Genomic DNA, 56,335 nt, shown 5'->3' on the forward strand with positions numbered 1-56,335 from the left:
ATGAAGAATGCTTGATAGAGGGGGAAACTATGACCGTTGTTTTTCAGACGGGTATGCTTGCCGGACGGGAGTTTGAGGTTAAATATTACCATAATGCCGTTAAAGGAAAGGCGGCACGCCGTTTTGAGATTGTTCCCGCAGACATAGACGGGCAAACTATGCCAAATACCACATTCGCCCCTAAATCGGGCGATAAGTATGCCGTATTCAAATGTATGCTTCCCACTGCTTACATTTGTGATAATGCCACGAAAACAGGCGCATCATGGGATATGTTCCGGGCGGCTGTAAAATGCTTGTTTGATAATGAAGACCTGAAATTCACTTTTACGGGAGAACTTGACGGGATATGGTCGAAAAAAGATTGGGTAAACATCGGGGGGCGCATCAAACTCGGGGGATATATCCGTTTCTCTGACGATCAGTTTCAGAAAGACGGCGTTCTCGTGCGTATAACGGGTATAAAAGATTATATCAATAAACCGCACAGCCCCGTGATTGAACTTTCAAACACAACGGTAAGCGGCAGTGTTTCATCAACATTGAATGACCTGAAAAGTGAGGAAGTCATCGTTGATGACCTACATCGTGACGCTATTCAATTCACTAAAAGACGGTTTAGGGACGCAAAGGAAACAATCAGCATGTTGGAAGAAGCATTGCTCGACAATTTCACGAACTCAATCAACCCGATTGCCGTTCAAACGATGTCAATGCTTGTAGGCGATGAAAGTCTTCAATTCCGTTTTGTGAACTCAAAGACAAACCCCGTCCCGGTTACGCACAGAATTGTCTATGACAATGAGACGAAACAACTGACAGCGGCAGCGGGTATCATACAACACATGACCCTCGGTATCAATACGGTCAGTGCATCGCACAAGGTTTCGGAATATAAATTTTGGGATATGACAGCCTACACAAGCGCAGTGCTTGATGACGGTAAGAAGAAGTATTATTTGTATGCAAAAGTCTCAAAGACGGCACAAACAGGTGTTTTCACCCTGTCTGAAAATGCAATCAAATTAGAGGGTGTTTCAGGCTTCTATCATCTTCTTGTCGGTGTCCTGAACTCTGAATATAATGAAGAACGGAGTTTTGTCACTCTGTACGGTTTTACAGAAATCCTTCCGGGACGTATCACGACAGACAGGATTGTTTCCACAGACGGGAACACTTATTTTGATTTATTGAAAGGTATCATATCCGGGCAAATAAAGTTCAAATCAGGTTCATCGGGCTTATATGAACTTGATGAATGGGAAGCCGTGAACGGTTTGATAACTCAGGCTCAGAACACCGCCAACGCCGCCGTTGAGAGCGCAAAGAACGCCAATACCGCCGTTGGAGATTTAAACGACTATGTGGACGGTGCGTTCGCTGACGGCATTATTACGGAAGCGGAAGCGAAAGCGATTGAGAAGTACATCAACACAGTGAACAACACGAAAGCCGCCGTGGAAGCTGCGTATAACAAACTGTACACAAACGCCTATCTTACGGGAACGGCAAAAACCGGGCTTCTGAATGCCAAGGTTACGCTTATGGGCAGTATTGAAAACCTTATCAGCGCAATCAATTCCGCTATCGCCGATGGTAGAACCACTGTAACCGAAAAAAACAATGTTGATAACAAATATGCCACTTTCAACAGTGCGTATGCCGACTTTAACACAGCCGTAGAAGCCGCCAATAAAGCTATTCAAGACACGCTGAAGGGGTATTCAGATTCGGTTCTCAACACCGCCAACGCCGCCGTTGAGAGCGCAAAGAACGCCATAGCGAAAGACTTGGGATATACAAATTTCGCTGACTTGGAAAAGAAAGCCGCCGCTAATGAAACCATCATTGTAGGAGGTAAAATCAACACGACATTGATTAATGCTGAACTTGTTGTCACGGCGGCTTTGCTTGCCAAATTGGTCAAAGTGACCGAACTTGTTGCGGAACACCTGACAGTTACCGGGAGTTCAAAGATAGCCGGGTTCAGTGTCAGCGGAAACGGGCTTACAAATACCCCGTTTAACAATGATGCGTATGTGATATTCCGTAATGACGCACATAAATGTTTTGCGGGTATCGGAGGAAACGTGCTGCCGACATCATCAGGATTGAGAGCCGTAGCAAGATTTGAGAATGAGGACACGTCCGATTGGTGGGGATTGAACAGGAACATAGCAACTTTGTTCTCCGCAAAAAACGGGCGTTATAACCATGCTTTTTTAGGAAGCGGAAACGGGAATTTGGACGGATGGATAGGAGGTTACAAATACAGCAAATATAATCTGACAAGTGCCAATACTATTTATAGTGGTTATTCAAATCTTAAAGATAATAACCGATGGGTAATTTATAGCAGCGTGGATAATTCAGGCATCACTCTGCCTAAACTTTCAGAGGTAAGGGACGCTCTTAGTATAGGAAGCAGCACTAAGTTCTGTGTGGAATTCACAATTATCGCAGACCTTGATTCAAGGGATTTTGATATATACGGAAGAAACAGCAAGAAAAGTAGTGATAACACCTATCCGTGGAACACGTCTGAATATCCCAATCTGGTACATTGGGACAACGATCATTGGGATAGTTTGGCAATGGGAGCAGGTGACAGTCTCACGGTGTTACTTATATATGATTCAAGTAAAGGTGGCAGCAAAGGCGGTTATCCCCTGACCTATACAGCGAGAATAATCAATAGACAGAATTAAAAGAGATTATAATTAAACAACTTTAAAAGTGATTACATTATAATCAGTTTGTGTATATTTGCAAATAAAAATCAAAGACTTATGGAATATTTACCAGCTATTATCAGCGCAATAGGCACAATCATCGCCGCATGGTTTGCTTATAATCAGTACACGAAAAACAAACTCACGGACTTAAAAATTGAGAAGTTCAGAAAGGATGAAGAAATCAAAAGCATTCGCCGAGCCGATAATTCTTCTATCGTTTACGGGGAATTATGGAACATTCTTCACGAACTTGACGCTGACAGAGTTTATATTGTTCAGCCCCACCCGTTGGGCAATGAAAGTCTGTTATCAATCTATTATGAAGTAAAGCGTAAAGGTGTTGAGCCAATGAAAACACATGTACAAAATCTTCGTATCGCAGACGTGGCTAAATTCAGTTCTGATATGGTTAAAAACCTGTTTATGTATATCACGGATATAGACACACAGGTTCAAGACAAATACGCAAAATCAATCCTATCAAGTTACGGATGCGAGGCGGCTGTGGTAAAGCGTTTAAATGATAACAAGCATGATTGGGTCGGTTCTATTTTCTGTGAGTTTACACGCCCGATTCATGTATCAGAAGATGAAGCGAGAGAGATTATGCACCGATGTGCGATGAATATTCAATACCTATTACCCGAATATAAATAAAAACGAGTATGAAAATTCTAATTGACAACGGTCACGGGGTTGACACGGCGGGCAAGCGTTCCCCTGACGGCTCTTTGAGAGAGTACAAATACGCAAGAGAAATCGCCGAAAAAGTTGTATCAGAGTTGAAGAAACGAGGCTTTGACGCTGAACGTATCGTCAAAGAAGAAAACGACATCAGCCTATCCGAACGGTGTCGGCGTGTAAATTCCATTTGTGACAGAATAGGAACGAAGAACGTCATTCTCGTTTCTATTCATTGTAATGCAGCGGGAAACGGTTCTCAATGGATGAACGCACGTGGATGGGAAGCGTGGACTTCTGTCGGTCAGACAGCCGCCGATAAAATGGCAGACTGTCTGTATAAAGCGGCAGAGGAAACAGACTTCAAAATTAGAAAGGACACAACGGACGGAGACCCCGACAAAGAGGGGCATTTGTATATCTTGAAACACACAAAATGCCCCGCCGTTCTGACTGAGAACCTTTTTCAAGACAATAAAGAAGACGTGGCGTTTCTTCTGTCAGAAGCGGGAAAAGAAACGATTGTCTGTCTTCATGTCAAAGGTATTATCAACTACTTAAAGACAATCTGAAAAATGAAACATCTTCCCCTGCTCTTACTATTGACATTCATTATAGGCGGCTGCGCTTCAAGCCGCCGTCTTTCTGAAAACGTTCATCAACAAGACAGCGTGGACGTTAGGGTTGAAACCCGTATTGAATACGTACCCGATACTGTCTTTATTGAAATACCGGCACAAACGTCAGAACGTGAAACAGCCGATAGTACATCGCATCTTGAAAACGATTACGCAACGTCTGACGCACGGATAAACCCTGACGGAACTTTATACCATAACTTGAAGACTAAGCCGCAGAAAAAGCCAGTAGAGTTTGAAAAGCCCGTTGAACGCAAAGACAGCGTTATTTATAAGACAAAGACCGTAACAAAAACGAAAATCGAAAAAGTTCCCCGTGACCTTACTTGGTGGCAGAAAACACAGATTTACGGCTTTTGGGTCATCCTTTTCATTCTTGTGATTGTTTATAGGAAAAAGATTTTATCCCTTGTAAAATGGCTTATCTGATTATCTTATAAAGAAATAAAATCGGAAATTATATCGGAATTTTGGCAATTATCGCTATCTTTGAACCGACATATTTGAAAAGTATAGCGTTTGCTATTGTTTTGAGGTAAGAAAATCGCCAAAATTTCTAAGTAACTCAAAAGCAATGGTGAATGCCCACGTCATATACGTGGGCATTTCCTTTGTAGAGTTACTGGGCGTTTGGCGATGCCTCTTACCGACAAGGAATGCCCACGTTTTTTGTGTGTATCTGTGAACAACGGCAATCACTATAAAGAGAACCCGTTAAATAACAGATATATGGATTTCAAAGATTCAATTAAACAAATCTCGGAGCGCATTGATACCCTCAAAGCCAATCTTCCGACAGAAGAAGCGACAAAGACGGCTTTGATTATGCCTTTTATAAACGCATTGGGTTATGATGTCTTCAACCCTTTGGAGGTGTTGCCTGAAATGTGTTGTGACATCGGCACAAAGAAAGGCGAGAAAATCGACTATGCCATAATGAGAGACGGCGAGCCGATAATACTTATTGAATGTAAACATTGGGAGCAAGACCTAAACCTGCATGACAATCAACTGTTGCGTTACTTCAACGTCTCAAAGGCTAAATTCGGTGTCCTGACAAACGGTATAACATATAGGTTCTACACAGACCTTTCAGAACCTAATATTATGGATGAAAAGCCGTTTTTGGAAATCAATATGCTTGACCTGAAAGACACGCAAATAGAAGAGTTGAAAAAGTTCCACAAATCGTATTTTGATGTTGATATGATTTTGAGTTCAGCGAGTGAACTTAAATATATGGGGGAACTGAGAACCGTCATCGGGAAAGAGTTCACGAACCCATCCCCTGATTTTGTTCGGTTCTTCGGGAAACAAGTGTATGATGGGGTATTTACCCCTAAAGTGCTTGAACAGTTCTCAACGCTTGTAAAACGCACAATCAACAACTATGTTAGCGATATAATATCAGACCGATTGAAAGCCGCCATAAAAGACGAAGAACAACCAGCAGAACAGAACATCACAACAGTTCAACAGCCGACAGATGAAGAACAACCCGACAACGGCATTGTAACCACAGCGGAAGAACTGGAAGCGTTCTATATCGTGAAATCACTTCTGAGAAACGTTTTCCCGGTTGAACGAATCACTTATAAAGACACACGTTCCTATTTCGGGGTTTCCATAGACAATAATGTTCGGAAGACCGTCTGCCGCTTTTATTTTGACCCTCCTACAAGAAAACGGCTTGCAATCATTGATGAAAACAAAAGCGAGAAGATGTACAAGTTAAATTCAATCAATGACATTTATAACTATGCTGACACTTTGATTGAGGCGGCAAACAAATATTTATAACCATGAAGAAACTATTTTATCTATTCTGTTTGTTAAGTGTTATTTTATTTATCGGCTGTTCAAATGATGACGAACCCGAAGTAAAGAAGTTTTCTCCTGACGTTGAAAATGTACTGACATCAATTCAAGGGACATTCTCGGGAGAAGAATATTTCTTGGGACAATGGTTTCGCACAGACAAGCTGACATTCTTCCCCTTTGCTGCTCCCGTTGAAAAGACAACATTCAAGGACGGCACAGTTGAAGTACATGGAACGGTTCACAGAGTTCAGAACAAAGCTGTCGGCGGGGAAGTCATTGACGATTATTTCTTTTGTGTTGAACCGTTAAGAACAGCCATAGTTCTGTATGGTTACAACAGTGATAACAAAGAGTTGAACGAGAAGAAAGAAACACTTAGCTATAAAATTGAAAGCCATGATATAATCAAGTTCAAAGATTACGGGCTTACAGACGATAATTGGATAAACTATTCAAGACAATAAAAGGCAAAGCCGAATGGCGTTCTATGTGCCCCGATGATTCCGGCAATGATAATTTACACCGATAAAAGATTTAGGCGGCACATACAGAAAATTCGATGAAAATAACTTTCAGATAAGCAGGCAGGGTGTTCACGGTTACGGACACCCTGTTTTCGTGAAGTCATCTTCTTCCTTGCAGAGATAACGGGCGACTTTATGACACACGTCATTGGGAATAAACCAACCTTGATTAATGATTTTGCGGAGAGCAACAAAATCCATATCTTTGAGACCTGAGAACAACACAAAAAAAATGTGCTTTTACAAATTTGTTGCTACTTTGTTGCTCTCACTCACGCATAAAACATCAAAAACCCTACAAATCAATAGATTACATCAAATAAAGAACATTTTGCATCGGCAAGTAAAGCTAATCATATATACCCAGTTATCCCCAAAACGAAAACGATGAGAGATTTTCCTTTATAGATAGCTTAGGATGTTCAGTTCTCCTATCTCCCATTTCAAAACAAAGGCTGTCCATTATCTAATATGTGACAGCCTTTCTATGAAAGTTTTCTTCAGATAAATATCATACTTTTTTCATAAACTCCTTCGGTGTTTTTCCAAAATACTCCTTATACCTGCCTCTGAAGTTTTTCAGATTTCGCATACCCACCATTTCAGCAACCATAGTCACAGAAAATTTTCCGCTTTCCAAAAGTTCCCGTGCCTTCTCCATCCTGATTCTCGAAATCAAATATTTGGGTGCTTCTCCCGTCAACAACTTCCACTTATTATAAAAGGTTGTCCGGCTCATGCACATCCTGGAGGCAATATCATCTACTGTCAAATCCTCTTTATCCATATTCTCCATAATGTAAAGCTTCACTTCATTCAAAAATGCCAGATTGGCATCCTGCTGAGCCCGCTCCATAGGTTTCGTTAAAAAATCTTCTCCAAAAACTTTCTGAAGAAATGTCTTCCGAAGAAAACGGCTATTATTTATCAATATGGATATTTCCACTTTAAGGTCCTCCAGATTAAAGGGCTTACATACAAAGAGATCAGCCTGAGAAGAACAACGCTTTTCCCGCCGTTTCACATCAATGTGCGCCCCCATCAATATCACCGGAATAAAGGAGGTGTCCCTCGACGTCTTCAGTTTAGAAGAAAGTTCCTCACCGCTCATACCTTTCAACATGATATCACAAATCACCAAATCCGGATACTCTTCACATATTACCTCCAATGCTTCCTGACCGTCATCAAAGCTCCTCACTACAAAACATTCCGATAAACGTTTCTCAAGATAATCCTTGAATCCCTTGTCATTATCCGCAAGTATCACTAAAGGTCTATCCATATTTTTTTTCTTCGAGAAACCATGGAAAGCTATTTCCGACTCATTCACCTGAAAAGTGTCCGGAATATTTAAGGATGTATCCCCCCCCGAAACCGCACACGAACATCTTATGGGAAATCGAAGCAGAGCCTCCTTTTCCAAAGTCAGTATTTTCCCGTCACATATATTCATCAACTTGTCAAAAAACACACCGCCCATGCCATACTGCTTGCCATGCAGAGGTCGCAGAATAGGAAGCCGCGACGAGTACCATCTGCAACATTTCAGAAATCGCTTGTTGCCTGTATCCTTAATCCTGATTGCCCAGTAATCTCCCTTCAACGAAACCTGCATCGAGAGATGCGTTTCCGGCAGAGAACACTCGATGGCACTCAATACAAACCGGTCGATAACCGGAGATATCTTTCCCGGATCAAACCAAGCGCTTGCATAGTCAAAATCCGGAACCAAATCCAGCTTCATCTGTAACCCGGCCACATGAGACTGTAAAAAAGACACTTTCTTCCTCATAAATGCGCCGATTTCATGTTCTGCAACTACCAGGCTACCAGAATTGCCAAATAGTCGTTTCAACTCCATCAACGCTATCAAGTGCTGCTCCAGCCCGCCTATATGATGAAGTGCAACAGCCAGTTCCTTCTTTATGTCTTCCGGACAGTCTCCTTCGTAAACTGCCCCTAACGGTGTCTTAATCAAAGAAATGGGATTACGTATGTTTTGAAAGGTATCAATGAAATACTGATTTCCCTCTTTCAGTAAATCTCTTTCTTCACTGATACAGAGTAAATGGAACAAAAGCCAACATAATATACAGATTCCACTAGCCACTATTGGCAGAACAGACCAGGGAACCTTATGATATACGCCGATGGATAGCAGGAAAACGCATAATGACACTACTATTATTATTATCGATAAATGTTTCATACTATTATAAGTTTAAGTAATAATGATTCATACTAATATATACCCGAGTTTTCAGTCAATAGCAGGATAATCCCAAGTATGTCATCAGGAGGCGGTCTAATGGGGGAACGGTAGGTTCCTTGAGTCATCGAATTCACCTTACCAACCCTCGTTTGCTAGAAGAGCCTGCATTTCGTCCACCTGTATTTCATACCCAGCAACTCTCTAAACCATTCATTTCCCATGCCCAACGTATCTTTAAATATCAATACAACATTCCGCTTATCCAAGATAGCTCCAATCAATTATTCTCAAACAAAATAATAGTATAACAAACGGAAAGGCTAAAAAGATGATACCACTTCACACATATTCTTATCATACTCACATATCTTGCGCATGAAACAGAAAGACATTATCTTTGCAGCATGAAACAAGAACTGAAAGAAAACGGAGGATTACCGGCACATATACTCTGGACACTTGCTATCGTAGCTGGCGTGTCCGTAGCCAACTTGTATTACAATCAACCCCTGCTTAATATCATGCGGCATGAATTGGAAGTTTCTGAATTCAAAACGAACCTCATTGCCATGATTACACAAATCGGATATGCGCTGGGATTATTGTTCATCGTCCCATTAGGAGACCTCTATCGACGCAAGAATATCATCCTAACGAATTTCTTCCTACTCATATTTTCCCTTCTAGCCATTGCCATGGCACCGAACATCTACATCATCTGGGCAGCATCACTCATTACCGGCATCTGCTCCATGATACCCCAAATATTTGTACCGATTGCCTCGCAATTCTCACGCCCCGAAAACAAGGGACGGAATGTAGGTGTCGTCATCTCAGGATTACTGACTGGAATACTTGCATCACGTGTTGTCAGCGGATTTGTGGGTGAAGTGCTTGGCTGGCGTGAAATGTACTTCATCGCCGCTGGAATGATGTTACTATGCGCTATCGTTGTATTAAAGGTACTACCGGACATACAACCGACTTTCCAAGGCAAATATTCCGGGCTGATGAAGTCTCTTTTCTCATTAGTAAGAGAATACCCCTCTCTACGAATCTACTCGATACGTGCAGGACTGGCCTTTGGCTCATTCCTTGCCATGTGGTCCTGCCTTGCATTCAAAATGGGAGAAGCCCCGTTCCATGCATCCAGCGATGTCATCGGCATACTAGGGCTCTGCGGCATTGCCGGAGCCTTAACCGCATCTTTTGTAGGAAAATATGTAAAAAAGGTAGGCATACGCAATTTCAACTTTATCGGTTGCGGAATGATTCTGCTTGCATGGGCCTCGCTCTTTTTCTGCGGAAACAACTATGCAGGTATCATTACCGGTGTCATTCTTATAGACATAGGCATGCAATGTATCCAACTCAGCAACCAGACCAGTATTTTCGACATCTACCCGTCTGCCTCCAATCGGGTAAATACGATTTTCATGACCATTTACTTCATCGGCGGCTCTTTGGGTACCTTCCTTGCAGGAAGCAGTTGGCAGACTTGGGGATGGAGTGGCGTGGTCGGCACCGGCGTTATTTTAACAATAATATCGTTGTCCATCACCCTTTACAGCAAGAAATAACAAGGATACTATCATTTTTCCAAGCAAACGCAAAGATTTGATAATTTTTATTTGTCATGCAAAGGATAAGGAAGATATTGAACAGAATTGTTATACCTTTGTCGCATCAAACTATAAACGACAGATTGATAATAGATTCGTCAACCAAGCATAGTCAAAAACAACCCTATGAATTCAGCAAAGAAAATACCCTCTCCACTCGTTTCTCTATTTCCCATCGCTTTTCTCGTAGGAATGCTGTTCGCCACCATCCATACTTTCGGAAGTGACGCCTTGAGTGGAGGAAGCCAGATTTCCCTGCTTGCCACCACTGGTATGTGTGTCTTTATCGGCATGACTTTCTACCGCATCCCTTGGAAAGATTATGAACTTGCCATCACCAACAACATTTCAGGTGTTGCCACAGCTATCATTATTCTATTGATTATCGGTGCTTTGAGCGGCACATGGATGATAAGTGGGGTGGTACCTACCCTTATATATTATGGTATGCAGATTATCCATCCGAATTTTTTCCTTGCTTCTACCTGCATTATTTGTGCATTGGTATCAGTAATGACGGGAAGTTCATGGACCACTATCGCCACCATCGGTATCGCCCTTTTGGGCATAGGTAAGGCACAAGGTTTTGAAGAGGGATGGATAGCCGGTGCCATCATTTCGGGAGCCTATTTCGGAGACAAAATTTCACCGTTATCGGATACCACGGTCCTTGCCTCATCCGTAACGGAAACACCGTTATTCAGCCATATCCGCTATATGATGATCACCACCGTCCCCTCTCTCCTCATCACCCTTGTCATCTTTACAGTAATGGGACTCACACACGAAACGAACAATACACAACAGATCGCGGAATTTACGGCAGCATTGGACGCCAAATTCAACATTACTCCCTGGTTACTGGCTGTTCCCGTGATTACGGGAATACTGATTGCCCGGAGAGTGCCTTCCGTCATCACACTCTTTCTCTCCACTCTGCTGGCAGGGATATTCGCCTTCATCTTCCAACCGGGACTACTGAATGAGATAGCGGAAGGTGGGAATATGTTCAAAGGGATAATGATGACATTCTATGGCAGTACCAGCCTGCAAACTGACAGTGACATGTTGACAGAACTGATTGCCACACGAGGTATGGCAGGAATGATGAATACCATCTGGCTCATCATCTGCGCCATGTGTTTCGGTGGAGCCATGACGGCAAGCGGCATGCTAGGAAGCATCACTTCCCTATTCGTCCGCTTCATGAAGAATACAGCCAGCATGGTAGCATCCACCGTATGTTCCGGATTGTTCCTGAACCTTGCCACGGCAGACCAGTACATCAGCATTATCCTCACCGGAAACATGTTCAGCAACGTTTACGCAAAGAAAGGCTACGAAAGCCGGCTACTTAGCCGTACCACGGAAGATGCCGTTACCGTCACCTCCCCGCTTATCCCATGGAACACCTGCGGCATGACGCAAGCCACCATTTTGAGTGTACCCACACTGACCTACCTTCCCTATTGCTTCTTCAACCTTATCAGTCCGGTAATGAGTATCTTTATTGCTGCTATCGGATATAAAATAATTAAAAAACCGGTGAACAATCCTGGATAGGCATTGTTCTTGCAATAAACTTATAACGAACAATTTATTTAAACCTAAACAAAAAAAGATTCGATTATGAAAAAGTTTATTGCATTAGCAGCAGTAGTATTGGTAAGCATGGCAACAACGACCATGTATGCACAAGAGAGTAGAGCTGAAAAGCGCGCAGACCGTAAAGCCCAAAGAGACGCAGAACGTGCACGCCTGAAAGCTGAAGAACAAGCACAGGATGCCATTTCGTACGATGACGCAATGGCGGCCTTGAAAGCTCACCAGTTCGTAATGGAGGCAGACCAAGTGATGTTCCGCAACGGACAGACCGCATTTGTAAACTCCAACACCAACTTCGTATTGGTCAACCAAGGACGTGGCACCGTGCAGGTAGCCTTCAACACCGTATACCCAGGTCCTAACGGCATTGGCGGTGTAACAGTAGACGGAACCGTATCGGACATCCAAATGACTACCGACAAACGGGGCAACGTGAATTGTAACTTCAGCATCCAGGGTATCGGCATTTCCGCCCAGATATTCCTTACGCTGACCGATGGCGGGAACAACGCAACCGTAACCATCAGCCCGAACTTCAACTCCAACACCATGACTTTGAGCGGGAACCTGGTTCCGCTGGAACAATCCAACATATTCAAGGGACGTTCCTGGTAAAACCCTTATATAAATATATATATTCCCACTCCGCCACAAATCACACTAAAAAGTGTACATTTGTAGCGGAGTTTTTTATATACCAATGTCATGAGAGAATTTATCATTGCAGACAATCAAGATATCACCAAAGCAGGCATGATGTTCCTATTGGGCAGACAGAAAGACACCTCCCTGCTGCTGGAAGCCGACAACAAGGCAGAACTGATACAGCAACTACGCCTGCATCCCACCGCCGTTGTCATTCTGGACTATACCCTTTTTGATTTTTCGGGAGCCGAAGAGCTAATGGTACTTCACGAACGCTTCAAGGAAGCCGATTGGCTACTCTTTTCCGACGAATTGAGCCTACCGTTCCTGCGCCAGGTATTGTTCAGCAGCATGGCATTCGGCGTAGCGCTGAAGGATAATTCCAAAGAAGAGATACTGACCGCACTACAATGCGCCTCACGCAAGGAGCGATTCATCTGTAATCACGTCAGTAACCTGCTGCTCGCAGGCAACGGTTCCTCCTCCCCCACTCATCCTACCATCAAAGATGATTTACTGACTACTGCCGAACGGAGCATCCTAAAAGAGATAGCCCTGGGGAAAACAACCAAAGAAATAGCTGCCGAACGAAACCTCAGCTTCCATACGGTAAACAGCCACCGGAAGAATATCTTCCGGAAACTGGGTGTAAACAATGCGCACGAAGCCACCAAATATGCCATGAAGGCAGGCATCGTAGACTTGGTGGAATATTATATATAAATCTCCCCGCTCCCGACACACAGCCGGGCATCAGCATCATACACCACTCCGAACTGGCCCGGAGCAATGCCTTGCAGCTTTTCTTCCGAAACAATGCGGTAACCCTCCGCCTCCTTTTGCAACCTGCCTTTGACAAACTCCGGCGTATGGCGTATCTTGAAAGTCACCTCCACCTCTTCCTGCGCTCCCTTCCAGGGATTATCCGTAATGAAATGAAAATCGTACATACGGAATTCATAGCCGTATTGCAATGCCGTATCACATCCGCGGGACACGTAAATCACATTCTCCTCCACATCCTTGCGGACAACAAACCACGGTCCTCCACCCAACCCCAATCCTTTACGCTGGCCGATGGTATGAAACCAATAGCCCCGATGCTTGCCCAACTTTCTACCCGTTTCCAACTCCACAATATCCCCTTCCCTTTCGCCAAGGAAACGGCGCACAAAATCATTATAATCAATCTTTCCCAGAAAGCAGATGCCCTGACTGTCACGACGTCTGGCGCTGGGCAATCCGGCACGCAGGGCTATGTCACGAACCTCATTCTTCATCAGTCTGCCCAATGGAAACATCAGTTTGGAAACTTGCAGATAATCTATCTGTGCCAGAAAGTCGGTCTGGTCTTTCACGGAATCGGCAGCGGTACCGAGCCATGTCTTTCCATCCCTCAACACCGTAGTGGCGTAGTGCCCGGTTGCCGTGACATCGAAATCCTTCCCCACACGTTGCTCAAAGCACCCGAACTTTATCAGCTTGTTGCACATCACATCCGGATTGGGAGTCAAGCCACGTCTTATTTTATCAATGGCATAAGCCGCCACCTGGTCCCAATACTCCCGGTGCAGGTCCACTACTTCCAACGATAATCCATAACGCCGGGCAATGGCAGAAGCCATCTCCATATCCTCTTCCGCAGAGCAGTCCATATAATCGGCATCGTCCCTCCCTATTTTGATATAAAATAGAGAAGGACGGTAACCTTGTTCGCAAAGGAGATGTACCACCACGGAGCTGTCTACACCTCCCGACAATAATACAGCAATATTCATTCTATCGTATACTGTTATTCTTTTAAATTCTGTCAAATGCCTGGGACAAGTCGTCCAGCAAATCATCGATATGTTCTGTCCCGATGGAGAGGCGGACCGTGCCCGGTTTGATGCCTTGTTCTTCCAATTCCCGTGCACTCAATTGGGAATGGGTAGTGGTGGCAGGATGGATAACCAGGGATTTCACATCAGCCACATTGGCAAGCAACGAGAATATCTGTAAACTGTCAATAAACGTCTGCGCTTCCTTCACACCGCCCCGCACCTCAAACGTAAAGATAGAACCGCCTCCATTCGGAAAGTATTTCCCGTAAAGCGCGTGGTCAGGATGCTCGGGCAGGGACGGGTGGTTCACGGCAACCACTTTGGGATGCTTCTTCAAGAATTCAACCACTTTCAAGGCATTCTCCACATGACGTTCCACGCGAAGCGACAACGTCTCCAATCCTTGCAACAGAATGAAAGCATTGAAAGGACTGATTGTGGCACCGGTATCACGCAACAATACGGCACGGATACGGATGGCATAGGCAGCAGGACCGGCAGCGTCGACGAAACGTACTCCATGATAACTCGGGTCCGGTTCCGTCAGTTGGGGAAACTTCCCCGAGGCCACCCAGTCGAACTTGCCGCTATCTACAATAACACCACCCAAGGACGTACCATGCCCTCCGATGAACTTCGTTGCCGAATGGACTACAATATCTGCCCCATGCTCTATGGGACGAATCAAGTAAGGAGTACCGAAGGTGTTATCTATAATCAGAGGAATCCGGTGACGGTGTGCTATTTCAGCAACGGCATCAATGTCAATGATGTTGCAATTCGGATTTCCCAGCGTTTCAATGAATACTGCCTTGGTATTCTCCTGAATCGCTTTCTCGAAATTGTCCAGATTGCCCGGGTCCACAAAAGTAGTGGTAACCCCGTAGGCAGGCAATGTGTGGGCCAGCAGATTATACGTTCCGCCGTAGATGGTCTTAGCTGCCACGATATGGTCGCCTGCACGGGTGATATTCTCAAAGGCATAAGTGATGGCTGCCGCACCCGAGGCTACGGCCAATCCGGCAACACCGCCTTCCAGAGCCGCCACACGTTTCTCGAACACATCCTGGGTGGAATTCGTCAACCGCCCGTAAATATTCCCCGGGTCCTGCAAGCCAAAGCGGGCTGCCGCATGGGCCGAATTACGAAATACATACGAAGTTGTCTGATAGATAGGTACGGCGCGGGCATCAGTTGCCGGGTCGGGTTGTTCTTGTCCAACGTGAAGTTGTAGAGTCTCAAAGTGCAATTTCTTTGTTTCCATTGTCGTTTGTATTTTAGGTGAATAAACCGTTTCTCATTCGGATGTTGCAAAGATAGAGCGATAAGCCGGGGCAGACAATGACACAGATTAGGGAATTTTATACCACAATTGTGGTAGATAAGCAAGCTATTTTCTATCTTTAGATAAGATAGACTGCATTTCGGCAAAACTTTTTCATGCAAGCATGAAAGTTCTGCACTCAATTTGCACTATCTTTGCCCCCATGAAAGCAAGAAATATACTGATACTCATATTGGGAACCCTGATTCTTCCCATTTATCTGACTTCCTGCGGGGTGGACCGCTGGAAAGAGTATGCCGGACAGACCCAGACAGACCGCTGGATTGACGATACCATGCGTGTGTGGTACTATTGGGTAGACGCTATCCCCCATACCAACGACCTGAACTATTTTCAAGCCCCTTTCACTTTCTTTGCCTCGCTCAAATCCGAAGAAGACAAATTCTCCACCATCGACAGTCTGGTCAGCGTCACCACTACCCGCAGCATCCCCTATACGGATTACAGCTACGGATTCCAGTTCACTACCAACCAGATAGAAGTAGAAGGAGAAGAGAATGCCATTGTTGCACAGATTCTTTACGTTGCCGACGGAAGCCCGGCCTCGGAAATCGGGCTGAAACGGGGTGACTGGATTATGAAGATGGACGGGAACTTTATTACTGAACAGAATTATAAGAAACTGTATGGAAGTAGTGCCATGGAACTTACAGTAGGTTATTACGACGTGGAGAAAAATGCCATCGTTGCTTACGACAAACCCAGACAGATAGCATCGGCGCGTCCCGTCAACGACAACCCGGTGCACTATAAGAATGTATATACATCAGGCAGCAAGAAAATAGGTTATCTGGTCTACAACCACTTCAGTTCCGGCCCCACGGACAACAGTAATGAATATGACAACGACCTGCGCAGCGCATTCCAATATTTCGCATCACAGCAAGTCAACGAATTCATCCTTGACTTGCGCTACAACAACGGTGGATTACTGAGTTGCGCAGAATTGCTGTGTACCATGCTTGCACCTTCCTCCGCCTTGGGACAAGAGTTGGGGTACCTGGAATTCAACAACCGCTTCAATCCGCAGATAGTACCGTTCACCCTGAACTCCGGACTCATCGGAAACGGAGCAAACCTAAACCTGAATACTCTCTACGTACTTACCAGCAGCCAGACTGCCTCCGCCTCCGAAATGGTGATTAACTGTCTCGACCCGTATATGGATGTTGTCATTATCGGCGGTACTACCGTAGGCAAGAATGTAGGTTCCAGGAATTTCTCCAGCCCCGAACTGATGATAACGATGAATCCCATCGTCTGCAAGATATACAATTCGGAAGGGAAATCTGATTATGAATCCGGATTCCAACCGGCCTACTCGGGATATGTAGTGAATGAGATGAGCGACATGTCACGTTTCCTGCCCTTTGGAGATACCAACGAAGCCTTATTGAGCACTGCACTCGGCGCCATCGACGGAAGCATACAACCGCCCGCACAAGAAGATACCCGTTCTTTAAGAGTGACCACTCTCGCAAACTCCATTGAACGTCGGGCAAGCCATGCCGTACGCATCAAATAAAAAGACCAATAGGATGAAACTAAACAGAAGAGTTACAATCATCACCCGATTTTCGGGAATCATGTTCAGCCTGCTGTTGCTCGGCGGACTGGCAGCTTGCAGCGATGATAACAATGGCAATGATACGCCAGAACCGGAGCCGTCAACCTAACCCACCACTCCTTTCTCCAAAATCGAACTCAAAGAAGTGATAGAGAGCGATGCGCAACCGGTTACTGCCACCCACACCTACCTTTACAACAGTGCAGGCAGGCTGACCAGCTACACCGGCAAACAGAGCTTTACAGCAGGAGACGAACTCTTCGAGATAGAGAATACCACTACTGTCGAATACAAGGACCATCAAGCCGTGATAACCGACGAAGCAGGTACAGTATCAACCTACACGCTGAATGACAAAGGTTATGCCACCACTTGTACCAGTCAGGATATGGCAGGAAATACCCGTACTTACACCTTCTCCTACCTCATCAACACCGAAGACAAATACTATCTGGAAAACATCACAGAAAAGCTGGACGACGGAAAAGAATACTCATTCATTACAATAGACTACAGCAACTTCCGGGCATTGCGCATACAGCAAAAGGTTGACACTTTTGAACACAACAGTACGGCTACCACACCATCAGGCAATGAAATTGCAAATATCTCCGAAATACCAAGCCTATTCATTACGGACATGTATCCGCTTTCCATGCATGCAGTTGCCATATACGGGAAGATATTGGGAGAACCTGCAAACTATCTGATTACCCAACTCATCCCGGACAGCAACGGAGAAAGTGAAGAGACCACCACCTATACTTATACGTTAGATAACCGGGGTATCGTCACTTCCTGCCATGCAGTCGTCAGGCATATAAGGAACGGCTACGAGCAGGACTACACACGCACCGTGAACTATACCATCGAATAATAAGCTACTTACTTCTTAAAGAACTTGTCGAAGAAAAGGACGTGATAGTCTATGGAGTTGTTCCAATACGTTCCGGTATGTCCACCGGGACGAGTGATGAAGTCATGGTCTATCTTCCTTGCCAGCAGCCGGTTGTGCAAGTCCTTGTTCACTTCAAGAAAGAAATCGGCCTCACCGCAGTCGATGATTAGCGCCAAGTCGCCATTTACAATCTTATCCAGCTGGTTGACCACCGTATGCGCATCCCAAGATGCCTTGTTGGCAGCAAACTCTCCCAACTGCTTGTTCATTTCCCAATTCTGGGGGAACGGCCGTATATCCACTCCTCCACTCATACTGCCCGCCGCACCGAACACATCCTTATGACGGATAGCACTCCACAAAGCACCGTGGCCGCCCATACTCAATCCACTGATGGCACGCGCCTTTCTATCGGGAATGGTAGCATAGTTCCCGTCTGTATACTTCACCAATTCCGAGGTGACAAAAGTCTCATAACGGTAGGCAGGATTCTCCGGACTGTCCCAATACCAACTGTTCTTGCCGTCCGGACATACAAATATGATTCCTTTCTCATCCGCCATCTGCGGCAATTCCGGCTTCAGCTGCACCCAGCTCCGCGCATTGCCGCCATAACCGTGCAACAGATAAACCACCGGACAAGCCTGCTTGCCGATAGCCTTATCAGGCAATACATACACAACTTTTACATCCTTATTCATGGCTGCACTTCTCACCAACACCGTGTCTACACGTGCCGCCTGCAACATTACGGCAGACAGACACCACAAAAGCCCCAAGGCAATAATTCTTTTTTTCATCTATTTATTGTTTATTTTTTCTAACGGATGGCAATATTAACAATAAATACTGAAAAATCATTATCTTTGCCTCACAAACTATTCAAAATCCACTATGGAGTTTATTATCATTCTACTTTTACTTATTCTGAACGGCATTTTTGCCATGTATGAAATCGCTTTAGTCTCCTCAAGTAAAGCACGCCTTGAAACTCTTGTCGGAAAAGGGAACAAAAGAGCCAAAGGAGTATTGAAACAACTGGAAGAACCCGAAAAATTCCTCTCCACCATCCAAATCGGTATTACTCTTATCGGTATCGTATCCGGTGCCTATGGTGGTGCCACCATCGCTGATGACGTAGAACCGCTGTTCGCCCTCATTCCGGGAGTAGCCGCCTATGCCAAGACTCTCGCCATGATTACCGTAGTAGCCATCATCACCTATCTGTCGCTCATCATAGGCGAACTGGTGCCCAAGTCCATCGCCTTGAACAACCCGGAACGATGGGCCACCATGCTCAGCCCCTTCATGATTGTGCTAACCAAGATTTCCTATCCGTTTGTATGCCTGCTGAGCGCTTCCACCAAACTGATGAACAAACTCATCGGACTGAACAGCGGCGAAGAACGCCAAATGACACAAGACGAACTGAAGATGATTCTGCACCAAAGCTCGGAACAAGGCGTCATCGACAAAGACGAAACGGAAATGTTGCGTGACGTGTTCCGCTTCTCGGACAAAAGAGCGAATGACCTGATGACCTATCGCCGCGACATCGTCGTGCTCCATCCCACAGACACACCGGAAGAGGTGTTGCGTATCATCCACGAAGAACACTTCAGCAAATATCTCCTGGTGGAGCGGGGAAAGGACGAGATTATCGGTGTGGTTTCCGTAAAGGACATCATCTTGATGATGGGCGGCGAACAACCCTTCAACTTACGTAGTATTGCACGCCCTGCTTTGTTTATTCCGGAAAGTTTGTATGCAAAGAAAGTTTTAGAGCTGTTTAAGAAGAACAAAAACAAGTTCGGAGTTGTTGTAGACGAGTATGGAAATACAGAAGGTATCATCACCCTGCACGATTTGACGGAAAGTATCTTCGGAGACATCCTCGAAGAGAATGAAACGGAAGAAGAGGAAATCGTTGTTCGTCAAGACGGTTCCATGCTGGTGGAAGCTTCCATGAATCTGGATGACTTTATGGAGGCGATGGGCATTATGAACTATGATGACCTGAAAGAAGAAGACTTCACCACCTTGAGCGGTCTTGCCATGTTCTTGATAGGACGGGTGCCGAAAGCCGGAGACTTGTTCAGCTACAAAAACCTGGACTTCGAAGTGGTGGATATGGACCGCGGACGGGTGGACAAGCTGCTCGTCATCAAGAAAGAAGAAGATGAATAACAAACGCTATTGCGTCTTTATAATTAACTTAAACCATTAAAGCAATGAAAAAAGTAATGATGATTGCAGCCCTTGCCGCTGCATTGGTATCCTGCCAATCAAAAGGAACTCAGAACAATGACGCCGTCGCCATGGACGAAAGTGTAATGGCTGTTACCGGCAATGACTCGTCTGCCGTAGCCGTATACGAAGGAATCCTTCCCGCCGCCGACGGTCCGGGCATCCAGTATGTATTGAGCGTAGACAGTGTAGGTCCCGACGGAGAAAGCGGCTACACGCTGGTAACAACTTATCTGGATGCCGAAGGCCCCGGAAAGAACAAGAGCTTTACTTCCAAAGGAAAGAAAGAAGTTATCCAGAAAGACGTCGACAACAAGAAGAAAACAGCCATCAAGCTGACCCCGAACGACGGGGACACTCCGGTGTACTTCGTAGTAGTGAACGACACAACCCTGCGCCTTGTCAACGACAGCCTGCAGGAAGCAGTGAGTGACTTGAATTATGACATCATCCAGGTGAAATAGTCCATCCATACTTATAAGAAAGAACGGTACAGCCGGAATTACTGAATTCAGTGGTTCCGGCTGCTGTTTTTTCAATGAGGGGGCATTTCAAACAAGAGAACAGAAGGCTATATCAAAAAGTTAGTGCTATCTTTGTCGCTTCATCAAAGTATATATAAACATGAAACATTCTTCCGAGAAACCTTTAGCACCTGCCAACTACTCACGCTGTTTCAACAACCAATGCCCGAAAGCCGACAACTGCCTGCATCGCTTAGCCGCCCTTCGCGATACCCCCGAGTACCCGTCCATCCGCATCATCAATCCACTGTGTATTCCAGAGGATAGCAGCCAATGCGCCTATTTCCAATCGACACAAAAGATACATGTCGCATGGGGAATCAGCCACTTGCTCGATGAAGTTCCCTACAAGAATCTCCAACCTCTGAAAAGCCAGTTGATAGCCCATTTCGGCCGCGGAAAATACTACCGCTTCTACCGGGAAGAATCTTACCTTTCCCCCGAAGACCAGAACTATATCCGCAGAACTTTCCACCAATACAACATTCCGGGAGAACCGGCTTTCGACTCCTACAGCGAAGAATACAAATGGTAGAAAGGTAATCTTCAGCCCCCTTTTCATGTCATTTTATCACTGAAAATATAGATAACACTTTAGTTCACAACGGTGAACACTTTGTTACAACAGTAAGAAACAAAGTGTTCACATACTATGAAACAAACTGTTCACACTCAATAAAACAAACTGTTTTCTTTAACGGAACAAACAGTTTCCTACTAATGAAACAAACTGTTCTCCATATTGAAACAAACCGTTCTCCTTAGGGAAACAGACGGATTCCCTTTTGAAGCCCTACAAGGGGAATAATTATCGCCTACGAAAATATAGGAGGAAATACAGCGACATAGTGCGATACCTATTCTCTGCAAAACGGGTGAACGTGTTCGGGAGGATATTGCAGCAACACGGGATGAGGTAAAGGAAAGAGAGGGGGAGATGGTATATTGTGTGGTAAAAGTGGAGAGGCAGAAAAGACGAAAAGGATTACAGTTGAAATAAATTCTTTTTCTTAACTTTGTGAAATAGAAACATCGAATATGACGATGAAGAAAATAAAAATATGAAAACAGCACTATCTATAAATCAACCGTTCAAGGATTGGGTAAACCACCTAAAACAAGACATTCGTAGTGCACAGATTAAAGCGGCTGTACGCGTGAACAGCGAACTGCTTCACCTTTACTGGCAACTGGGAGCAGAAATTATAGAACGGCAGAAAGAAATGACTTGGGGAAGCGGATTTCTCGAAGAGTTGAGTCGTGAGCTGATGGCAGAATTTCCTGATATGAAAGGGTTCTCATATAGAAACATACGCAGTATAAAGCAGTGGTATCTATTTTATAATGAGCCACATACAATTTGGCAACAAGTTGTTTCCAAATTAGGTGAAGAGAAATTTTTCTCCATCCCTTGGGGGCATCATCTCTATATCATCTCCCAATGCAAGGAAGTGAACTTATTCGGAGAAAGACAGTTAAACAATAAAACCGGAAACATATATGGCCGATAATTATCTTGAAAATCAGTACGAGCAATACCGGGCACGCAAAGCAGCTTGGGAGAAAGCGAAAAAATCCGGTAAGGCACAAACGCTACATAAGCCGACACTTCCCCTCAAAAAAGGCGGAAAGAAAGTGTTCGTTACCGGAGGTGCAGGAGGTATTGGCAAAGCCATTGTAGAAGCCTTCTGCAAGCTTAATTACCAAGTAGCCTTTTGTGACAAGAATGAACTGGAAGGACAACAAACCGCCCAAGCCACCGGAGCACAATTCCACCCCGTCGACCTAAACAGCAAAGAAGCATTGGAACTTTGCCTGCAAAATATTTTCAAGGAATGGGGGGATATTGACATCATTATAAACAATGCCGGCATCAGTGAATTCTCTCCCATCACAGAAACGAGTGTGGAGACTTTCGATAAAATATTGTCTGTGAATTTACGTCCGGTGTTCATTACTTCACATGCGTTGGCAGTACACCGCAAAAGTCAAAACAGCACGAATACCTACGGAAGAATCATTAATCTCTGTTCTACCCGCTATCTGATGAGTGAACCAGGCAGTGAAGGATATGCAGCTTCCAAAGGAGGTATCTATTCATTGACGCATGCGTTGGCTTTATCGCTTGCAGAGTGGCACATCACGGTCAACTCCATCTCTCCGGGCTGGATTCAGACACACGATTATGAACAATTACGGGCAGAAGACCATTCACAACATCCCTCCGGACGGGTTGGCAAACCGGAAGATATTGCCCGTATGTGCGTATTCCTATGTCAAGACGAAAACGACTTCATCAATGGCGAAAACATAACCATTGACGGAGGCATGACCAAAAAGATGATTTACTGGGAATAGCCCTTTTATAAAACAATCTGCCCAACATAATAATTATAGGATATGAACATGAAAAAGTCTTTTATAGGAATCCTGGCAGCAACCATCATCCTCAGCGGATGCGGCACAAGCCAGATGGCTGCAGGCGACCCTAACGCAGTGCTCGCAGGAGCTGCCATCGGAAGTAATGTAGGCGGTGCCATCGGCGGGCTGATAGGTGACAGTAACGGAGGCTGGCGAGGAGGATACCGGGGTTCCGCCATCGGCACCATCATAGGAACCATTGCGGGAGCTGCCATTGCCAATGCAGCCACAGCCCCCAAAAAGCAGGAGGAGTACAGCTACCGGATAGAAAGGACACAGCCCTATCCCCCGCAATCCGGAAGACAGCCGCAAGCATCGGCCATCGACCACTTGAGGATACGGAATATACGTTTCATTGACGACAGCCGCAACCACGTCATCAATTCGGGCGAAAACTGTAAAGTGATTTTTGAAATCATGAACGAAGGAAACAAAACAGCCTACAACGTAGTGCCGGTGGTGGTGGAAACCACGGGCATGAAGCGTATTTACATATCGCCGTCGGTCATGATAGAGCAAATAACTCCGCGCAACGGTGTGAAATACACCGCCAACATCAGTGCCGGAGAACGGATAAAGACGGGTAACGTCACCATACGCATAGCCATAGCCGACGAGTACGGAGACGAATATGACTGGCAGGAGTTTTCGTTGCCCACACAACGGTAGAACAATGTCTTAACAGTAGTTTTTAAAAAGAAATGGAACAACAGCAATCTTCTTTCAAAGAAAAAGAACGCATAGAATTACGGGAACCCCGACGCTTCAAAGTCACCATCTACAATGATGACTTCACCACCATGGAGTTTGTGGTAAAAGTACTCACCACCGTCTTTTACAAATCATCGGCAGAAGCGGAAACACTGATGCTGCAGGTGCACAAGAGCAACTCCGCGGTAGTGGGCATCTACTCATACGACATCGCCCACTCCAAAGTACAGAAAGCCACCCGCATGGCACGCAATGAAGGTTTCCCCCTCCGGCTCACCGTCACCCCGGAGGAAGAAGAATAAGAAAGAAACAATATGGATATAAAAAATACGATATTCGTAAACCAAGCATTCGCTTCCGCACAAAGAAAAGCCGAGTCTTACCGGCACGAGTTCATCATGCCCGAACATCTGCTGAGCGCCATTCTGGAACAGGAACCCTTTATCAACACCCTGCAAGATACCTTCTACAATTATGTGGAGCTCAGCATCTCACTGGAAAACTATCTGACGGAAGAAGTGGAAACTATCCCCGACAATGTGGAATACGAGTTGGGACTTTCCGTCCAGCTCAGTTCACTCCTACAACATGCCTATATGGTGACAGAGTATTCCAGCGCCGAAGAACTGGGTGTTCCCCATCTGATACAAGGCTTGCTGCAACTGGAAGATTCCTGGGCATGCCATTTCCTAAAGGAAGCAGTCGGCGGCGACCTGCCCGAATTCCTCAGTCTGCTCATTACCCACTACGAAGAAGCGGAGCTGGCAGAAGAAGCAGGCGGTACGCCATCTCCCGATGAACAAGAGAAAACAGAACCGTGGCGTAACTACGTGACCTGCCTCAACGACCATCTGGCAGACCACAACCCGCTTATCGGCAGGGAGATGGAGTTGGAGCGAACCATACAAGTGCTCTGCCGCAAAGAAAAGAACAACCCGTTGCATGTGGGCGAACCCGGTGTAGGCAAAACAGCCCTTGCCTATGGGCTTGCCGCCCGTATCGAAGCGGGCAACGTCCCCGAACGGCTTGCCGGCTTCCGCATCTATGAGCTGGACTTGGGCAGTCTACTGGCAGGCACACAATATCGCGGCGATTTCGAGAAGCGGCTGAAAAGTATCATGGAAGGCATCGGTCGTGAGGGAAATGCCATCGTCTACATCGACGAGATACACAACCTGATAGGCGCCGGACGCACGGGCGAAGGCTCTATGGATGCCTCCAACATGCTGAAACCCTATCTGGAAACCGGGGCAATACGTTTCATCGGCTCTACCACCTACGACGAGTACAACCGCTACTTCGCACGCAGCAAGGGACTGGTACGCCGCTTCCAGCAGATAGACATACTGGAACCGAGCATTGAAGAAGCCATACATATCGTAGAAGGCCTGAAAGAGAAATACGAAACCTACCACGGCGTCACCTACGAGCCCGACGTCATCCCCTACGCCGTAAAGGCAAGCGCCCGCTACATCAGCGACCGTTTCCTGCCCGACAAAGCCATCGACCTGGTGGACGAAGCAGGAGCTTACCGGGAAATACACCCCACAGACTCCGAGGAACAGACCGTGGACAAGGCACTGATAACCGACATACTGGCACGTACCTGCAAAGTCAATGCCCTCGCCATGAAAGAGGACGACACCACCGCCTTGGAAAGCCTGCACGAACGCATCAGCTCCCGCATCTACGGGCAGGAAGAAGCCGTCCGTCAGGTGGTGGAAGCTGTGCAAATGTCCAAAGCCGGACTGCTGGACGAAAACAAACCGCTGGCAAGCCTGCTCTTTGTAGGCCCCACCGGAGTAGGAAAGACCGAAGTTGCCAAAGTGCTCGCCGCCGAGCTGGGCATCGCCCTGCAACGTTTTGACATGAGCGAATATACCGAAAAGCATACCGTAGCCAAACTGATTGGCTCGCCTGCCGGCTACGTGGGTTACGAGGACGGCGGCCTGCTGACCGACGCCATACGCAAGACCCCAAACTGCGTGCTACTGCTCGATGAGATAGAAAAAGCCCATCCCGACGTATTCAACATCCTGCTGCAAGTAATGGATTATGCCGTACTGACTGACAACAAAGGACGGAAAGCCGACTGCCGACACGTGGTCCTCATCATGACCTCCAATGCCGGAGCACAATATGCCCGCCAAGCGTCCATCGGCTTCAACAGTCAGGTCACCGCCGGAGAAGCCATGCTGAAACAAGTCAAGAAAACCTTTAAGCCCGAATTCATCAACCGCCTCTCTGCCACGGTGGTCTTCCATGACATGGACCGCCCGATGGCATCACTTATCCTCGACAAGAAACTCGGAGAACTAGGCAGCAAGCTGTCTTCCCGCCAGGTGGAAATGGTATTGAGCCAGGAAGCACACGAATGGCTGCTCCAACGGGGTTTTATTCCCGAATACGGCGCCCGGGAGATGGACCGCGTGATAGCCGCCCACTTGAAACCCTTGCTGATGCGCGAAATTCTGTTCGGTACATTGAAGGCAGGAGGAAAAGTCCGCGTGCAAGTGGAAAACGGAGCATTGAAACTACAACCCGCAACCGAATAACGATATGGTCTTTCAACTGACGGATAAACTTGCTTTCCCCGACCCTCACTACGGCGACCCCGACGGGTTGCTCGCTGTGGGCGGTGACCTATCCATTGACCGCCTCATCCTGGCGTACTCCAACGGCATCTTCCCCTGGTACGCATTTCGGGAAGAACTGATACAATGGTGGTGCCCGATGGACCGTTTCGTCATCTTTCCGGACGAAATCCATATCTCCCACTCCATGCGTACGCTCATCAACAAAGGAAAGTACGAAATCACCTTCAACGAAGCTTTCCAAGACATCATACAAACCTGCGGAGAATTGCGGATAGAACAAGAAGGCGCCTGGCTCGGAACGAAGATGATGGAAGCCTATACGCACCTGCACGAACAAGGATTCGCCGCCAGCGTGGAAGTATGGGAAGAAGAGCAATTGGTAGGTGGGCTGTACGGAGTGACCCTGGGACGTTGTTTCTTTGGAGAGAGCATGTTCTCACTCGTTCCCAGCGCCTCGAAGCTGGCCCTCATCCATCTGGCCCAATTCTTCAGGGAACATGGAGGCGTCATGATAGATTGCCAGTTCGAAACCCCTCACCTCAAAACAATGGGAGGCAGGCACATCAGTTACGACGAATATATGACATACATCGAACAAGACTGCCGCTTCTAAAAGTAAAAAGGAATAACGAGGGGCTCAGAACTATCCGCGCCTAAATATAGCATAATGAAAGTACTCATATACTTTTGACACTCTCCTATTCTATTTGAAGGCCGGAGCAGGAAGATGCATACCTGCCATCGTCAATTGGTTGTCCTTGGCATATTGGAGGAAATACTTGCGTGCTTTCACGGCAGCTTCCTTATCCATATCATAGGAAGCGCAGTATTCCGGATGCTCCAACTGAAGGGCCACACCATGGATGAGGTCACCAATCACCAGTAACTTGCCACTCTGGAAAACCGTATGACCGGGAGTATGACCGACTGCCTCCATGGCAACCACATTGCCCGGCAAGGTATCGCCAAACTCAAACAGATGCAGCCGTTCCTTATAGGCATCCATCGTCTTTACGACCTGCGCCTTCCTTTCGGCAGGCATTGCCATCCAGGCATCATATTCCACTTTTGATGCGTACACTTCGGCATTCGGGAAGACTACACTGTCTCCCTTCATCATTCCACCGATATGGTCGCCATGGAAATGGGTAAGATACAGATATCCAATATCTGCCGGAGAGATACCCAAAGATTGTAATCCGGGCAACAGACGACTGCCGGGAGCTCCCATTCCCGTATCAAAAAGGATACGGATACCATTCGTATCTACCAGGAAGGTGCTCATGGAAGAAGGAATACCGCCTTGAAGCGACAAACTTTCCATCAATTCATCGCTTGCATCCGGGAAAATCGTTCTCGGCATCAAATGCTCACCAGCATTATCCTGAATCCAAGTGGCCTGCACTCCCTCCAGTTGCAAGGTCTTTACGCCACTGCATGTTACACCGACACTATCCATACTTACATCTTCATTTGTTTGTTTCTTTGTCCTGCTGCCGCAACCCGCCATCAGCAATGCTGCTGACACAACAACCAGGCACGTCCATGTCTTGTTTTTCATCGGTACAGAGTTTTTTATCCATAAATATTGAAGTTCGCACAAATATAGGCAAATAAAATCATTCGGCACACGGATGCCTGAACCAAAAACGGCTGCCGACTCCCAATTCCGACTCAGCACCGATAGTCCCGCCAAGATGCTCAATGATACTTTTACAGATGGACAAGCCTAAACCCGTGCCCTTCGCAAAGGTATTAAGCTTTACAAAGCGGTCGAACACAGTAGCCACGGCATCCGGAGCAATACCCATACCGGTGTCCGTCACAGAAAACTCTATCTGACCGGTACCTTCCACCGGATGATATTCCAAAAGGATCTGCCCTTCACTGGTGAACTTCAAAGCGTTGTTTATAAAATTGGTGACCACCTGCATCAGACGTTTCTTGTCGGTATAGATACGGTAATCGGGCAAGTCGGGAGCCAACAGAACCGATACAGCCTTGTCTTCCTTTATATCATAGTTGCGCATCACGTCCTTACAGAAGTCACTGACATCCACATACCCCATATTATAATCAAGTGTTCCCGCTTCTATCTTTGCCAAATCCAGAATGTCGGATATCAGTTGCAAGAGCAGTTCCGTATTCTCCTGCATGATGGCAAGGTATTCCTGGCGTTCTTCCCTATCGTCCAGTTCGGCAATGATGCTTGCAAAACCGACAATGGAATTGAGCGGAGTACGGATTTCATGACTCATATTGGCCAGGAAAGCAGACTTCAAGCGGTCCAGATGTTCTGCCTTATCCTTGGCGACCCGCAATTCCTCCTCTATCTTTTTCTGATGGTCGATATCCACACTGGTAATGACATGCGCCATCTGCCCGTCCACCCAAGCAAAGGCTGCACTGAACACGCGAAACCAACACTTGTCAAATGGCCGTTGATAATCCCACGAATAGACTTTGGTGGGGTGTCCGTTTTCATCTATCAAATGCCTCTTTGGGCAGAACTCACACTCCCCCGTCTTGTCCGAGTAGAGGGCCTCCCAGCATTTTTTCCCCCAGAAATGCTCGATACCGCCATATGGTTCCACCATAGACCTATTGGCATACAACATATCGTGGGAATCGAAAGAGTTGACGTAAATATCAACGCCCATATTATTCATGATACTGCCTAATGTATTGCTGGCCCTCACTTCCCTTTCCTTATATTCCCTGACCGCAATTTCCTTAGAGAACGAGCCCAGCAAGAGATGAATGATTTGCAACTCCTCTTCCGTGAGATAGGTCTCTTCCTCCCTGCCTGCAAAACCTATGAATCCGATGATTTTACCCTCAGTATCTTCAAAATGCCTGATTAACAAAGAATCCTCACCGTAGAAATCAAGAATGTCAATATCATCCCATGAAGCATCCGCATTTCTGTTTCCATAGAAAGGTTTATCCCGAGCTTTCATGGCATCGACATGCTCCTTTTTCAACTCTCCCATATCGAAACGGGGTTTCATAGTCCCACCTTCATTTCCAATCGTTTCTTTCAATAAGAAATAACGGAATCCGTCAGTCTGATAGATAAACCCTTTCGTAAAGTCATAGTAGTTGCAGAAATCGGTCAACGATTCAATAACTTTCCTTTCATTGGGTTCATTGCTATTCAACCGTTCTAAAAAATGAAGCAAGAATATGTTTAATTTCTCTTTGTTTTTGCCCATATAATCTTTTGAAAAACTTTAAGGCGCTAATATACAACTTTTTAAAGAGAAATAAGTTTCTTTTATATATCCAGGAAGTTTAAAAAACAACCATTCCCCAATAAAACAAAAAAGGCAATAACTTAATTTATTTTACAAGTATCACTAAGGCAAAAGCTCTTCATCCGTATTCATACGACGGCATAACATCTAAAGTACACAAAAAGAAGTCTATGGAAGAAGAAAATATCCGAGACAGATTAATAGTCATTTTTTAAGGATAACAGAGTTGCCAATTTATCAAAAACAAAGTTAATTCACACATATATACATATTTGTATAAACGGAGAATAAGTAAAACTTTCCCAAAGATGTTTTTTTCTTCATAAGCGATACAACCTATATACAACGAAATAAAGATTTGCAGTACAAACGGTCTGTTATGAGAGAAATATAGTATCTTTGCAACATCATGTTGCACCGTTTTACTACTTCCATAACCGACATTCCGCTTCCGGAAAGGTTCACCTATCCTTTCTGCTATACTCCGCACCCATTATGTATATTGGCAGCCAAAGAAGTACAAAGCTATCTTACCCGACAAACTACATGGAAGGACGAACTGCGCCAAGGCAAAATGTTCGGGGTACTGATTGTACAAACCGAGCATGGAGAAATCGGATATTTAGCTGCATTCTCAGGCATATTGGCCGGAAAGAACCTACATCCCTTTTTTGTTCCTCCCGTATATGACTTGCTACAGCCACAAGGCTTTTTCAAGATAGAAGAAGAGAACATCTCTTCCATCAACCGCAACATCCGGCAACTGGAAAATGACAAAGCATATGCCGCCTTATCAGCAGAGCTTGCCCGGACCATTCAGTCAGCAGAAAACATACTGGCAACAGCCAAAGCACAGTTGAAAGAAGCCAAAACAGCCAGAGAACAGTGCAGAAAAGAAAAAGAACTCAATGCGCAGGAAGAAGCCGAACTGATACGGGAAAGCCAGTTCCAAAAGGCAGAATATAAACGCCTGGAACGTTCATGGAAAGCAAGGATTACCACACTGCAAACGCAGACAGAAGACTGGGAAAGACGGATTTCAGCATTGAAGTCTGAACGTAAAACCCGCTCTGCAGCATTGCAGCAAAAGCTATTCGAACAGTTCGGGATGCTGAATTACCGGGGAGAAGTCAAGAATCTCTGTGAGATATTCGGGCAGACCGTGCACAAGACACCTCCTGCCGGCGCAGGTGAATGTGCGGCCCCCAAACTGCTGCAACAAGCTTATCTGCACGGATGGAAACCTATTGCCATGGCCGAGTTCTGGTGGGGTGATTCCCCCAAGACAGAGATACGCCATCACGGCCACTATTATCCGGCTTGCAAAGGAAAGTGCGAACCTATACTGCAACACATGCTGCAAGGTCTACAAGTAGAGGAAAACCCCATGTTGAAAAGAATGCAGGTACCCTCCCAAAATTTGGAGATTGTTTATGAGGACCCATGGCTTTCGGTCATCAACAAACCGGCAGGAATGCTGTCTGTTCCCGGCAAGGAAGATGCAGTCTCCGTCTATAGCCTGATGCGTGAGCAATATCCCGAAGCTGACGGTCCCCTGACGGTGCATCGTCTCGACATGGCCACTTCCGGTTTAATGCTCATTGCCAAGACCAAGCGTGTACACCAGAACCTGCAGGCCCAGTTCAAGAACCGCCTGGTCAGGAAACGTTATGTCGCATTGCTCGAGGGTATTGTCCCAAAGGACAAAGGTACGGTCGACCTCCCGCTTTGCCTGAATCCACTTGACCGCCCACGGCAAATGGTACACACCGAACACGGAAAGCCCGCCATCACCGATTATCAAGTTCTGGAACGTCTGGACGGGAAACGGACCCGTATCGCTTTCTATCCGCGCACGGGAAGAACCCATCAGCTACGTATACATGCAGCACACCCGCTTGGCTTGCACTGCCCCATCATCGGTGATGAACTTTACGGGGAGAAAGCAGACCGGCTTTATCTGCATGCCGAATACTTAGAATTTACCCACCCTATAACGGGAGAAACCGTAAGGATTACCAAAGAAGCTGAATTCTGACTGCCTACTGATTAATAACCAGCAAAGTAATGCAATAAATGATGATACTCCGACCTACCCCACAAGATTATGACGAACTGTTGACCGTCTGGGAAGCCTCTGTCCGCAGCACACACCACTTCCTGGCAGAAAAGGATATACAGTTTTACAAACCGCTGATAAGAGAGCAGTACTTTCTTGCCGTAGAGCTTTACATCATCCGCAACGAAAAAGAAGAAATTGCCGCCTTTATGGGACTGAGCGATGAACTCATCGAGATGTTGTTTGTCCGTCCTGACCAACAAGGTAAGGGATACGGAAAACGGCTCATGGAGTACGCCGTCCACCAAAAACACATCCACAAAGTGGATGTAAACGAGCAGAACGGACAAGCTTGCCGATTTTACCAACATATGGGATTCCAAGTGGCCGGCTGGGACGAAACCGACCCGACGGGAAAGCCTTTCCCTATTCTGCACCTGCAATTACCAACCCCACCACAGATTACTCAGATTGAACACAGATTATAATTTAGCAAACTTATGAAGATACATCACATCGCCATCTGGACCTTCCGACTGGAAGAGATGAAAGAGTTCTACACACGTTACTTCAACGGGAGCAGCAATGAAAAGTACATCAACCCCCAAAAAGGATTCGAATCTTATTTCCTTCACTTCGATGAAGGAACGGATTTGGAACTGATGAGCCGTACGGACATACAGAATACCCCTATTGAGGAAAACAGACTGGGACTGACCCACTTTGCCTTTGCCTTCGACAGCCAGGAAGCTGTCCTCCGACAGACAGAACGGCTACATACAGCGGGATATACCATCGCAGGAGAGCCCCGTACCTCCGGCGACGGATATTTTGAAAGTGTCGTCCTCGACCCGGACGGTAACCGTATAGAATGTGTATTCAGGGCATAGTCTCTCAATCAGAGGAGACAAAGCTTCTCAACAGTTTTATCTCCTCTGCCCAAAGCGATTCATCGGGCGTCTCCAAAATAATAGGTATACCGTCAAAACGCACATCTTGCATAAAGCGCCGGAAGAAATCCATACCTATCAGCCCCTTGCCGATGCTGTCGTGACGGTCTACTCTGGAGCCGAGTGCTTTCTTGGAGTCATTCAGGTGTATACCGCGCAGATAGCCGAAACCTACCGCTGTGTCAAACTCCTCAAACACCTTGTCATACTCATTCACTATATCATAGCCTGCTGTATACGTGTGGCAGGTATCAAGGCAAACTCCAACGCGAGACTTGTCATCCACCCGGTCAATGATATGTCCCAGCTGCCAGAACTCGTTTCCCACATTGCTACCCTGCCCGGCTGTGTTCTCTATGACAGCCACCACATCGTGCGTCTTGCCCAATATAAGATTAATGGATTCAGCGACCTTGTCCAGACACTCTTCCACGGAAATCTTATTCAAATGGCTGCCCGGATGAAAATTCAGTAACTTCAGCCCTAATTGTTCGCAGCGCTGCATCTCATCCAGAAAAGCGGCACGGCTTTTCTGTAACCCTTCTTCTTCGGGATGCCCTAAATTTATCAGATAACTGTCGTGAGGCAGGATATAGCGGGAATCGAAGCCAAGCTTCCCGCAATTTTCCTTAAACACCCTGATACTCTCCTCCGTCAGCGGCCTTGCCACCCACTGACGCTGGTTCTTGGTAAACAAGGCAAAAGCATTTGCCCCTATCTCACTGGCATTGACGGGAGCCGCTTCCACTCCCCCACTGGCCGATACATGTGCACCTATAAATTTCATAATCTTATTGTATTTGCTCTTTCATGAATTCCCACTGGCATTTTTTCATGTCCACACACCCATTCTTTCTGAACGTCACGCCCTCTGCCTCCAGCAAAGCCCGCTGTTCCGCCCAGCACGGTGCCAGCCTGCCCTGGCTGTTCACTACCCGATGGCAGGGCAAACACATGCCGTCGGGCACATCGTGCATAGCATGTCCCACCATGCGCGAACATTGAGGTCTTCCGACAAGATAGGCTATCTGTCCGTACGTCACCACCCGCCCCGGAGGGATTGCGGCCACTACATTATAAACCTCCTGCTGAAAAGTGTCTTTGTCCATAAAAGTCTGGTTTGGGAAGGCAAAGATATGATAAATTCAGCAGGTATGCGAACAGACGTTACAAGAAAGTGGCTGCGCCGAGCGGATTGTATGTATAGGTGACATTACGGGCACGGATGATTTCGCCCGTCGGGGTAAACAATATCTGATATTTCGTCTGGAGATTTGCCATCCCTACCTCTACCGCCACGATGGACTGCCATTTGGGAAACTGTACCCAAGTGACATTCTGCACCATCCCTCCGGAATATTCACTGGCGGCAAAAGCATTGTAAACGGCAGGGGGCACTTCGTCCATTGTCTCCCAGTCCGTCTGTTGCATTACCCATTGCGCCTGCCCGTCAAACCAGACTTTCGTATCAAAACCGTTCATCAGGAAATCTGCCACATAATAAGATTCATCATGTGACCAGGCAACATCATCTACCGTAGGATACATTTTCTTCAGTGCAGCCTGTACATCAGCAGGTGCCCAATCGGCAGAAGCCGAGACTGATACCATCAGCATCAAAACCAGAAAAGAGAATTTCAACTTACTCATAACTTCATCAGATTATCATGTTATGAGAAGAACGGCGTATGGCAGATTTTGTTCACCGGCAACTCTCAACCATTCAACAGTTAAAAAGAGATATCCATTGTAATTCAATAGAAAATGACTAACTTCACACCAGAAATTCAGAAATATGATAAGAATACATCCCATATCCGGCAACAAAAAGCAATATCTTGACCTGCTGCTGCTTGCCGACGAACAAGAGTCCATGATTGACCGTTATCTGGAACGGGGAGAGATGTTCATCCTATCCGATAATGATACAGTCAAAGCGTCTTGTGTAATCACCTGCGAGGATAAAGGAATCTACGAAATAAAGAGCATAGCTGTCTATCCGGAATACCAGCGCCAGGGATATGGAAGACAACTGATAGCATTCGTTCTTGAACATTATAAAGACCGGTGCCATACTATGCTTGTCGGCACTGGAGACAGTCCGCTAACCATCCCCTTCTATGAAAGCTGCGGATTTGCATACTCACACCGGGTACCCGATTTCTTTATCGATAATTACGACCACCCCATATTTGAAGGAGGCAAGCAACTGAAAGACATGATTTATCTGAAAAGGACGCTTCAACCAAAATAATATTCTATATTTGCATATCACTTAACTCCACACATTATGGAAGCTAAACTTTGCCAAAGCTGCGGAATGCCCTTGTCATCTGCAGAAGTACTCGGAACCAATGCCGACGGTAGCCTCAACGAGGAATATTGCACCTATTGCTACCAGCACGGCAATTTTGCACAAGACTGCACTATGGACGAAATGATAGAACATTGTGCACAGTTCACCGACGAATTCAACAAGGATTCCGGAATGAATTTCACTAAAGAGGAAGCCATTGCCGGTATGAAAGAATTCTTCCCGACCTTGAAACGCTGGCAGTCCAAACAATAAACATGCCATCCCGTATCGAGCAGGAAAAACAGACAGTAGAACGGATGGTCCGCCTCTACTGCCGGAAAAAGGAAGGTAACAAGCAATTGTGTCCCCGATGCGAGGAATTGCTGGGATATGCCCGCATTCGTCTTTCACGCTGTCCTTTCGGTGAGAATAAATCCACCTGCAGGCAATGCAGCATTCACTGCTACAAGCCCGAAATGAAAGAACGGATGCGTGAAGTCATGCGGTATGCCGGACCACGGATGCTGTTGTACCATCCCGTGGCGGCACTCCGCCATTTGTGGCAGGAGTATGTCCATCAGTATTTCACCAAACGTTTCGGAGTCCCGCGCCAGGAACAGCACAAACAATAAACCGTATCCTGGTCGTATCCCTCCAACGAGGAGGTGCCGTCCTTAGGTACAATCTCACCTTTGTCAGAGATGTAGACCGGCAGGCGCTCACCTTGTCCGTTCATCACAAAAAATGCCCCCACCTTGCATTGGGGGCATACCATCTTACGCATAATCAATTGAAATAATACAAAAATATAGCCACCCCTTCCAGTGCCTTCTTCTTTTCACCTTGTATTTCGATGGCAAACTTTATTTCCGCCTTTGCCACACCGCGCAGATTCGACAGAGATTGCAAATGGGCAACCAGTCGGATGCTCTGTCCGGACAATACCGCCTGACCGAACTTCATCTTGTCCATACCATAATTAATCATCATCTTCAGGTTGTTCACTTCAATAATCTGGTTCCACAGATATGGCAACATGGACAAGGTGAGATACCCATGTGCAATAGTGCTCTTAAAAGGACTTTCCACTTTGGCGCGTTCCGTATCGACGTGTATCCACTGATGGTCCAATGTCGCATCAGCAAACAGATTGATACGCTCCTGAGGGAGCTCTACATATTCCGAAACACCGATTTGCTGGCCTACCAGCTTTTCAAAATCCTCGTACGAGTTGATAATCACTTTTTCCATTACTCTCTATTTTATTGATAAATTATAAATTCACGCGCTTTATCCACATATCCGCCATTCGTTTATGCCCTGCAGGAGTAGGATGGATACCGTCCCAAATCCAATAGGTGTCCTGAGAAGCCGGAGCAGTGCCGAGAATTTCATCGAACATCGCATTATAAGGAAGAAATACCGTCTGATAGTCCTTCGCTATCCTCTCTACGATGGCGGCACAGCGACGCACCAGACTATCACGTTCTGCAAAGTCCTCACTCTTACGCATATTGCCGACATTGACAACAAAAGGAGTGCCCAGCACTATCTTCAATTCCGGATTGGCCTGCAAAGAACGGTCAAGCAAGGAACGGTAACATTTCTCCCATCCTTCAAAATCAAAAGGCTCTTTTTTGTCACCCTGCAGATAGTAATGTACATCGTTTGTCCCCACCAAGACGGAAAGCACATCCGGTTTCATTCCAATGACATCCTCTTCCCAGCGTTTCTCCAAATCCCGGAGAGTGTTTCCACTGATGCCACGGTTAAAAAAAGCATATTCCTTTTCCGGGAAATCTCCTTGATAATGACTTGCACACAAATACATATAGCCGCTACCGTAAATATGGTTCATATCCCAAAGGCTTCGTTCCGCAGTCGGTTTGGGCATCCCGCAGGCATTTCCCCAGTTACCGTCCGTGATAGAATCTCCGATAAACAAGACACGCGGGCCGCTTGCATGGAGTAAGAGTGATATGCAGAAAAAAACTATTACAAAGAGTCCAATACGCTTCATGGCATTTTCTTGTTAGAATGTAAAAATTGCAACAAATATACGTCTTATTCCGGCAAGTACAAAAACTCGGGTACCTTTTTCCCATTTCCCAAAAACACATATAACCCTTATTTTTATTTCCGTTCATCACAGATTAATTTGGAAATAATGTATCTTTGTCAATATCTTAATTGTTGTGACAGAACAAAAACATCACTATCAAAGATTCCGGTATGAATTCTAAATTTGATTATGACTTACTGTCAGCAATGATGACCAATGCCAATATGGGATGGTGGGAAGCTGATTTAAAGACCGAAAGCTACATTTGCTCCGAATATATCTCCCGGTTGCTGGGACTGGATGAGGATGGAACCATCAGCTTTAAAGATTTCAACAAACGTATCCTGAAAGAGGAACAACGGCATACTACCACACATTCCTTCGACAATATCCGGCAGACACAAGAGACTGTATATCTGCTCAACACAGTAGAGGGTCCAACGTGGATAAGAAGCAAGATATGCCTGCAGAGAACCGATGAAAACGGTAATGTCAAAGTCTACGGCATTGCCGAAACACAAGACGGTCCCGACATGTCATCGGCATCCCAAGCCTTACAAGAGCGTAACCGTCTCCTCCATAATATTTATAAATATCTTCCGGTAGGAATTGAGCTCTATAACCGAGAGGGAATATTGATAGATATGAATGACAAAGAGCAGGAAATGTTCCATCTCAAACAGAAAGAAGATCTACTTGGAATTAATATTTTCGAGAATCCGATTTTCCCGGAAGAGATGAAAAGCAAGTTAAGAAAACATGAAAATGCAGACTTCACTTTCCGGTATGACTTCTCTAAAATAGGCAATTACTACAAGACACAGAAGAAGACGGGCACCATAGACCTTGTAACCAAAGTCACAAGCCTTTACGACGATAATCACAACCTAACCAACTATCTGCTAATCAACGCAGACAAAACGGAAACGACCGTCGCTTACAACAAAATACAAGAGTTCGAGAGCCACTTTGAGCTTATAGGTGACTATGCCAAAGTGGGATATGCCAATTATGACCTTCTTAATGAGCAAGGCTATGCCCAACGCAGCTGGTACAAGAACTTGGGTGAGAAAACAGAAACACCGTTGTCCGAAATCATCGGAACCTACAATCATCTTCACCCTGACGACCGTACTATCATGCTTGACTTCCTACAGAACGTAAAGAGAGGACTGGCACACAAGCTCAGCCGGGAAGTACGTGTTCTTAAAGAAGACGGTTCTTTCATGTGGACCCACGTCAACATCATTGTAGAACGCTACATGCCTGAACAGAACATCATAGAGATTATCTGCATCAATTACGACATCACCCAATTAAAGCAGACGGAGGCAATGCTGATACAAGCCAAGGAAAAGGCCGAAGAGGCAGACCGGCTGAAATCCGCTTTCCTTGCCAATATGAGCCATGAAATCCGCACGCCGCTAAATGCGATTATCGGTTTCTCCAGCCTGCTGCACTATGTGGAAAACGAGCAGGAAAGGGAACAGTACATCTCTTTGATAAACCACAACAACCAACTGTTGCTCAAACTAATCAACGACGTTCTGGACCTTTCCAAAATAGAGGCCGGACACATAGAGCTCCATTCCGAATGGTTCAATCCGGCAGAACTCATCAAGGAAAGTATTACCGAGTACGAACGGAACGTTCCGGCAGGAGTGAAACTCTTTGCCAGGTATCCGGTAACCCCCGGCCAGATAGAGCACGACCCGATGCGCATCAAACAGATACTGAACAACTTCATATCGAATGCACTGAAAAACACCGTGCAGGGACATATCGAAGTGTACTACGAAACGGACACAGACGGAATAAGAATCAGTGTTTCCGATACTGGATGCGGTATTCCCCCCGACAAACTGGGAATGATATTCGAACGGTTTGAAAAGGTGGACTCTTTTGCCCAAGGTGCCGGATTAGGACTCTCCATCTGCAAATCCATCGTTGAGAAAATGAATGGAGTGATTACCGTAGATTCGACAATGGGAGTGGGAAGCACATTCACCGTGGAACTGCCCTGCCGGACAAGACCATCCTGACAACAAACGAAAAACAATGATTTATGACCGCACAGAAAGAATTTACCCTAACCCCTCGCCGGCGTGGCTTTCACCTGGTGACAGAGGAGATTATACGCAACCTTCCACCGCTTCCGTCTGCCGGAATCCTGCATCTGTTCATCAAGCATACAAGCGCAGGCCTCACCATCAACGAGAATGCAGACCCTGACGTACAGACAGATATGGAAGCCATCTTCAACCGCCTCGTAAAAGAACGGGAACCTTATTACCAACATACATGCGAAGGCGATGACGATATGCCCGCCCATGCCAAGGCAACCCTCAGCGGAACCAGCCTCACCATCCCCATCACCAATGGGCGTCTGAACATAGGTATCTGGCAAGGCATCTATCTCTGCGAGTTCCGCAACCGGGGCGGAGGAAGAAGAATTGTAGCAACCGTCATCGGATAATCCCCTATCATCATGCAGAAAGCCATCATCATCGGTGCCACTTCAGGCATCGGACAAGAAGTAGCCAGGATACTTGTACAACAAGGCTGGCATATAGGTATTGCCGGCAGAAGAGAGGAAGCATTGCATGCCCTGCAAGCCACCGCACCCGACCGGATAGTCACGGAACAGCTGGACGTTACGGAAGAGACAGCGACTCTACACCTCCATAACCTGATAAAAAAGCTGGGAGGCATAGACCTGTTTTTCCTCAGTTCCGGCGTGGGACATCAAAACCGGGACTTACAACCGGACATCGAACTGAACACGGCACGTACCAATGTAGAGGGATTTACCCGCATGGTGACTGCCGCCTTCAACTATTTCAAGGAAAAAGGCTCCGGACATATTGCTGTCATCAGTTCCATTGCAGGCACTAAAGGACTGGGCGTTGCACCGGCCTACTCTGCCACCAAACGCTTCCAGAATACCTATATCGAAGCGCTGGCACAACTTGCCCGGATGCAGCATCTTGATATACACTTCACCGACATCCGTCCGGGATTTGTTGCCACCGATTTATTGAAAAGCGGGAAATACCCGATGCTGATGAAAGCAGACCGTGTAGCACAGCACATAATCAAGGCTTTAAGAGAAAAGAGACGGGTAGTTGTCATTGACGGACGCTACCGGGTACTGGTATTTTTTTGGCGTATGATTCCACGATGGCTATGGGAAAGGTTGCCTATAACGAATTGATTTCGTATCTTCACGTCTCCAAACAGAAATATACCTACAGACATGAAGAAAAATTCAAAATATATCGTGCTTACCGCTGCCATTGCACTGTGCGCAGGTTCCAGCCTCCCCTTCCTCGCAGGCAGCAGTACGCTGAATCCCGAACGCGATTCCGTGAAATCCGAAGTTCCCTACTGCGTGACCTCCCCCAGCGTACCGGACAAGATCACTTTTGCCGGACAAGCTATTGACCTGCTTCGCTACGACCACCGCGAACGTATGGACCGCGAACTGATGTCCTTCACCTACATGCACTCCACCACCATGCTCATGGTGAAGCGTGCCAACCGCTACTTCCCCGTCATAGAGCCTATACTAAAAGCCAACGGCCTTCCCGATGACTTCAAGTACCTCGCTGTGATAGAAAGCAACCTGAACCCGCTTGCCAAATCGCCTGCGGGTGCCGCCGGCCTATGGCAGTTCATGCCTGCCACCGGACGCGAATTCGGACTGGAGGTGAACAGCAACATCGACGAACGATACCATATCGAGAAAGAGACCAAAGCAGCCTGCAAGTACCTGAAAGATGCTTATCAGAAATACGGGAACTGGCTGTGCGTAGCCGCCGCCTACAATGCCGGGCAAGGACGCATCTCCACACAGCTGCAGAAGCAAATGGTGGACCAGGCTGTCGACTTATGGCTGGTAGAAGAGACTTCGCGCTACATGTTCCGCCTGCTGGCAGCCAAAGCAGTCATCAGCAATCCACAGCAGTACGGCTTTCTGTTGAAACGGGAACATCTTTATCCGCCCATCCCCTACACGGAAGTGACCGTCACAACGGGCATCGGCAACCTGGCACAGTTTGCCAAAGATAAAGGCATCACCTATGCCCAACTGAAAGATGCCAATCCGTGGCTGCGGGATACCTCGCTGATGAATAAAAGCGGACGTACATACATACTAAAAATACCGACACAAGCCGGAATGCATTACAACCCCAAGAAAACAGTGCCCCACAATAAGAATTGGGTCATCAATTAATAAAAAAGAAAGAGAGGATACGATGATGATGTTAAACTTTGATTTTGTGCTCAGGTTGCTGGTAGCCGGAATATTGGGTGCCATTATCGGACTGGACCGGGAATACCGTGCCAAAGAAGCAGGCTACCGCACCCATTTCCTGGTATCATTGGGAAGCGCGCTCATCATGATTGTATCCCAATATGGTTTTCAGGAAATCATCAAGGAAAGCAGTGTGACGCTGGACCCCAGCCGTGTTGCCGCACAAGTAGTCAGCGGTATCGGATTCATCGGTGCGGGTACCATCATTTTCCAGAAACAGATAGTCAGGGGACTGACAACAGCCGCAGGAATATGGGCTACTGCAGGCATCGGATTGGCAGTAGGTGCAGGAATGTACACCATCAGCATTGCCGCCACCCTGCTGACTCTGGCAGGGCTCGAACTGTTGAGCCTTATTTTCAAAAGCATTGGCATGAAAAGTTCCGTGATAACCTTTTCCACTTCCAGCAAAGAGATACTGCCGCAAGTGTCCCGGCGATTCAACTCCAAAGACTATCTGGTGGTGTCCTACAACCTGGACCGGCAAGTGCAGGGAGAGTACACCAACTATCAAGTGACCATGGTCATCAAATCCAAGAAAAGCTATGATGAGGGATATTTGCTGCAACTGATGCAGGAATTTCCCGAAGTGACAGTGGAGAAAATCGAATAAAGGGAATCACTGCTGTTTTTCCGTCAGATATTTCCAATAGCGCACGGGCATGTCCTGCTTGTGCTTCCGGGGATTGAGGCGTTCCTTGATGCAGATTGCCTTGAAATAGGTTTTCCAGAGAGACTGGAAAAGCTGTTCGTCTCCGTCCATCAGACTTTCGTCGAGCATGCCGGTGACAAGATGTCCTTCGCGACTGTCCTCACCAAAAGTCACCTGGCGCACCTCCTTCAAGTCGTAATAGTACCCATAGGCTCGCCTGATGTCATAAATCAGCCAACGCTGGTCGGCAAAACGGTCCTTGAAATGCCCCGTCACCAAAGGAAGGGCATTCTTTTCGGGCTCGACGGCAGCAAAGAAAGTACCGTCCGCAGCCTTCTGGAAGCGGACAAACTGAAGCAGGCGTATACGCTCCCAATCCACCCGCTTCCACATACGGGAGAACTCCAGCACATCAGGGTCGGCAAAGTTCGTTTCAATGGAGCGAGGAGCATCTATCGCCTTGCGGATATAGCGGAACAGCAGCATGGGAGTTTCCGGTTCCTCTGCCAGCCAGCATTGGGCGAGGCAGGCAAGTGCCGCAGACGACAGCTTCTTCTGCAATCCGCGCCAGACGCGACCGGACTTCTCCTCATCGGTTATCACTGTAAATATTTCATCGTAGAACAATGGAAGAGGCTCTCCTTCCAACAACAGTGCATCGGGGAAAGTGCGGCGGGAGTAGGCTTCAAAAACAGAAGTCAGCAATCCCTCAAAAGTCTTATCGTATAAAAAGATATTCATTCGCCAAAATCAAGCATCAACTGCCTCTCATCCACTTTTTTCTTGTTCGGTTTGGGCAACAGCAGGCTGCGTACTCCTTGCGGAGTCAGCTCATTGACCGTGCGCATCGGCAACTCGCAGCAGGTAATGAAATACTGCGCCTTCTTCATCACCACCCCTATCTTCTTCAACTGGTAGAAACCTATCTTGGAGAAACGTCGGGAAGCCACTATCAGCCGTGCCGACTTCACGCCGATGCCCGGCACTCGGAGCAACATCTCATAATCCACCTTGTTCACATCGACCGGAAACTGCTCGGGATGGCGCAAAGCCCAGGACAGCTTGGGGTCAACCTCCAAATCAAGGTCTGGGTAGGCATCATCCACTATTTCCTCCACCTTGAACTGATAGAAGCGCATCAGCCAGTCGGCTTGGTAAAGGCGGTTTTCGCGCACCAAAGGGGGCTGTTTCAATGCCGGCAGGCGCTTATCGTAGGTATTGACGGAAATATAGCCCGAATAGTAGACACGCCGCATCGTAGGTCCCTTATAGAGGGCCGACGAAAGATACAGAATATCCTTGTCCGTCTCGGCGGTAGCGCCTACTATCATCTGTGTGCTTTGTCCTGCAGGAGCGAAACGAGGAGCGTGGCGGTGTTTCTTGCGTTCTTCCGAACTTTCAAGGACTCCCTGCTGGATGTAGCGCATAGGCGCATATACACTCTTATGGTCTTTCTCCGGGGCAAGCAGTTTCAGGTTCTCCTCCTTCGGTATCTCGACATTGACGCTGAGACGGTCGGCATAAAGCCCTGCCTCATTCACCAGTTCGCGGCTGGCACCGGGAATGCTCTTCAGATGGATATATCCGTTGAAACGATGGATAGTGCGGAGGTCCTTGGCAACGCGCACCAGGCGTTCCATCGTGTAATCGGGATTACGCACCACCCCACTGCTCAGGAAAAGCCCTTCGATATAGTTGCGGCGATAGAACTCCATGGTGAGGTCTACAAGCTCGGCCACCGACAGCGTGGCACGCGGCAGGTCGTTGCTGCGGCGGTTGATGCAGTAGGCGCAGTCGTAGATGCAATAATTGGTAAGCATCACTTTGAGCAGGGAGATACAACGGCCGTCCTCGGCAAAACTATGGCAGATGCCCCAGCCACCCACAGTGTTCCCCAGCATACCTGCCTTGCCGGAGCGCACCGTACCACTGGAGGAGCAAGAGACGTCATACTTTGCCGACTCTGCCAGTATCTTCAGTTTATTGAGAACGTTTTCATCCATAATACCTGCGTCAAAAGTAGCAATAATACTTTTCAAAAACAAAAAAGACCGCCAGTAGTGGCAGTCTTTCGCAGCATCAAATATGCTTTTTTTCTTACTTCTTAGAAGCTTCCAAAGATGCTTTGCGGAATTCCTTCATAGCTTTTTCGATTTCCAAAGAAGCCTTACGAGCGCGAGTTCCTGCTGCCTTGTTACCGTTTTCCAACTGAGCGTTTGCATCTTTTGAGAAGTCTGCATACAATGCAGCTACTTTTTCAACTAATTCTTTCATAATCCTTTTTAAATTACTTCGTTAATAATGTCTGGCAAAAATACATTCTTTCTTGAAATAAATGCAGAAAAACGATATTTTTTTTGAAATATTCGGTAAAATCGCCGCAAAAAGGGGCTCTTACGCATTTTTTATCTACTTTTGCAAGCATGAAAACGCTTACTGACACCGAATATATACACGCTCTCATAGCCGAAGGAGAGCACCAACAGCAGGATTTCAAGTTCGAAATATCCGACGCCCGCAAGATAGCCAAAACCCTTTCAGCCTTTGCCAATACAGACGGTGGAAAACTGCTCATCGGAGTGAAAGATAACGGGAAAATTGCCGGTGTCCGTTCGGACGAAGAACAATATATGATAGAAGCGGCTGCCGGACTTTATTGCAGCCCCGAAGTGAACTATACCATGCAGACCTATCAGGTGGAAGGCCGTAGTGTGCTGGTGGTACAAATCGAGGAAAGTGACCGGAAGCCGGTATATGCCAAGGACGAAACGGGAAAATATCTTGCCTATCTCCGTATCAAGGATGAAAACATCCTTGCCACTCCCGTCCATCTACGTGTCTGGCAACAAAGCGAAAGTCCGAAAGGAGAACTGATAGAATATACCGAACGGGAACAGCTGCTGCTCAATCTGCTGGAAGAGAACGACCGCCTGTCATTGAACCGTTACTGCCGCCTGGCGCATCTTTCCCGACGCGCCGCCGAACATCTGCTGGCAAAGTTTGTTCGTTATGACATAGTGGAACCGGTGTTTGAAGGACACAAATTTCACTTCAAGCTGAAATAGGCAAGGAGATTCCGTCAGGTTTGTCCAGATTTGTCCATGGTACAAATCGCAGCACACGAGTTTATACCACGTTGATTATCACCGACTTGCAAGAAATTTATCTCAGTTAACGACAGAGGTAGCCTTGAATAACTACAGAAGCAGCCTAAAGTAACGACAGAGGGTAGCACTTGTTTTGTGTGAGTTTTTTTTACTACAAATAGATAACTGTACATATACATTATGGGAATAATAAATCTGATAAACGACCTGCTCTGGACCTACATCCTCGTTGCCCTGCTGTTGGGATGCGCCGTATGGTTTACGTTGAGAACCCGCTTTGTACAGTTCCGGATGATAAAGGAAATGGTACGTCTGCTGGGCGACTCGGGCGGGAAAGGCGATGCCAAGGAAAAGCATATCTCATCGTTCCAGGCATTTGCCATCTCCATTGCCAGCCGTGTAGGTACGGGCAATCTTGCAGGGGTTGCCACCGCCATTGCAGTAGGCGGTCCGGGCGCTGTATTCTGGATGTGGGTGATTGCCCTCCTGGGTGCTTCCAGCTCGTTTGTAGAATCTACACTGGCCCAATTGTATAAGATAAAGGGCAAAGACTCCTTTATCGGCGGCCCGGCCTACTATATGCGTAAGGGACTGAAACAGCCGTGGATGGGGGCACTGTTTGCCGTACTTATCACCATTACCTTCGGATTTGCATTCAACTCGGTACAGAGCAATACACTGTGTGCCGCTTTCGAAGGCGCTTTCGGGTTCGACCATGCCGTTGTGGGAGGCATCATCACCGCACTCACGCTGACAATCATCTTTGGAGGCGTACAGCGCATAGCCAAAGTCAGCAGCATCATCGTCCCCATCATGGCGTTGGGATACATTGCACTGGCACTTATCATCGTTCTGTTGAACATCAAAGAGCTGCCGGGAGTCCTGGCACTCATTGTCGGCCACGCCTTCGGATGGGAGCAGGCTTTGGGAGGGGGTGTCGGCATGGCGCTGATGCAGGGCATCAAACGCGGGCTGTTCAGCAACGAGGCCGGTATGGGGTCCGCCCCCAATGTGGCGGCAACCGCACACGTCAGCCACCCCGTGAAGCAAGGCTTGATTCAGACGCTGGGAGTATTTACCGATACGCTGATTATATGTACCTGCACCGCTTTCATCATTCTGTTCAGCGGTGCTCCACTGGATGGTTCCACAAACGGCGTACAGCTTACCCAGCATGCGCTGACCAACGAGATAGGACCTTTGGGAGCCATCTTCGTTGCGGTAGCCTTGTTCTTCTTCGCATTCAGCAGCATTCTGGGAAATTATTATTACGGAGAAGCCAATGTGCGCTACCTTACCCACCGTAAATGGGTGCTCAACATCTACCGTATACTGGTGGGCGGCATGGTCATGTTCGGTGCTGTTGCCACCCTCGACCTGGCATGGAGCCTTGCCGACGTCACTATGGGACTCATGGCGCTCTGCAATCTTATCGCCATCAGCCTGCTCGGAAAATACGCTTTCAGGCTGCTTGAAGACTACCGCGCACAGAAAAGCGCCGGTATCAAAGACCCCGTTTTCACCAAGAACCGCCTGAAAGAGGTAGAAAAAGACATAGAGTGCTGGTGATAACCAACTTATTTCGTACTTTTGCAGCCGGAACCGCCGGATGACCTGCGGTCTTGTAATTTGTAATCAGTAATTCGTAATTTGATATGAGTTTATTTGCCAAACTATTCAACAAGAATACCGGAGAAGTATCTTCGAAGAATGTGGAAGACTTCGTGTCACTGACACGCGTCTACTTCCAGTCTGTAATAGCCGCCAACCTGGGCATCACCAATATCCGCTTTGTGCCGGATGTAGCCAACTTCAAGCGTCTGTTCAAAATCCCCACGCAGGGAGGCCGCCTGGGACAAGCGGAAAAGGCCGCTTCGCGCAAGATGCTGATGCAGGACTACGGCATCAGTGAAAACTTCTTCAAGGAAATTGATACTTCCGTCAAGAAGCACTGCCGTACGCAGAACGACGTACAAGGTTATCTCTTTATGTATCAAGGCTTCTCCAATGACTTGATGATGCTGATGGGAAACCTGATGCAGTGGAAATTCCGCATGCCTTCCATCTTCAAGGGAGCACTGCGCAGCATGACCGAAAAAACCGTACACGACGTCTGTACAAAAACCGTATGGAAAAAGGACGATGTACACAAAACGGCAGCGGCAGTACGCCAGTACAAAGAGCGTCTGGGATATTCGGAACAATGGATGACCGAGTACGTTTACAACGTAGTGATGCTGGCCAAAAAGGAACCGAAACAGAAAGCCAACGAAGAGAAATAAAAGAAAAAGAATTCTAAAGAACTTTAGAAACAAGAAGGCGGGAAAGAAATTTCCCGCTTTTTTTTGTTATTTTTAGCAAATGAAATCATTTTCCCCTCACGGAACACAAGGACGCACCCCGCGTCAACCATCATAAATATTAACTTCAAAAAAACAACCGCTTATGAAACAAAAGAAAATGCTTGCACTCACTCTCTCACAACTGGAACAACTTTATCGGCACGAACTCCCTGAACTGGTCAGCATCGCCGTTCAAAGCGACGATGCGGAAGCCTTCAAAGCCAACCTGGCGGAGTACATTGCCGGACATCCGGAAGTGGACAGCGAGGCCGGTAAGCAAATTCGACTCTTGATTGAATTTGACGGGCAGGAAGTACACGAGCTCTCCATCGGAGAACAGCTGCCCATATCAACTTTATCAATGCTGCATTCCTTCCTCACGGGACAATGGGAAGAGGAAACGGAAACGGACCTGTTCATCGACTTGTTCCAGCAGTTCAAACGCCTCCACCAACCCGCCCCCGCTCTGCCCTCCGCACAGAAAATCAAAACCCTGACCGAACGCTGGCCCAGCGGACTGGATGAAGACGTGCAGCATATCCGTGCAAAGAACAAGGAACGCATCCTGCATGCACTAGTGCAGAAGATTGAGCACCGCAAGAACCCGGCTTCCCGCTTCCATTTCGAAGAGGGACTCAGCTACGAGGAGAAGTTCAACCTCGTCAGCGAATGGTGGAATGACTTCCGTTTCCATCTTGCCATGGCCGTCAAAAGCCCTACGGAGCTAAACCGTCTTCTCGGCAACTCCCTTTCTGCCGAAACCATGTACCTGCTCTCAAAAGCCCGCAAGAAGGGAATGCCTTTCTTCGCCACCCCCTATTATCTGTCACTGCTGAACTGCACCGGCAGCGGATACGACGACGAGGCCCTGCGCAGCTATATACTCTATTCACCCCAACTGGTGGAAACCTACGGACAGATACGTGCCTGGGAACGGGAGGATATCGTAGAACCAGGTAAACCCAACGCCGCCGGCTGGCTGCTGCCCGACGGGCATAACATCCACCGCCGTTATCCGGAAGTGGCCATCCTCATCCCCGACACCATGGGACGCGCCTGCGGAGGACTCTGCGCATCTTGTCAGCGTATGTACGACTTTCAAAGCAAACGGCTCAATTTTGAGTTTGACACCCTGCGTCCCAAGGAGACATGGGAAAAGAAGCTGCGCCGGCTGATGGCCTATTTTGAGGAAGACACGCAACTGCGGGACATTCTCATCACCGGCGGTGACGCACTGATGAGCCAAAACAAGACGCTGGGCAACATATTAGACGCCGTCTACCGCATGGCAGTCCGCAAGCGGAAAGCCAATCAGGAACGGCCCGAAGGAGAAAAGTATGCAGAGCTGCAACGTGTACGCCTCGGCTCACGCCTCCCCGCCTACCTGCCCATGCGCATCAATGACGGGCTGGTGGAGATTCTAAGGGAATTCAAGGAAAAGGCGTCTACCATCGGCATCCGCCAGTTCATTATCCAGACACATTTCCAAACCCCGCTCGAAGTCACTCCGGAAGCTGCCGAAGGAATACGCAAACTGCTGGCGGCAGGCTGGCTCATTGACAACCAACTGGTATACAACGTAGCTGCATCCCGCCGGGGGCATACCACCCGCCTGCGCCAAGTGCTCAATCAGTTGGGAGTGGTTTGCTACTACACCTTCTCCGTGAAAGGTTTTGAAGAAAACAATGCCGTGTTTACCCCCAACAGCCGTTCCGTACAAGAGCAATGGGAAGAAAAGCGCTTCGGAAAGCTGACCAAGGAAGATGCCCATAATCTGTCCGTACTGCTTGGAACCGTCCATGACCCGGCAGCCTGCATCCGGCGTTTCCTGAAAACGCACCACCTGCCTTTCCTCGCCACCGACCGCAATGTGCTCAACCTGCCCGCCATCGGCAAGAGCATGACCTTCAACATGGTAGGCATCACTTCCGAAGGCAAGCGCATCCTGCGTTTCGACCATGACAGCACCCGGCGCCACAGCCCTATAATAGACCGGCTGGGACAAATATATATCGTAGAGAACAAGTCCATAGCCTCCTACCTCCGCCAACTGCAGGCCATGGGAGAAGACGCCGAAGAATATGCCACCATCTGGAACTATACGGAAGGCAAGACAGAATCCCGGTTCAGCCTCTACGAATATCCTGATTTCCTCTTCCAAATCACCGACAGAATGAGCAATCAGGACATTGCAGGATAGCATATCCAAGATATATTCCGTACTTTTGCAGGCAGAACAATGAAATTGGAAAGTATGGAAATAGAACAACACCCTTTAGAACCCTTCCTTCCCGGCAACGCCCGTCTGCTGATGCTGGGAAGCTTTCCTCCGCAGAAAAAGCGGTGGTCCATGGAGTTTTACTACCCCAACTGGAACAATGACATGTGGAGGATTACCGGGTTCCTTTTCTTCAATGACAAGGATTATTTTGTAGACAAGACGAAGAAGGCTTTCTGCAAAGAACGCCTCATCAGTTTCCTGCAGGAAAAGGGTATTGCCTTGTTCGACACAGCCTCTGCCATACGGCGCCTGCAGGACAACGCCTCGGATAAGTTTCTGGAAGTGGTGCAACCCACGGACGTCCCTGCCCTGCTACACCGGATACCGCAATGCAAGGCTATCGTCACCACCGGCGAGAAGGCAACGGACACGCTGTGCACGCAGTTTTCCATCGACAAGCCCAAAGTAGGCGACTTCACGGAGTTTCTTTTCGAAAACCATCCGATGCGCCTCTACCGGATGCCTTCTTCCTCAAGAGCCTACCCGCTGGCACTGGAAAAAAAAGCAGCAGCGTATCGCATTATGTATCAGGACTTACAGATGTTGTAAGCAACTTTCTATAGAAAATAAGTACGTCCGTTACTTGCATATTTGAAAGTTTGCATTACCTTTGCAGCCGCAAACACGGGAGTAGCTCAGTTGGTAGAGCACCGGTCTCCAAAACCGGGTGTCGGGAGTTCGAGCCTCTCCTCCCGTGCATGAACGAATAATGGCTGTAAGTATTGCTTACAGCCATTATTCGTTTTATAAATGCCTACCGGATATCTATCAGCTTATGTGTCTGCAAACTAAGTCTCCACTTAGGATGCTTCATCACGCAATCCACCGTTTCGGCCGTATTGCTGCAAGAGCAAGGCTGAAGAAAGAAATGCCCGGCGGGCAACTGCTCATAAACAGTAATATCCTGCCCTTCATACACCACCTTCACTTCATTCATACGCGTAATTTCCAGCTTTACCCCCTGCTTGGGAGAGCAGGTCACCCAATCTATATTATCCGGCAGCGGACGGGTACCGTTTGTTTCAATGCAGACATACTTTCCCGCCTGGTGCAGACAATCCACAAATTCACGGTCAATCCAAAGGGAGGGTTCTCCACCGGTCAGTATCACGGTAGCGGCAGGGTATCTACTAACTTCTGTTACGATATCTTCATCGGACATCAGTATGCCGTCCTCATGCTGCGTATCACAAAAGAGGCACTTCAGGTTGCAACCGGAAAAACGGATAAAGACAGCCGGGGTACCCGTATGGTATCCTTCTCCCTGCAAACTGTAGAATATCTCATTAATCTTCCTCATAGACGGCAATGTTTGATTCCGACTCCTGCACCTCTACCTTGAAGCAAGTGGGTATCTGGTCGCATATCCAACGGGCTATGTTCTCGGCTGTGGGATTGAAGGACAGCACTTCATTAAGATTATGGTGGTCCAGCTGTTCCTTTACCACCTGCTTGATGTGACTGAAGTCTACTACCATTCCGTCCGCATTCAGCTCTTTGGAACGGCAATAGACAGTGATAATCCAGTTGTGACCGTGCAGATTCTCACACTTACTGCGATAAGAAAGTTTCAGGCTATGGGCAGCCGACACTTCCATACGTTTGATGACTGTGTACATATTGTTAATACGCTAATTAATATAATAAGTTGCCGCATCTAATGTCACCTCGATGCGACGGCAAAATTACAAAAAACTTAAGATTTATCCATTCACTTCCCTAACTTATTCGTACACACAAAGAGAATTGGCAACCTTACGCTCTGCGCTGCCACTCGGGGTATTGGCTATTCCCTTATCCGGCAACTCCCCACTCCACAGCGTAGAAGAACCGCCACCGTCCAGATTCAACGCATCCTCCCCACCCAATACACGAATCATATGGGCAAGCTCGGGTATATTGATGCCTTCCGCTTTTCCCTTCCGACGTCCGTCAACGACAATAAGCAGGATTTTTCCTTCTCTTGTCAGCGCCACAGCACTGCGGGGATGCTTGGTATCTACAAAATTCCGGTTAGTCCCGGACAAGTCGCACACTTGCCCGTCCTTCAGCATCAAAGGACCGGAAGCCAGCACAGTGCCTTTTTTCAAAGTACATGCCTTTTCTTCCTGCTTGCTCCAGGGAATCAGTTCCAGCCTGCCCTTCTTTATAAGTACAGCTCCATTGGACACTGTTGCCAGAACCCCAGTAGAGGTAGTATCTATCACCACCCCGTCCTTACGCAGATAGCAGACGGAATTTCCGGCTTTCATATCAAAATAGGAGCCATTGATGGCCGCCACCGCACCTGCATGCCGGGCGGCTATACTGGTCTCCTCCTTGGGATTGTGGACGAGCACATCGAAGCGGTAGCGCTTCGGGGATATTTCAAAAATAGACACTTCCTGAGGAACTCCATACAAAGAACTGAATACTGTCTTTTTATAAAGCATCCCTTTCTGCAGGGGCTCAGTCTGCCAATCGGCAGAAACGATGGCAAGAGAGTCGGCAGCAGTCTGCGCCATTGCTGCAAACATGCCGCAACAGAGAAACACTGCCAGGAATATTTTCTTTTTCATATAGATGGGATTGGTTTAAATTAATTCATAGCTGCAGATTTGAATCGGCATGTCGAGATTATGCAACACCTTTTCAAGCTGTATACCTTCACGGTTGTCGTACTCGTATCCGAAAGTAGCACGGATACCTTGCAGAATGAACTGCGTGGCACGGTCCAGGGCAATGGGCAAACTGTCACCTTGCAACAGTGCCCCGGTGATGACACTGGTAAACGTATCCCCCGTTCCGGGATAATGGGCCGGCAGGTAAGGACACGTAACCTTCCAGTAGCGGTTACCGTTCCGGTTATAGGCATACACGGACGTCTTATGCTTATCATCCCGTACGGGCACACTGGTAATAATCACCACTTCGGGACCACAATCGGAAAGCTGGCGAAGGTATGACTTCAATTCCTCATCCGTATTCATCTCCTTATAAGGAATACCCAGCAGATAGAACAGCTCCGTCAGATTGGGGGTAACGACATCGGCCTTGGTGATGAGATGTTTCATTTCATCAATCATGGACTCGTGGAAGTTCGCATAAAGCCGTCCGTTATCACCCAACACCGGGTCTACCACAACCAGACCGTCCGGTCGGCGGAAGTCATCAATAAAGTCAGAAACAATATGTATCTGCCGCGGAGAACCCAGATAGCCGGTATAAAAGGCATCAAACTGTACTTCCAGCTTCTTCCACTCGGAAATAATCTTCGGCATTTCATCCGTCAAGTCCAGAAAAGAGAATTCCGGATACTGGGTATGGCTCGACAATACGGCTGTAGGCAACGGACACACCTGAAAGCCCATAGACGAAAGGATGGGAATGACCACCGTCAGAGACACCCGTCCGACTCCCGACAAGTCGTGGACGGCAACAACCTTCTTTACTTTATTCGCATACATATTATCTATATTATTATTTTTCCTACATTTGCCGCATGAAAACCGTCTGCATCATTTTGGGAACAGTTTCTTTGACACTCGGCATCATCGGCATCTTCCTGCCGTTGCTGCCCACTACGCCTTTCCTGCTGCTCACGGCAGCACTCTACTTCAGAGGCTCACCCAGACTGTACCAATGGTTGCTGAACCACAAATGCCTCGGTCCCTACATCCGCAGCTTCCGCGAGAACAAAGCCATCCCACTACGTGCCAAAATCATCTCCCTACTGCTGATGTGGGGAACAATGGTTTACTGCATCTTCTTCCTGATTCCACTAACAGAAATAAAGACAGTATTGTTCCTTGTCGCTGTGGGGGTGACTTGGCATATACTGTCATTCAAGACGTTGAAATGATGTGCTAAACTCCTCCTAACTTCTCGAAGAATTCTCCCAACCCCTTCCGGGCATCGGCAAGCTTGTTTTCCCAATGTTTCACGGAGTTCTGTCCGATAATGTCCGTCACGTACTTCACCGAAATGAAAGGAACATTCTTGGCACGACATACCAAAGCCTGGGCATAGGCTTCCATATCCACAACATCACCGGACACATCCGAGAGTTCTGTCAGGAAAGTATCCCCCGTATTGCATACACCACCTGCCGGCCAGTGCAAACAATATCCTTTTTGGGACAACAAATCCGTTGAATCAATCTCATGCTCCATACCAAGCTCCACCAGCTTCTGCATATCACGGTCCACAAAATGACGGCATACGAAAATATCTCCTACCTGATGACAGATAGTCCCTGCCGTACCTACATTGACCACCAAGTCCGGTTGCGCATGGTTTATCGCTTCAGAAAGATAAAAAGCCGATTTCACCTTTCCCACGCCGGTACGGAGATAGCCAATCTGCACCTCTTCCTCCCCTATCAGTCCGGGAAATTTCAATTCAGTAAATTCGCCTTGTACGGCATAAGTAACCAAGATTCTCATATCAATTCATTGTTATTAATCAGACACTGCCATTTTCCATCAATTCCATCAAATTCTCAGGAAAATCATAATTTTCCCACCAGATAAGATTTCAACGCCTCTATATATTCTTCAAAGGCATCCACTCCCTGCGGAGTAATCCTACAAAGTGTACAAGGCATTTTTCCTTTAAAAGTTTTTGTTATCTCCACATAACCCGCCTTGCTGAGCTTATCCAACTGCACACTGAGGTTTCCTGCCGTAGCTTTCGTTTGTTGACGGATATAGACAAAATCCGCTTCCTCGACACTGATGAGCAACGACATCACCGCAAGCCGCAGTTCACTGTGAAGCAAAGGGTTCAGTTCTTTAAACATATCAAATTTTATTCTTCCGTTTACTTTTCAACAATGCATAGAGAGATATTCCCACCAAAGGAAGGTGATACAATCCCAAATAAAACCCTGCATCGGTTGCAAAATTGCCCATGTTATAACAGCCGATGATAAACCCCACCAACGCCGTTACCCGCAGCAAAGTTAAATCAATATTTTCTTTACTCAATAGAAGCAGGACCAGAAAAACCGGAGTCATCGGACAAAATGCCATCGCCGAGCCTCCGGCAAACAGATGTATCGGGCTGAAATCGGGTTCTGCGCCACGCATCATGTCCATAGGCCACCATAGGCAAAAGAGTGCCACGGGTATCAGCCATGCTGTCCTTCGGTTCAGATTGCCGAAGGTCAGCATGCTGCTCCCCCGCCAGGCTTCCCTCATCCAAAGCAGGGCAACCAAGAGCATCATCACCACATTGACCGTCACTATGCTGAAACCATATTTATCTGTTACTGCCACATTCTGTACAATGGCATACAGCACATAGCAACCTCCCACATAAAACATAAACCAGCGCGACATCGTCACGCGCCGAAGCACAAGCAGCATCAGCATGACAAGGGAAACAATCTGAAAAGTCCACGCATAAGGATACATCCCTTGTATAAGTGCATGGCTCAAGGTATAAATTATCAGATCACCGATGTTCTCCCACCGAAATCCTTTAGTAGCAATCGGCAATAGAATAAATTGCAAAACAATTATACACACAATAAACTTTCGGGAAAGCAGGAATTTGTCTAAAGCACTGTTTCGTGTCATCATACTTCACCCCACTCTCCGTTTCGATTTTCTTTCCGCGCCTTATAATTCAGTATATGCCCGGGAATAATCAGCGAAAATACCAGTACACCGACAAACCAAAGCAGGGATGAGAGGAAAGGCACTTCTCCCCAAGTATACAACAAATTCTTCAGCCCCCATAAAAAGCCAAACAGCGGGAAGATAAAAAACGTAGTATAGCGAATGATGCAGCCCGTAATGATGCTGCCCAACGAGAAGAAGATGGCACACAAAGGCAGAATAGTTTCGTAACGTCCGGCATCCGTTGCCGCCAGCACCCCCATCATACATACCATCCCGAACACCCCCCACACCCGCTCCAGTATCTTGTCAAGATAAAACTTCACAGGTTTTTGCCGCTTACGCAATAAGAGGAACATCAACAGATACCCCACAACCGGAATCCCCCAGAATCCCCACATCCAGACAGGATTACCCGTAAACGTGACACCTGCCCATACGGCCAAAGTCACCAACACACCTACATATCCCCACACTAAAAAACTATTTCCGCTACCCGTATCCAGGTTGCGACGCGTATTGCGTATCATTCGAGCGATAAGTTCCAAACTCTCTTTCTCGTTCAATTCTTTATCTTTCATAATTATACCATATGATTACTTCTTCATTCCCTTTCGGACATCCACCAACGGCACAACCACCGTCTCCGTATTTTCTTTTACCTCCCAATCGACAATGGCACAATACTCCATCGGTACTCCGTCCTCTCTGTCGAGCTGGTAATTACCGTTTTCATCGTGATAGACGTAAATCTTGCACTTGCCCGCAGGCACATCCTTCAGCTCCAGC

60 protein-coding genes, 1 tRNA gene and 2 pseudogenes are annotated in these 56,335 nt (G+C 47.1%); 39 read left to right on the forward strand and 24 right to left on the reverse strand.

Annotated elements, in window-relative coordinates:
* From ABUA47_RS02825 to ABUA47_RS02850, 6 genes are all read left to right on the forward strand, one after another.
* Positions 1 to 2,708: hypothetical protein (locus ABUA47_RS02825; RefSeq protein ID WP_349831418.1), on the forward strand; the 2,708-nt coding region annotated here is incomplete at its 5' end.
* A gap of 81 nt (positions 2,709 to 2,789) precedes the next feature.
* A complete protein-coding gene (locus ABUA47_RS02830) occupies positions 2,790 to 3,392 on the forward strand; it encodes a hypothetical protein (RefSeq protein WP_349824499.1) in 603 nt (200 codons plus the stop codon).
* A gap of 8 nt (positions 3,393 to 3,400) precedes the next feature.
* Positions 3,401 to 3,988 carry an N-acetylmuramoyl-L-alanine amidase gene (locus ABUA47_RS02835; RefSeq protein WP_176350443.1) on the forward strand — a complete coding sequence of 196 codons (588 nt, stop codon included), beginning with the start codon at positions 3,401 to 3,403 and terminating at the stop codon, positions 3,986 to 3,988.
* A 3-nt stretch (positions 3,989 to 3,991) separates the two neighbouring features.
* Complete coding sequence (locus ABUA47_RS02840; RefSeq protein WP_149923019.1) at positions 3,992 to 4,483, forward strand: hypothetical protein; 492 nt, start codon at positions 3,992 to 3,994, stop codon at positions 4,481 to 4,483.
* Between the two features lie 300 nt (positions 4,484 to 4,783).
* Positions 4,784 to 5,854, forward strand: coding sequence for a type I restriction endonuclease (locus tag ABUA47_RS02845; RefSeq protein ID WP_149923018.1), 1,071 nt, complete (start codon positions 4,784 to 4,786; stop codon positions 5,852 to 5,854).
* 2 nt (positions 5,855 to 5,856) lie between these two features.
* The gene (locus tag ABUA47_RS02850; protein WP_149923017.1) at positions 5,857 to 6,339 is read left to right on the forward strand and encodes a hypothetical protein; all 483 of its coding nucleotides are present in this window, start codon (positions 5,857 to 5,859) and stop codon (positions 6,337 to 6,339) included.
* Between the two features lie 571 nt (positions 6,340 to 6,910).
* On the opposite strand, the gene ABUA47_RS02855 is transcribed toward ABUA47_RS02850, so the two are convergent.
* Positions 6,911 to 8,380, reverse strand: a complete 1,470-nt coding sequence (locus ABUA47_RS02855) for a response regulator (RefSeq protein WP_229116677.1) — start codon at positions 8,378 to 8,380, stop codon at positions 6,911 to 6,913.
* A gap of 638 nt (positions 8,381 to 9,018) precedes the next feature.
* On the opposite strand from ABUA47_RS02855, the gene ABUA47_RS02860 reads away from it, so the two are divergent.
* The 4 genes from ABUA47_RS02860 to ABUA47_RS02875 all read left to right on the forward strand — a co-directional run bounded on the left by ABUA47_RS02860 (position 9,019) and on the right by ABUA47_RS02875 (position 13,209).
* Entirely contained in the window at positions 9,019 to 10,194 is a 1,176-nt protein-coding gene (locus ABUA47_RS02860) for an MFS transporter (protein ID WP_347774033.1), read from the forward strand.
* A 168-nt stretch (positions 10,195 to 10,362) separates the two neighbouring features.
* The gene (gene nhaC, locus ABUA47_RS02865; RefSeq protein ID WP_005835906.1) at positions 10,363 to 11,799 is read left to right on the forward strand and encodes a Na+/H+ antiporter NhaC; all 1,437 of its coding nucleotides are present in this window, start codon (positions 10,363 to 10,365) and stop codon (positions 11,797 to 11,799) included.
* Positions 11,800 to 11,865: 66 nt separating this feature from the next.
* The gene (locus ABUA47_RS02870) at positions 11,866 to 12,456 is read left to right on the forward strand and encodes a DUF4251 domain-containing protein (RefSeq protein WP_005826513.1); all 591 of its coding nucleotides are present in this window, start codon (positions 11,866 to 11,868) and stop codon (positions 12,454 to 12,456) included.
* A gap of 90 nt (positions 12,457 to 12,546) precedes the next feature.
* Positions 12,547 to 13,209, forward strand: coding sequence for a response regulator transcription factor (locus ABUA47_RS02875; protein ID WP_005826511.1), 663 nt, complete (start codon positions 12,547 to 12,549; stop codon positions 13,207 to 13,209).
* Here the strand turns inward: ABUA47_RS02875 and mnmA are convergent.
* Positions 13,200 to 14,264 (reverse strand): tRNA 2-thiouridine(34) synthase MnmA, encoded by a 1,065-nt coding sequence (gene mnmA, locus ABUA47_RS02880; protein WP_005826509.1) that lies wholly within the window; start codon positions 14,262 to 14,264, stop codon positions 13,200 to 13,202. The genes ABUA47_RS02875 and mnmA overlap by 10 nt on opposite strands.
* Positions 14,265 to 14,286: 22 nt before the next feature.
* Positions 14,287 to 15,573, reverse strand: coding sequence for an O-acetylhomoserine aminocarboxypropyltransferase/cysteine synthase family protein (locus ABUA47_RS02885; protein WP_005835904.1), 1,287 nt, complete (start codon positions 15,571 to 15,573; stop codon positions 14,287 to 14,289).
* A 184-nt stretch (positions 15,574 to 15,757) separates the two neighbouring features.
* Here ABUA47_RS02885 and ABUA47_RS02890 point away from each other — a divergent pair, with 184 nt between their 5' ends.
* Entirely contained in the window at positions 15,758 to 17,179 is a 1,422-nt protein-coding gene (locus ABUA47_RS02890) for a S41 family peptidase (protein WP_022401627.1), read from the forward strand.
* A 13-nt stretch (positions 17,180 to 17,192) separates the two neighbouring features.
* Positions 17,193 to 18,098 (forward strand): annotated as a pseudogene (locus ABUA47_RS02895) (DUF4595 domain-containing protein).
* Positions 18,099 to 18,106: 8 nt separating this feature from the next.
* Here the strand turns inward: ABUA47_RS02895 and ABUA47_RS02900 are convergent.
* The gene (locus ABUA47_RS02900; RefSeq protein WP_005826503.1) at positions 18,107 to 18,919 is read right to left on the reverse strand and encodes an alpha/beta hydrolase; all 813 of its coding nucleotides are present in this window, start codon (positions 18,917 to 18,919) and stop codon (positions 18,107 to 18,109) included.
* Between the two features lie 94 nt (positions 18,920 to 19,013).
* On the opposite strand from ABUA47_RS02900, the gene ABUA47_RS02905 reads away from it, so the two are divergent.
* The 9 genes from ABUA47_RS02905 (at position 19,014) to aat (ending at position 27,232) form a co-directional block, all read left to right on the forward strand.
* Positions 19,014 to 20,306 (forward strand): hemolysin family protein, encoded by a 1,293-nt coding sequence (locus ABUA47_RS02905; protein WP_005826501.1) that lies wholly within the window; start codon positions 19,014 to 19,016, stop codon positions 20,304 to 20,306.
* A gap of 44 nt (positions 20,307 to 20,350) precedes the next feature.
* A complete protein-coding gene (locus tag ABUA47_RS02910) occupies positions 20,351 to 20,830 on the forward strand; it encodes a copper resistance protein NlpE N-terminal domain-containing protein (protein ID WP_005826499.1) in 480 nt (159 codons plus the stop codon).
* Positions 20,831 to 20,990: 160 nt separating this feature from the next.
* Complete coding sequence (locus ABUA47_RS02915; RefSeq protein ID WP_008663796.1) at positions 20,991 to 21,425, forward strand: DUF6078 family protein; 435 nt, start codon at positions 20,991 to 20,993, stop codon at positions 21,423 to 21,425.
* A gap of 526 nt (positions 21,426 to 21,951) precedes the next feature.
* Positions 21,952 to 22,401 carry a DUF1016 N-terminal domain-containing protein gene (locus ABUA47_RS02920; protein ID WP_243634913.1) on the forward strand — a complete coding sequence of 150 codons (450 nt, stop codon included), beginning with the start codon at positions 21,952 to 21,954 and terminating at the stop codon, positions 22,399 to 22,401.
* Positions 22,391 to 23,248 (forward strand): SDR family NAD(P)-dependent oxidoreductase, encoded by an 858-nt coding sequence (locus tag ABUA47_RS02925; RefSeq protein WP_035449476.1) that lies wholly within the window; start codon positions 22,391 to 22,393, stop codon positions 23,246 to 23,248. The genes ABUA47_RS02920 and ABUA47_RS02925 overlap by 11 nt, the downstream gene beginning before the upstream one ends.
* A gap of 42 nt (positions 23,249 to 23,290) precedes the next feature.
* Positions 23,291 to 23,980, forward strand: coding sequence for a hypothetical protein (locus ABUA47_RS02930; RefSeq protein WP_034528603.1), 690 nt, complete (start codon positions 23,291 to 23,293; stop codon positions 23,978 to 23,980).
* Between the two features lie 32 nt (positions 23,981 to 24,012).
* On the forward strand, positions 24,013 to 24,324 hold the full coding sequence (locus tag ABUA47_RS02935; protein WP_005826483.1) for an ATP-dependent Clp protease adaptor ClpS: 312 nt from the start codon (positions 24,013 to 24,015) through the stop codon (positions 24,322 to 24,324).
* Positions 24,325 to 24,336: 12 nt separating this feature from the next.
* Positions 24,337 to 26,577 (forward strand): AAA family ATPase, encoded by a 2,241-nt coding sequence (locus ABUA47_RS02940; protein ID WP_141981670.1) that lies wholly within the window; start codon positions 24,337 to 24,339, stop codon positions 26,575 to 26,577.
* Between the two features lie 4 nt (positions 26,578 to 26,581).
* A complete protein-coding gene (aat, locus tag ABUA47_RS02945) occupies positions 26,582 to 27,232 on the forward strand; it encodes a leucyl/phenylalanyl-tRNA--protein transferase (RefSeq protein ID WP_005826481.1) in 651 nt (216 codons plus the stop codon).
* Between the two features lie 90 nt (positions 27,233 to 27,322).
* Here the strand turns inward: aat and ABUA47_RS02950 are convergent, their stop codons facing one another.
* A complete protein-coding gene (locus ABUA47_RS02950; protein ID WP_141981668.1) occupies positions 27,323 to 28,180 on the reverse strand; it encodes an MBL fold metallo-hydrolase in 858 nt (285 codons plus the stop codon).
* Positions 28,181 to 28,238: 58 nt separating this feature from the next.
* Positions 28,239 to 29,834, reverse strand: coding sequence for a sensor histidine kinase (locus ABUA47_RS02955; RefSeq protein ID WP_057089169.1), 1,596 nt, complete (start codon positions 29,832 to 29,834; stop codon positions 28,239 to 28,241).
* Between the two features lie 451 nt (positions 29,835 to 30,285).
* Between ABUA47_RS02955 and ABUA47_RS02960 the strand changes: the two genes are divergently transcribed.
* From ABUA47_RS02960 to ABUA47_RS02970, 3 genes are read left to right on the forward strand one after another with little or no spacing between them, the layout of a single operon-like run.
* Positions 30,286 to 31,914, forward strand: a complete 1,629-nt coding sequence (locus tag ABUA47_RS02960) for an RluA family pseudouridine synthase (protein WP_347774037.1) — start codon at positions 30,286 to 30,288, stop codon at positions 31,912 to 31,914.
* 38 nt (positions 31,915 to 31,952) lie between these two features.
* A complete protein-coding gene (locus tag ABUA47_RS02965) occupies positions 31,953 to 32,423 on the forward strand; it encodes a GNAT family N-acetyltransferase (protein WP_035449481.1) in 471 nt (156 codons plus the stop codon).
* Positions 32,424 to 32,435: 12 nt separating this feature from the next.
* Positions 32,436 to 32,825, forward strand: a complete 390-nt coding sequence (locus tag ABUA47_RS02970; protein ID WP_008663810.1) for a VOC family protein — start codon at positions 32,436 to 32,438, stop codon at positions 32,823 to 32,825.
* 4 nt (positions 32,826 to 32,829) lie between these two features.
* On the opposite strand, the gene nfo is transcribed toward ABUA47_RS02970, so the two are convergent.
* From nfo to ABUA47_RS02985, 3 genes are read right to left on the reverse strand one after another with little or no spacing between them, the layout of a single operon-like run.
* Positions 32,830 to 33,672 (reverse strand): deoxyribonuclease IV, encoded by an 843-nt coding sequence (nfo, locus tag ABUA47_RS02975; protein ID WP_005835868.1) that lies wholly within the window; start codon positions 33,670 to 33,672, stop codon positions 32,830 to 32,832.
* Between the two features lie 4 nt (positions 33,673 to 33,676).
* Positions 33,677 to 33,994 carry an MGMT family protein gene (locus tag ABUA47_RS02980; RefSeq protein WP_005826471.1) on the reverse strand — a complete coding sequence of 106 codons (318 nt, stop codon included), beginning with the start codon at positions 33,992 to 33,994 and terminating at the stop codon, positions 33,677 to 33,679.
* A gap of 58 nt (positions 33,995 to 34,052) precedes the next feature.
* Positions 34,053 to 34,535 carry a PepSY-like domain-containing protein gene (locus ABUA47_RS02985; RefSeq protein ID WP_035449484.1) on the reverse strand — a complete coding sequence of 161 codons (483 nt, stop codon included), beginning with the start codon at positions 34,533 to 34,535 and terminating at the stop codon, positions 34,053 to 34,055.
* 145 nt (positions 34,536 to 34,680) lie between these two features.
* Here ABUA47_RS02985 and ABUA47_RS02990 point away from each other — a divergent pair, with 145 nt between their 5' ends.
* The 3 genes from ABUA47_RS02990 to ABUA47_RS03000 are packed head-to-tail and all read left to right on the forward strand — an operon-like array spanning position 34,681 to position 35,813.
* Entirely contained in the window at positions 34,681 to 35,139 is a 459-nt protein-coding gene (locus ABUA47_RS02990; protein WP_005835863.1) for a GNAT family N-acetyltransferase, read from the forward strand.
* A 36-nt stretch (positions 35,140 to 35,175) separates the two neighbouring features.
* Entirely contained in the window at positions 35,176 to 35,454 is a 279-nt protein-coding gene (locus ABUA47_RS02995; RefSeq protein ID WP_005835861.1) for a zinc ribbon domain-containing protein, read from the forward strand.
* Positions 35,455 to 35,456: 2 nt separating this feature from the next.
* Positions 35,457 to 35,813, forward strand: a complete 357-nt coding sequence (locus tag ABUA47_RS03000) for a nitrous oxide-stimulated promoter family protein (RefSeq protein WP_008663812.1) — start codon at positions 35,457 to 35,459, stop codon at positions 35,811 to 35,813.
* Here ABUA47_RS03000 and ABUA47_RS03005 read toward each other — a convergent pair.
* From ABUA47_RS03005 to ABUA47_RS03015, 3 genes are read right to left on the reverse strand one after another with little or no spacing between them, the layout of a single operon-like run.
* Positions 35,759 to 35,965: a hypothetical protein gene (locus ABUA47_RS03005; protein ID WP_005835857.1), complete on the reverse strand. Its 207-nt coding sequence runs from the start codon at positions 35,963 to 35,965 to the stop codon at positions 35,759 to 35,761. The genes ABUA47_RS03000 and ABUA47_RS03005 overlap by 55 nt on opposite strands.
* Positions 35,966 to 35,967: 2 nt before the next feature.
* Positions 35,968 to 36,432: a MaoC family dehydratase gene (locus ABUA47_RS03010; RefSeq protein WP_005826461.1), complete on the reverse strand. Its 465-nt coding sequence runs from the start codon at positions 36,430 to 36,432 to the stop codon at positions 35,968 to 35,970.
* Positions 36,433 to 36,454: 22 nt separating this feature from the next.
* The gene (locus ABUA47_RS03015) at positions 36,455 to 37,201 is read right to left on the reverse strand and encodes an SGNH/GDSL hydrolase family protein (protein WP_098032588.1); all 747 of its coding nucleotides are present in this window, start codon (positions 37,199 to 37,201) and stop codon (positions 36,455 to 36,457) included.
* Positions 37,202 to 37,413: 212 nt separating this feature from the next.
* On the opposite strand from ABUA47_RS03015, the gene ABUA47_RS03020 reads away from it, so the two are divergent.
* Genes ABUA47_RS03020 through ABUA47_RS03040 form a run of 5 tightly spaced genes read left to right on the forward strand, consistent with a single transcriptional unit; the run spans position 37,414 to position 42,174 of the window.
* Positions 37,414 to 39,285 (forward strand): PAS domain-containing sensor histidine kinase, encoded by a 1,872-nt coding sequence (locus tag ABUA47_RS03020; RefSeq protein ID WP_117680522.1) that lies wholly within the window; start codon positions 37,414 to 37,416, stop codon positions 39,283 to 39,285.
* A gap of 23 nt (positions 39,286 to 39,308) precedes the next feature.
* On the forward strand, positions 39,309 to 39,719 hold the full coding sequence (locus ABUA47_RS03025) for a secondary thiamine-phosphate synthase enzyme YjbQ (RefSeq protein ID WP_005826454.1): 411 nt from the start codon (positions 39,309 to 39,311) through the stop codon (positions 39,717 to 39,719).
* Positions 39,720 to 39,731: 12 nt separating this feature from the next.
* Positions 39,732 to 40,457 carry an SDR family NAD(P)-dependent oxidoreductase gene (locus tag ABUA47_RS03030; protein WP_005826453.1) on the forward strand — a complete coding sequence of 242 codons (726 nt, stop codon included), beginning with the start codon at positions 39,732 to 39,734 and terminating at the stop codon, positions 40,455 to 40,457.
* Positions 40,458 to 40,499: 42 nt separating this feature from the next.
* Positions 40,500 to 41,480: a lytic transglycosylase domain-containing protein gene (locus tag ABUA47_RS03035; RefSeq protein ID WP_005826452.1), complete on the forward strand. Its 981-nt coding sequence runs from the start codon at positions 40,500 to 40,502 to the stop codon at positions 41,478 to 41,480.
* A gap of 25 nt (positions 41,481 to 41,505) precedes the next feature.
* Complete coding sequence (locus ABUA47_RS03040) at positions 41,506 to 42,174, forward strand: MgtC/SapB family protein (RefSeq protein ID WP_009036622.1); 669 nt, start codon at positions 41,506 to 41,508, stop codon at positions 42,172 to 42,174.
* A gap of 6 nt (positions 42,175 to 42,180) precedes the next feature.
* On the opposite strand, the gene ABUA47_RS03045 is transcribed toward ABUA47_RS03040, so the two are convergent.
* The 3 genes from ABUA47_RS03045 to ABUA47_RS03055 all read right to left on the reverse strand — a co-directional run bounded on the left by ABUA47_RS03045 (position 42,181) and on the right by ABUA47_RS03055 (position 44,487).
* Positions 42,181 to 42,954: a TIGR03915 family putative DNA repair protein gene (locus ABUA47_RS03045; protein ID WP_005835845.1), complete on the reverse strand. Its 774-nt coding sequence runs from the start codon at positions 42,952 to 42,954 to the stop codon at positions 42,181 to 42,183.
* A complete protein-coding gene (locus ABUA47_RS03050) occupies positions 42,951 to 44,216 on the reverse strand; it encodes a putative DNA modification/repair radical SAM protein (RefSeq protein ID WP_117680550.1) in 1,266 nt (421 codons plus the stop codon). Before ABUA47_RS03050 ends, ABUA47_RS03045 begins: the two co-directional genes overlap by 4 nt.
* A gap of 94 nt (positions 44,217 to 44,310) precedes the next feature.
* On the reverse strand, positions 44,311 to 44,487 hold the full coding sequence (locus ABUA47_RS03055) for a histone H1 (protein WP_005826447.1): 177 nt from the start codon (positions 44,485 to 44,487) through the stop codon (positions 44,311 to 44,313).
* Between the two features lie 149 nt (positions 44,488 to 44,636).
* Between ABUA47_RS03055 and ABUA47_RS03060 the strand changes: the two genes are divergently transcribed.
* The 6 genes from ABUA47_RS03060 to ABUA47_RS03085 all read left to right on the forward strand — a co-directional run bounded on the left by ABUA47_RS03060 (position 44,637) and on the right by ABUA47_RS03085 (position 50,640).
* Positions 44,637 to 45,278, forward strand: a complete 642-nt coding sequence (locus ABUA47_RS03060; protein ID WP_008663818.1) for a helix-turn-helix domain-containing protein — start codon at positions 44,637 to 44,639, stop codon at positions 45,276 to 45,278.
* Between the two features lie 222 nt (positions 45,279 to 45,500).
* Positions 45,501 to 46,889, forward strand: a complete 1,389-nt coding sequence (locus ABUA47_RS03065) for an alanine/glycine:cation symporter family protein (protein ID WP_005826443.1) — start codon at positions 45,501 to 45,503, stop codon at positions 46,887 to 46,889.
* A gap of 86 nt (positions 46,890 to 46,975) precedes the next feature.
* Positions 46,976 to 47,602: a hypothetical protein gene (locus ABUA47_RS03070; RefSeq protein WP_005826441.1), complete on the forward strand. Its 627-nt coding sequence runs from the start codon at positions 46,976 to 46,978 to the stop codon at positions 47,600 to 47,602.
* Between the two features lie 163 nt (positions 47,603 to 47,765).
* Positions 47,766 to 49,862: a KamA family protein gene (locus tag ABUA47_RS03075; protein WP_349824500.1), complete on the forward strand. Its 2,097-nt coding sequence runs from the start codon at positions 47,766 to 47,768 to the stop codon at positions 49,860 to 49,862.
* Positions 49,863 to 49,916: 54 nt separating this feature from the next.
* A complete protein-coding gene (locus ABUA47_RS03080) occupies positions 49,917 to 50,492 on the forward strand; it encodes a uracil-DNA glycosylase family protein (protein ID WP_016273281.1) in 576 nt (191 codons plus the stop codon).
* A 75-nt stretch (positions 50,493 to 50,567) separates the two neighbouring features.
* A tRNA-Trp gene (locus ABUA47_RS03085) sits at positions 50,568 to 50,640 on the forward strand.
* A 57-nt stretch (positions 50,641 to 50,697) separates the two neighbouring features.
* Here the strand turns inward: ABUA47_RS03085 and ABUA47_RS03090 are convergent.
* The 4 genes from ABUA47_RS03090 to ABUA47_RS03105 all read right to left on the reverse strand — a co-directional run bounded on the left by ABUA47_RS03090 (position 50,698) and on the right by ABUA47_RS03105 (position 53,389).
* Complete coding sequence (locus tag ABUA47_RS03090) at positions 50,698 to 51,243, reverse strand: 7-carboxy-7-deazaguanine synthase QueE (RefSeq protein ID WP_008663823.1); 546 nt, start codon at positions 51,241 to 51,243, stop codon at positions 50,698 to 50,700.
* Positions 51,230 to 51,562 carry a 6-carboxytetrahydropterin synthase QueD gene (gene queD / locus ABUA47_RS03095; protein WP_005826426.1) on the reverse strand — a complete coding sequence of 111 codons (333 nt, stop codon included), beginning with the start codon at positions 51,560 to 51,562 and terminating at the stop codon, positions 51,230 to 51,232. The genes ABUA47_RS03090 and queD overlap by 14 nt, the downstream gene beginning before the upstream one ends.
* Before the next feature lie 105 nt (positions 51,563 to 51,667).
* On the reverse strand, positions 51,668 to 52,501 hold the full coding sequence (locus ABUA47_RS03100) for a phosphodiester glycosidase family protein (protein WP_347774042.1): 834 nt from the start codon (positions 52,499 to 52,501) through the stop codon (positions 51,668 to 51,670).
* A 15-nt stretch (positions 52,502 to 52,516) separates the two neighbouring features.
* Entirely contained in the window at positions 52,517 to 53,389 is an 873-nt protein-coding gene (locus tag ABUA47_RS03105; protein ID WP_005826422.1) for a pyridoxamine kinase, read from the reverse strand.
* A 35-nt stretch (positions 53,390 to 53,424) separates the two neighbouring features.
* Here ABUA47_RS03105 and ABUA47_RS03110 point away from each other — a divergent pair, with 35 nt between their 5' ends.
* Positions 53,425 to 53,784: a YbaN family protein gene (locus ABUA47_RS03110; RefSeq protein WP_035449500.1), complete on the forward strand. Its 360-nt coding sequence runs from the start codon at positions 53,425 to 53,427 to the stop codon at positions 53,782 to 53,784.
* 4 nt (positions 53,785 to 53,788) lie between these two features.
* On the opposite strand, the gene ABUA47_RS03115 is transcribed toward ABUA47_RS03110, so the two are convergent.
* From ABUA47_RS03115 to ABUA47_RS03135, 5 genes and pseudogenes are all read right to left on the reverse strand, one after another.
* Positions 53,789 to 54,367, reverse strand: a complete 579-nt coding sequence (locus tag ABUA47_RS03115) for an MTA/SAH nucleosidase (RefSeq protein ID WP_008663826.1) — start codon at positions 54,365 to 54,367, stop codon at positions 53,789 to 53,791.
* Between the two features lie 65 nt (positions 54,368 to 54,432).
* The gene (locus ABUA47_RS03120; protein ID WP_005835827.1) at positions 54,433 to 54,723 is read right to left on the reverse strand and encodes a winged helix-turn-helix domain-containing protein; all 291 of its coding nucleotides are present in this window, start codon (positions 54,721 to 54,723) and stop codon (positions 54,433 to 54,435) included.
* Between the two features lies 1 nt (position 54,724).
* Positions 54,725 to 55,507 (reverse strand): hypothetical protein, encoded by a 783-nt coding sequence (locus ABUA47_RS03125; RefSeq protein WP_035449502.1) that lies wholly within the window; start codon positions 55,505 to 55,507, stop codon positions 54,725 to 54,727.
* On the reverse strand, positions 55,504 to 56,127 hold the full coding sequence (locus tag ABUA47_RS03130) for a hypothetical protein (RefSeq protein WP_008663832.1): 624 nt from the start codon (positions 56,125 to 56,127) through the stop codon (positions 55,504 to 55,506). The genes ABUA47_RS03125 and ABUA47_RS03130 overlap by 4 nt, the downstream gene beginning before the upstream one ends.
* Positions 56,128 to 56,142: 15 nt before the next feature.
* A pseudogene (locus ABUA47_RS03135) lies at positions 56,143 to 56,335 on the reverse strand (hypothetical protein); the annotation flags it as partial.

The sequence above is a fragment of the Bacteroides sp. RTP31139st1_H2_RTP31139_211217 genome (assembly GCF_040227615.1).
In the GTDB taxonomy this organism is placed as follows: domain Bacteria; phylum Bacteroidota; class Bacteroidia; order Bacteroidales; family Bacteroidaceae; genus Bacteroides; species Bacteroides uniformis.

Excerpts from the sequence above, each read along its gene's own strand:
- ABUA47_RS02875 (WP_005826511.1), top strand. The coding sequence starts at position 12,547 with ATGAGAGAATTTATCATTGCAGACAATCAAGATATCACCAAAGCAGGC.
- ABUA47_RS02940 (WP_141981670.1), top strand. The coding sequence starts at position 24,337 with ATGGATATAAAAAATACGATATTCGTAAACCAAGCATTCGCTTCCGCA.
- ABUA47_RS03045 (WP_005835845.1), bottom strand. The coding sequence starts at position 42,954 with ATGAATATCTTTTTATACGATAAGACTTTTGAGGGATTGCTGACTTCT.
- ABUA47_RS03125 (WP_035449502.1), bottom strand. The coding sequence starts at position 55,507 with ATGATGACACGAAACAGTGCTTTAGACAAATTCCTGCTTTCCCGAAAG.
- ABUA47_RS03130 (WP_008663832.1), bottom strand. The coding sequence starts at position 56,127 with ATGAAAGATAAAGAATTGAACGAGAAAGAGAGTTTGGAACTTATCGCT.
- ABUA47_RS02960 (WP_347774037.1), top strand. The coding sequence starts at position 30,286 with ATGTTGCACCGTTTTACTACTTCCATAACCGACATTCCGCTTCCGGAA.
- aat (WP_005826481.1), top strand. The coding sequence starts at position 26,582 with ATGGTCTTTCAACTGACGGATAAACTTGCTTTCCCCGACCCTCACTAC.
- ABUA47_RS02850 (WP_149923017.1), top strand. The coding sequence starts at position 5,857 with ATGAAGAAACTATTTTATCTATTCTGTTTGTTAAGTGTTATTTTATTT.
- ABUA47_RS02900 (WP_005826503.1), bottom strand. The coding sequence starts at position 18,919 with ATGAAAAAAAGAATTATTGCCTTGGGGCTTTTGTGGTGTCTGTCTGCC.
- ABUA47_RS03025 (WP_005826454.1), top strand. The coding sequence starts at position 39,309 with ATGACCGCACAGAAAGAATTTACCCTAACCCCTCGCCGGCGTGGCTTT.
- ABUA47_RS03040 (WP_009036622.1), top strand. The coding sequence starts at position 41,506 with ATGATGTTAAACTTTGATTTTGTGCTCAGGTTGCTGGTAGCCGGAATA.
- ABUA47_RS03055 (WP_005826447.1), bottom strand. The coding sequence starts at position 44,487 with ATGAAAGAATTAGTTGAAAAAGTAGCTGCATTGTATGCAGACTTCTCA.
- ABUA47_RS02985 (WP_035449484.1), bottom strand. The coding sequence starts at position 34,535 with ATGAGTAAGTTGAAATTCTCTTTTCTGGTTTTGATGCTGATGGTATCA.
- ABUA47_RS02860 (WP_347774033.1), top strand. The coding sequence starts at position 9,019 with ATGAAACAAGAACTGAAAGAAAACGGAGGATTACCGGCACATATACTC.
- ABUA47_RS03105 (WP_005826422.1), bottom strand. The coding sequence starts at position 53,389 with ATGTATGCGAATAAAGTAAAGAAGGTTGTTGCCGTCCACGACTTGTCG.
- queD (WP_005826426.1), bottom strand. The coding sequence starts at position 51,562 with ATGTACACAGTCATCAAACGTATGGAAGTGTCGGCTGCCCATAGCCTG.
- ABUA47_RS02980 (WP_005826471.1), bottom strand. The coding sequence starts at position 33,994 with ATGGACAAAGACACTTTTCAGCAGGAGGTTTATAATGTAGTGGCCGCA.
- mnmA (WP_005826509.1), bottom strand. The coding sequence starts at position 14,264 with ATGAATATTGCTGTATTATTGTCGGGAGGTGTAGACAGCTCCGTGGTG.
- ABUA47_RS03100 (WP_347774042.1), bottom strand. The coding sequence starts at position 52,501 with ATGAAAAAGAAAATATTCCTGGCAGTGTTTCTCTGTTGCGGCATGTTT.
- ABUA47_RS03080 (WP_016273281.1), top strand. The coding sequence starts at position 49,917 with ATGGAAATAGAACAACACCCTTTAGAACCCTTCCTTCCCGGCAACGCC.
- ABUA47_RS02885 (WP_005835904.1), bottom strand. The coding sequence starts at position 15,573 with ATGGAAACAAAGAAATTGCACTTTGAGACTCTACAACTTCACGTTGGA.
- ABUA47_RS03010 (WP_005826461.1), bottom strand. The coding sequence starts at position 36,432 with ATGGAAAAAGTGATTATCAACTCGTACGAGGATTTTGAAAAGCTGGTA.
- ABUA47_RS03005 (WP_005835857.1), bottom strand. The coding sequence starts at position 35,965 with ATGCGTAAGATGGTATGCCCCCAATGCAAGGTGGGGGCATTTTTTGTG.
- nfo (WP_005835868.1), bottom strand. The coding sequence starts at position 33,672 with ATGAAATTTATAGGTGCACATGTATCGGCCAGTGGGGGAGTGGAAGCG.
- ABUA47_RS02915 (WP_008663796.1), top strand. The coding sequence starts at position 20,991 with ATGAAACATTCTTCCGAGAAACCTTTAGCACCTGCCAACTACTCACGC.
- ABUA47_RS02925 (WP_035449476.1), top strand. The coding sequence starts at position 22,391 with ATGGCCGATAATTATCTTGAAAATCAGTACGAGCAATACCGGGCACGC.
- ABUA47_RS02905 (WP_005826501.1), top strand. The coding sequence starts at position 19,014 with ATGGAGTTTATTATCATTCTACTTTTACTTATTCTGAACGGCATTTTT.
- ABUA47_RS03035 (WP_005826452.1), top strand. The coding sequence starts at position 40,500 with ATGAAGAAAAATTCAAAATATATCGTGCTTACCGCTGCCATTGCACTG.
- ABUA47_RS03000 (WP_008663812.1), top strand. The coding sequence starts at position 35,457 with ATGCCATCCCGTATCGAGCAGGAAAAACAGACAGTAGAACGGATGGTC.
- ABUA47_RS02845 (WP_149923018.1), top strand. The coding sequence starts at position 4,784 with ATGGATTTCAAAGATTCAATTAAACAAATCTCGGAGCGCATTGATACC.
- ABUA47_RS03015 (WP_098032588.1), bottom strand. The coding sequence starts at position 37,201 with ATGAAGCGTATTGGACTCTTTGTAATAGTTTTTTTCTGCATATCACTC.
- ABUA47_RS03070 (WP_005826441.1), top strand. The coding sequence starts at position 46,976 with ATGAGTTTATTTGCCAAACTATTCAACAAGAATACCGGAGAAGTATCT.
- ABUA47_RS02935 (WP_005826483.1), top strand. The coding sequence starts at position 24,013 with ATGGAACAACAGCAATCTTCTTTCAAAGAAAAAGAACGCATAGAATTA.
- ABUA47_RS02910 (WP_005826499.1), top strand. The coding sequence starts at position 20,351 with ATGAAAAAAGTAATGATGATTGCAGCCCTTGCCGCTGCATTGGTATCC.
- ABUA47_RS02965 (WP_035449481.1), top strand. The coding sequence starts at position 31,953 with ATGATGATACTCCGACCTACCCCACAAGATTATGACGAACTGTTGACC.
- ABUA47_RS02995 (WP_005835861.1), top strand. The coding sequence starts at position 35,176 with ATGGAAGCTAAACTTTGCCAAAGCTGCGGAATGCCCTTGTCATCTGCA.
- ABUA47_RS03060 (WP_008663818.1), top strand. The coding sequence starts at position 44,637 with ATGAAAACGCTTACTGACACCGAATATATACACGCTCTCATAGCCGAA.
- ABUA47_RS02835 (WP_176350443.1), top strand. The coding sequence starts at position 3,401 with ATGAAAATTCTAATTGACAACGGTCACGGGGTTGACACGGCGGGCAAG.
- ABUA47_RS03075 (WP_349824500.1), top strand. The coding sequence starts at position 47,766 with ATGAAACAAAAGAAAATGCTTGCACTCACTCTCTCACAACTGGAACAA.
- ABUA47_RS03110 (WP_035449500.1), top strand. The coding sequence starts at position 53,425 with ATGAAAACCGTCTGCATCATTTTGGGAACAGTTTCTTTGACACTCGGC.
- ABUA47_RS02870 (WP_005826513.1), top strand. The coding sequence starts at position 11,866 with ATGAAAAAGTTTATTGCATTAGCAGCAGTAGTATTGGTAAGCATGGCA.
- ABUA47_RS02955 (WP_057089169.1), bottom strand. The coding sequence starts at position 29,834 with ATGGGCAAAAACAAAGAGAAATTAAACATATTCTTGCTTCATTTTTTA.
- ABUA47_RS03030 (WP_005826453.1), top strand. The coding sequence starts at position 39,732 with ATGCAGAAAGCCATCATCATCGGTGCCACTTCAGGCATCGGACAAGAA.
- ABUA47_RS02830 (WP_349824499.1), top strand. The coding sequence starts at position 2,790 with ATGGAATATTTACCAGCTATTATCAGCGCAATAGGCACAATCATCGCC.
- ABUA47_RS03120 (WP_005835827.1), bottom strand. The coding sequence starts at position 54,723 with ATGTTTAAAGAACTGAACCCTTTGCTTCACAGTGAACTGCGGCTTGCG.
- ABUA47_RS02930 (WP_034528603.1), top strand. The coding sequence starts at position 23,291 with ATGAACATGAAAAAGTCTTTTATAGGAATCCTGGCAGCAACCATCATC.
- ABUA47_RS03090 (WP_008663823.1), bottom strand. The coding sequence starts at position 51,243 with ATGAGGAAGATTAATGAGATATTCTACAGTTTGCAGGGAGAAGGATAC.
- ABUA47_RS02950 (WP_141981668.1), bottom strand. The coding sequence starts at position 28,180 with ATGAAAAACAAGACATGGACGTGCCTGGTTGTTGTGTCAGCAGCATTG.
- ABUA47_RS02920 (WP_243634913.1), top strand. The coding sequence starts at position 21,952 with ATGAAAACAGCACTATCTATAAATCAACCGTTCAAGGATTGGGTAAAC.
- nhaC (WP_005835906.1), top strand. The coding sequence starts at position 10,363 with ATGAATTCAGCAAAGAAAATACCCTCTCCACTCGTTTCTCTATTTCCC.
- ABUA47_RS02840 (WP_149923019.1), top strand. The coding sequence starts at position 3,992 with ATGAAACATCTTCCCCTGCTCTTACTATTGACATTCATTATAGGCGGC.
- ABUA47_RS02970 (WP_008663810.1), top strand. The coding sequence starts at position 32,436 with ATGAAGATACATCACATCGCCATCTGGACCTTCCGACTGGAAGAGATG.
- ABUA47_RS03050 (WP_117680550.1), bottom strand. The coding sequence starts at position 44,216 with ATGGATGAAAACGTTCTCAATAAACTGAAGATACTGGCAGAGTCGGCA.
- ABUA47_RS03065 (WP_005826443.1), top strand. The coding sequence starts at position 45,501 with ATGGGAATAATAAATCTGATAAACGACCTGCTCTGGACCTACATCCTC.
- ABUA47_RS03020 (WP_117680522.1), top strand. The coding sequence starts at position 37,414 with ATGAATTCTAAATTTGATTATGACTTACTGTCAGCAATGATGACCAAT.
- ABUA47_RS02890 (WP_022401627.1), top strand. The coding sequence starts at position 15,758 with ATGAAAGTTCTGCACTCAATTTGCACTATCTTTGCCCCCATGAAAGCA.
- ABUA47_RS03115 (WP_008663826.1), bottom strand. The coding sequence starts at position 54,367 with ATGAGAATCTTGGTTACTTATGCCGTACAAGGCGAATTTACTGAATTG.
- ABUA47_RS02990 (WP_005835863.1), top strand. The coding sequence starts at position 34,681 with ATGATAAGAATACATCCCATATCCGGCAACAAAAAGCAATATCTTGAC.